This is a genomic window from Mesorhizobium sp. SEMIA396 (assembly GCF_024518615.1).
In the GTDB taxonomy this organism is placed as follows: domain Bacteria; phylum Pseudomonadota; class Alphaproteobacteria; order Rhizobiales; family Rhizobiaceae; genus Mesorhizobium.
On sequence record NZ_JANIFC010000007.1, the window covers coordinates 170,259 to 226,345 of the forward strand.

Below are 56,087 nucleotides of genomic sequence, written 5' to 3' on the forward strand. Positions count from 1 at the left end.
CCACCGCTGAGGCAGATCAACCCGTCACAAAAGCCTTCCATCATTTCGGTGGCCAGGTGCACGGCTTCGCCTGGCGGCGTTTCGAGGTAGACGCGGCTGACCAGCCTGACCAGATTGGAATAGCCGGCTTCGGTCGCGGCGAGCAGGACGACCGGCCGCATATCGGGACCTTGCCGTCGGCGGTCGCGCTGGCCATCGCTGTTTTCGCCGGAAAAGGCGAGCGCCGCCTGGCAGCCGATGATTGGCTGGATGCCGTCCTTCACCGCCTTCTGCGCGAATTCCAGGGCGCCGAACAGATTGTTGGTGTCGGTCACGGCAATGGCCGGGGCTTCGTCCTTGACGGCGTGAGCCACCACCTTGCCGATCTGCAAGGCGCCTTCCAGCAGCGAATAGGCCGAATGCACGCGCAAATGGACGAAGGGCCGCGCCGGGGCCTCCGGCCGCGCCGCAGCAATCGCTGCTTCGCGCTTCAGGGGATCGCGGGGAAGTTTTTCGTCGGCCATGGTGCTGTGTGAAGGTCCTTGAGTCGATGGAGATGTATTGTCCGGGACCGCGCGATGCCAGTCCAGCACAAACCACTGCTGATCACAGGCTGCCTGCCCGGCCAGCCTTACGCAAACTCCATGATCACCGCGTCGACAGCCAGGCTGTCACCCGGTTTGGCGTTGAGCTTGGAGACGACAAGGTCGCGTTCAGCACGCAGCACGTTTTCCATCTTCATCGCTTCCACCACCGCCAAGGTCTCGCCGGCCTTGACCTCCTGGCCTTCGGCAACGGCAATCGACACGACAAGGCCGGGCATCGGGCAAAGCAGCAGGTTCGACGTGTCCGGCGCCACCTTTTCGGGCATCAGCCTTTCCAGCTCGGCGGTGCGCGGCAGCATGGCGCGCGCGGTCACCGACATGCCTTTCCAGGCTATGCGAAAGCCGTTGGCAACCGGCCTGACCTGAGCCGTAACCTTGCGCTTGCCGACCGTGCCGCGCCAGACCAGGTCGCCCGGCCGCCAGTCTGATGCAACGGTCAACGCCCTGCCGGCCTCGATCGACAGATCGATTTCCATCGGAATGGAAATCATGCCCTCGATAATCGAGGCCGACAGATAGTCATCGCCGATCTTTACCACCCAGTCGCGCTTCAGAGCTCCCGAATGCGGCGCCAGCCGCCCGCCCAGCCGGTCGAGCCGGTCACGGCGCAGCAGTTCCACCGCCGTCGCAATCGACGCCAGCACGGCCTTCTCATCGTCGTTCGGTACGACCGGCGCGAAGCCGTCGGGATATTCCTCCGATATGAAAGCGGTCGATATCCGCCCTTCCCGCCAACGCGGATGCTGCATCAAGGCAGCCAGGAACGGAATGTTGTGCTCGATACCGTCGACGACGAAGCTGTCGAGCGCTTCCGACATGGCATCGATGGCCTCCAGACGCGTCGGCGCCCAGGTGCACAGCTTGGCGAGCATCGGATCGTAGAACATCGAGATTTCGGAGCCTTCGGTGACGCCGGTGTCGTTGCGGATGATGACATCGCCGAATTGTCCTTCCTCAGGCGGCCGGTAGCGTGTCAGCCGGCCGATCGACGGCAAGAAGTTGCGGTAGGGATCTTCGGCATAGAGCCGGCTTTCCACTGCCCAGCCGTTCAGTTTGACATCGCTTTGTTTGATGGCAAGCTTTTCGCCGGCGGCGACGCGAATCATCTGCTCGACCAGATCAATGCCTGTGACGAGCTCCGTCACCGGATGCTCGACCTGCAATCGTGTATTCATTTCAAGGAAATAGAAGTTCTTGTCCTTGTCGACGATGAATTCGACCGTGCCGGCGCTCTGGTAGTCGACGGCCTTGGCCAGCGCCACCGACTGCTCACCCATAGCCTTGCGCGTCTCGGCATCCAGGAACGGCGACGGCGCCTCTTCGGCGACCTTCTGGTTGCGTCGCTGGATCGAGCATTCGCGCTCGCCGAGATAGAGCGCATTGCCATGCGCGTCGGCCAGCACCTGAATTTCGATATGGCGCGGATCGACGACGAATTTCTCGATGAAGACACGATCGTCGCCGAACGAACTCTTGGCTTCCGAGCGCGCGCGGTCGAAGCCGTCGCGCACTTCGGCCTCGCTCCAGGCGATGCGCATGCCCTTGCCGCCGCCGCCGGCCGAAGCCTTGATCATCACGGGGTAGCCGATTTCGCCGGCAATCTTTTCGGCATGGTCGGCATTCTCGATGACGCCGAGCCAGCCGGGCACGGTGGAAACCTTGGCGGCGTTGGCGAACTTCTTCGATTCGATCTTGTCGCCCATCGCCTTTATGGCCTTGGGCTTCGGGCCGATGAAAATGATGCCTTCCGCTTCCAGCGCTTCGCAGAAGGCCGCCCGCTCGGACAGGAATCCGTAGCCGGGATGCACGGCCTGGGCCCCCGTTTCCTTGCAGGCGGCGATGATCTTTTCCGGGACGAGATAGCTCAGCGCGGCTGGTGAAGGCCCGATATGCACCGCCTCGTCGGCCATCTCGACATGCACGGCATCGCGATCGGCATCGGAATAGACGGCAACCGTGGCGATGCCCATCTTGCGCGCCGTCTTGATGACGCGGCAGGCAATTTCGCCGCGATTGGCGATCAGGATCTTGGTGAACATGCGAAATGTCATCCCTCGGGTCGGCCGTTCCTTTTATGGCCTGTGCTTGCAGGGTCAAGCCGACCATGCAATTCACTGCCTTTCAATCGACTTGCGATTCCAATTCATCGCTGTGGCCCAGTCAGGGAGCCAGCCGCCAGTTGATCGTGTCGGCAAAACCTGAAACCTTGGAAAAAACTCGCATTGGAGGACGTCTGATGAAAACCCGCGCCGCTGTCGCTGTCGCCGCCGGAAAGCCGCTGGAGATCATGGAGGTCGATCTCGACGGCCCACGTGAGGGCGAGGTGCTGGTCGAGATCAAGGCGACCGGCATCTGCCACACCGACGAATTCACGCTGTCGGGTGCTGATCCTGAAGGTCTGTTTCCGGCCATCCTCGGCCATGAGGGCGCTGGCGTCGTCGTCGATATCGGCAAGGGCGTCACCTCGCTCAAGAAGGGCGACCACGTCATCCCGCTCTACACGCCCGAATGCCGCCAGTGCCATTCCTGCCTGTCGCGAAAAACCAATCTGTGCACGGCCATCCGCGCCACCCAGGGCCAGGGCCTGATGCCCGATGGTTCATCGCGCTTCTCGATCGGCAAGGACAAGATCTTTCACTATATGGGCTGCTCGACTTTCTCCAACTTCACCGTGCTGCCCGAGATCGCGCTAGCCAAGGTCAACCCCGACGCGCCCTTCGACAAGATCTGCTACATCGGCTGCGGCGTCACCACCGGCATCGGTGCTGTGATCAACACCGCCAAGGTCGAGATCGGCGCCACCGCCGTCGTCTTCGGCCTCGGCGGAATCGGCCTCAACGTGATCCAAGGCCTGAAACTTGCCGGCGCCGACATGATCATCGGCGTCGATTTGAACAACGACAAGAAGGAGTGGGGCGAGCGCTTCGGCATGACGCATTTCGTCAATCCGAAGGAGATCGACGGCGATGTCGTGCCCCACCTCGTCAACATGACCAAGCGTGGCGCCGACCAGATCGGCGGCGCCGACTACACATTCGACTGCACCGGCAGCACCAAGGTGATGCGCCAGGCGCTGGAAGCCTCGCATCGCGGCTGGGGCAAGTCGGTCGTCATCGGCGTCGCCGGTGCCGGCCAGGAGATCTCGACGCGGCCGTTCCAGCTGGTCACCGGCCGCACCTGGATGGGAACCGCCTTCGGTGGCGCGCGCGGCCGCACCGACGTGCCCAAGATCGTCGACTGGTACATGGACGGCAAGATCCAGATCGACCCGATGATCACTCACACGCTGAAGCTCGAGGACATCAACAAGGGTTTCGATCTCATGCATGAGGGCAAATCGATCAGAAGCGTCGTGGTTTACTGAGGAAGATACCAGGCCGCCGCCCAATCGGCCCGCGACCTCTGTGGTTCACAAGTGGGAGGAGAAAAGAAACATGAGCGAACTCCCCGCTATTCTCGTCGATGCAGACGCCTGCCCGGTCAAGGCCGAGGTCGAAAAAGTGGCCGACCGGCATGGCGTCGTTGTCACCTACGTCTCCAATGGCGGCCTGCGGCCATCGCGCGATCCGATGATCCGCAATGTGGTGGTCTCCAAGGGCGCTGATGCCGCCGACGACTGGATCGTGGACAATGCACGCACCAACGACATTGTGATCACCGCCGACATTCCGCTGGCCGCCCGCGCGGTGGCACTCGGCGCCCATGTGCTTGGGCCAACGGGACGCCCCTTCACGCCGGAAACGATCGGCATGGCGGTAGCCATGCGTGACCTGAAGCAGCATCTGCGCGAGACCGGCGAAAGCAAGGGCTACAATGCCAGCTTCGCGCCGCAAGACCGGTCGCGGTTTCTCGGCGAACTCGACCGCATCTTGCGGCGGGCGCTCAAATCCGCCACACCAGACTAGAAACCGAGCGCCATTCAAGGTTGGAACCGACATGGCTGCCGAAACCCCGGTGAAGTCTCCCATTCAGCGCCACATGTTGTTCGCTGTGTCGGCCTGCGTTGGCGTTTTTGCGCTTCTCGTGGCGTTGCTGCTGCACGCCCCGCTTGCCTATTCGATCGGCGCCAACGCGTTCTTTGCCGCTTATGTCATTCTCGTCGTCGCCCAGATGCCGAAGTTCACCGGCAGGTATCTGAGCAGGAATGCGCGTGCCACGGACCAGCCGGTGCTGGTCATCTTCGCTGTGACGCTTGTCGTCGTCGGCGTTGCCGTTATCTCATTGTTCCTACTGATCAATCAGAAGGACAGAAGCCATCCCGTCGAGCTCACCTTCGCGCTGCTGTCGATCCCGCTCGGCTGGTTCACCATTCATGCCATGGCAGCGCTCCATTATGCTCATGTCTACTGGATGGACGGCGATGCTGTGGATGCCGAGACCAGGAAGAAAATCCCTGTCGGCGGACTGCTGTTCCCGGGCGACAAACGGCCGGAGGGCTGGGACTTCCTGTACTTCTCGACGGTGATCGGCATGACGGCACAGACCGCCGATACCAACATCTCGACCACGCATATGCGTCGTGTCGTGCTTGTCCATTCGATCCTGTCGTTTTTCTTCAACACGGTCATCGTCGCCGCCGCCGTCAATCTCGCCGTCAGCCTGGGCGGTCCGTAATAAATCCGTGATCGGATGAAACATCGGTTTGGATCGCGACGTATCAGGAGGACAATGAACGCGCAGGCCATGCCGCGAGGCCGGGAGACGAAAGACGATGGAATCCGTTGCCAGAAGCCAATCCGCCGCCGATCCAGGCGCTTCGGCGTCGAACGACAAAACGCTGATCTACCGGCAGTCGCGCTGGACACGGCTGACGCATTGGCTTTGGGCTATCTCGTTGTTCTTCATGCTGCTGTCAGGCCTGCAGATCTTCAATGCCCGTCCGCAGCTCTATATCGGCAAAGAATCGGGCTTCGAATACAACAACACCATCTTCGCCATCGGCGCCGAGAATTCCGATGCGGGTCCGCGCGGCTACACGGAAATCTTTGGGCATCGCTTCGACACCACTGGCGTGCTCGGCTGGTCGGGTCCGGCCGGCCAGGAGACGTCCCGCGCCTTTCCCTCCTGGGCGACCATCCCATCCTACTATGATCTCGGCACCGCGCGCGTCATCCATTTCTTCTTTGCCTGGATACTGGCCACGACGTTGATCGTCTGGTTTGTCGCCAGCACCGTGAACGGCCATCTGCGGCGCGATCTCGCGCCACGCCTCGACGATTTGAAACGATTGCCGCAAGACATCGTTGACCACGCCAAGCTCAAATTCCACCACACGCGCGAATACAACACGCTGCAGAAGATGGCCTATGGCGGGGTGCTGTTCGTGCTGTTGCCGCTGATGATCATCACCGGTCTGGCCATGTCGCCGAGCATGAATTCGGTGCTGCCGTTCCTCAACGATCTGCTCGGTGGCCGGCAGACGGCACGCACCATCCATTTCACCGTCATGGTGCTATTGGTCGCCTTCTTCGTCGTCCATATCCTGATGATCCTGGCCGCCGGCCCGATCAACGAACTGCGCTCGATCATCACCGGCTGGTATCGGACAGATCCTCCCGCACAGGACGATACAGCCGAGAGGAGTGCCTGACATGGCAAAATTCCAGATCAGCCGCCGCAAATTCCTGACCGGTGCCAGTCTTGGCGTCTCCGGCATCATGCTGTCGGGCTGCGACGCCTTCGACAGTCAGCTAGGTGTTGGCAGCGGCCTGCGCAGTTTCCTCGAAAACGCCAATGGCCTGACCTACCGCGCACAGCGGCTGCTTGCCGGAAGTGACGCGCTGGCCCCGGAATTCACCGAGGCCGACATCCGCCAGCCGCAGCGGCCGAATGGTGTCACCGCTCCCGATGACGATGTCTACAAGGGCTTGCTCGCCAACAACTTTGCCGACTGGCGACTGGAGGTTTCAGGCCTTGTCGAGAAGCCGCTATCGCTCAGCCGCGAGCAACTCCAGAATATGCCGAGCCGCACCCAGATCACCCGCCATGACTGCGTCGAAGGCTGGAGCTGCATCGCCAAATGGACCGGCACGCCGCTGTCGCTGGTGCTGGACCAGGCGGTGGTCAAACCGCAGGCGCGCTACGTCATGTTCCATTGCCTCGATACGATCGACCGCAGCCTCTCCGGCGACATCAAATATTACGGCAGCATCGACCTGATCGATGCCCGTCACCCGCAGACGATCCTCGCCTATGGCCTGAACGGCAAGCCGCTGCCGGTCGAGAACGGCGCTCCGCTGCGGGTTCGCGTCGAGCGCCAACTCGGCTACAAGATGCCGAAATATCTCTACAAGATCGAGCTGGTCGACGGCTTCGCCACTGTCGGCGGCGGTCGCGGCGGCTATTGGGAAGACAATGGTTATGACTGGTACGGCGGAATCTGAATCGCACACCGCAAACGCTGCGGCCCCAAAGATGGCCAACCTATAGCGAGCGGCGAAACAGTTCGCCCTTTCCGGCGATCTGCTCGCCAATGCCGCCGAGCCGCAGCATGTGCCAGGCAAGGGCGTGATTGCTCGAGGTTACCGGTTTCCCCAGTTCCTTCTCGACCTCCTCGATGATGCGGGCAACGCGCATGCTGGTGCAGGAAACGAACACCGCCTCACAGTCGCTCGACGCACCGATTTCCAAGATGGCCTGCTTGACCGATGCCGGCGTGATGCGCGCAACGACATTGTCATCCGCCTCGTTGAAGGAGCCCATGACCGGAATGTCCATCCCCCGCGCCATCAGCGATGCACGTAGCGAATGATTGATTTTCGCCAGATAAGGGGTGAGCAGCGCGATCCGCGAGACGCCCAGGGCCTTCAGCGCCGCCCTTGCCGCCGTCACCGGGTTGGTCACTTGCACGCCCGGCAGCACCTCATGAACGCGTTCGGCGACCTTGTCCTCGCCGATAACCAGCGCTCCCGAGGTGCAGGCAAAACCGATCACATCGAACTTGACGTCCGGCAAGAGCCCGACAGTTTCCGGGATGACGGCCGACATCTTCATCAGGTTTTCCGGCGTGATCTCGACATCGCTGTAGAGCCGCGCCTCGTACAGCGCGATGTCGCGCGCGGGCAGCGCATAGCGGAATTCATCCTCGATGGTCTGGTCGGTTCGAAGGACGAGCAGGCCGAGATTGGCGCGGGTGCCGATGCCGTCGTCGGTCTTGAAGGGAATGTGTTCCTTGTCGACGACAAGCGCATCGTCGGCGCGGCTAAGCGGGGCGTCCATGGCGCAGTCCCCTTCCTGATGCCAATCAGAATTGTCGACAATAGAAGCGACAACTTTGCCAAACGTGTCAAGAGCTCCGTTCCAATTTTGGGAACCGGGAAATGCCGGATTTCGCCCTGTCTGAACGGTGAATCGATCGTCGACCCACGCGCCGTTGACAATGGCCAGCGTCTTCCTGTTGAATTGTCGACAATAGAAACGACAACCATTCGGGTCAGCGATGCGCATATTGATCTTGGGCGGTGGCGTTGTCGGGATCACCACTGCCTATCAGTTGCAGAAGGACGGCCACACGGTCACCGTTCTCGAGCAGGCATCACAGGTGGCCGAAGGGGCAAGCTGGGCAAATGCCGGCATGATCGCGCCCGGCCATTCCTTCGTCTGGTCATCGCCGGCCGCGCCAAAAATCCTGCTGAAGTCGCTGTTCCAGAAAGACCAGGCGCTTCGTTTCAAGCTCTCCGCCGACCCGCATCTCTACAGCTGGTCGCTGCGCTTCCTCATGCAATGCACGGCCGCCAAAGCGCGTCGCAACACCCTTCTCAAACATCGGCTTGCGGTCCATTCCCAATCGGTCCTGCAGGCGGTCGTCAGGGAGGAAGCGATCCAGTACGACAGGACATCGGCCGGCATTCTTTACTTCCACCGCAACCGCCAGGCGCTCGACAAGGGCATCGCCAACATGCGCCTGCTGGAGGCCGACGGCCAGGAGATCCGTATCGTCGACGCGCAGGAAATCGTTGACCGCGAGCCGGCGCTGGCTTTGTCGCGCGACAACATTGCCGGCGGCGTATTGTGTCCGACCGACGAAACCGGCGACGCCGCCAAGTTCACGCGCGCGCTGGCGGCCATCGTCGAAAATAGGGGCGGCAAGATCCTGACAGGGACCAGGATCGTGGGGATCGAACGCAGAAAGGAAACGATCACCAAGATCGTCACCGACAAGGGAGAGTTTCTGGCCGACACCTACGTTCTGTGTCTCGGCGCCGAGAGCCCCGTCCTCGCCCGCAAGATCGGCCTTGGTCTGCCGATCTATCCGGTCAAGGGATATTCCATGACCATTCCCATCGTCGATCAGGCGCTGGCTCCAAAACTCCCTGTCATCGATGAGCACAATCTCGTCGCCATCACGCCGATGGGCGATCGCATCCGCGTGACCGCCACCGCGGAATTCGCGGGCTATGATCGCAGCCACAAGCCTTCGGATTTCGCCTTCATGAAGCGCGTCACGCAGGACCTGTTCCCGCGCGGCATCGCCTATGATCGCGCCGAGATGCGGGCCTGCCTGAGGCCCATGACGCCCGACAACCTGCCGATCCTCGGCCTGCGCGACATCCGAAACCTGTGGCTGAACACCGGGCACGGCCATATCGGCTGGACCATGGCGCATGGATCGGCCCGTATCGTCGCCGATCTGATCGCCGGCCGGGCAGCGCCGATCGCCCTCGACGGCATCCTTCCCACACAGGCGCGGTTCGCCGAACCAAGCGCCGCAAAGGCTTGACGACGCCATGCTTCGACCCACCAGACAAACCAACCAGGACAACAATGCGGCGTTGGCATCCAAGCCGATCAAGACCGGCCCGCGTGTCTATGAAGAGATCCGTCGCATGGCGATGGACTATCGCTTCAAGCCGAACGAACGCATCAACGAAGTGGCGCTTGCCGCGAGGCTGAATGTCAGCCGCAGCCCGATCCGGGAAGCTCTCCAGCGGCTGGTCACGGAGGAACTCATCACCTTCCAGACCAATCGCGGCTTCTTTTGCCGGGGCTTCGATGTCGACGAGATCGTCAATCTTTCCGACGTGCGAGCGGTGCTCGAGGAGCGCTCCGTCAGGCTGGCGGTCCAGCGCGCGACAGATGAGGAGCTTGCCACGCTCGTCGACTGGTGGGCGCTCACCATGGCGCGCGCCGACTCGTTTTCCAGCGCCGAACTGACCGCCAGGGACGAGGAATTTCACATCCGCATCGCCAGGCTGTCAGGCAATCCCGAACTGGCGCGCATGCTCGAAGGCATCAACACGCGCATCCATTTCGTTCGCAAGATCGAAGTGGAGAAGCACCGGCGATTGTCGACAACCTACACCGAACATAGCGAAATCGCCCGGGCCATGGTAGCCCGCGATGCCAACAGCGCCGCAAGGCTCATGCACGACCACATCGCCATCAGTGTCGCCGATGCCATGTCGACCGTCAGGGAAGGCTTGGCAAGGATATACATCGACGTCGACCAGATCTAATCGGGCAACCCCAGCTTTGACCGAGGCAACCCCCTACCGCTCAGGCAACCCCTACCGCTCAGGCGACCTTGTCGAGCAGCGGCCTCAGCGCCGGATGGATTTCCGGTGAGGCGTGCTTGATCAGGGTCAACAGCGCGCGTTCGTTCTCATAAAGAGGCCTGTCGACGCCGATATGTTCGATCAGCCAGCCGGCTTCGCCGGCATCGACCGTCTCGGCGCGGCGGGCCAGAGCCTCGGCCGCCCTGTTCTTGGCTTCCCACTCGGCCTCGATGTCGCCTGGCGACCGATAGGCTTCCATGATGCCGGCAAGGCCGCCGGAGATCATGCGGCTGAAGAAGCCGCCGATTTCCGGATCGGCATGTTCGAGGAAGGCATCACGGCGCAGCGCCACATCGCGCGTCGGTGCTTCGTAGCCGGCCGAGCACATGATGAAATTGGCGATCGCCTTGACGAACAGCTCGTTCCAGGACGGATCATTGTGCCCTTGGGCAGTGCACTCGTTGATCTTGAACAGCACCTCGGCCTCGGCGCGCGTGATGGCGATGTTGCCGTCGCCGCCATGGGCGTGGAGGATCCGGCGCAGCAACTCGACCTCCGCCTGTGCGATGAGGCCGGGAGCCAGCGTGCCGCCGAGCATCAGCGGCCCCTTGCCGTCAATGACGGCATGCGCCACCTGCTCCAGCGCATACACACAAAGTTGGCTCGGCGACGATTTCGCCTGTTCCAGCACATGCACCAGCAATTCGAGCTCGGTCCGGCTGTCGACCATGCCATCGCGCGAGATCGTGCGGATCAGCCAGTCGGCATTGTCTTGCGAGATATAGCCCGACGGCTTTTCCTGGTGGACGATATAGTCGGTGACCGCCTCGACGAAGAAGGGCGGCCATTCCTGGCATTTGTCCTTCGCCGTTGCATCGAGCGCAAACAGCGCCTCGGCCTCGCCGCGCGTCACGACGCCGTCGCCGAACACTTCATGGCGCAACATCGCTACGTCCTCCGCGGCGATGCGGCTTTTCGAGGTCAGCCCGGCCACCGGCGCGCTCATGATCAATTCGCCCATTTGTCGTCCCCGTCCGCCGTCGCCAAGCGCCGGCCCCAAGCGTCATACACGCCAACATATCAGCAGTGTCTTGAAAAACCGGCAAACGGCGTGGTTAGCGAAGACTTGTCGGCCAACGCATGTCGCCCAAAAACGTGCCGCGGTTTTGAAGAATGGTACGCACGCGCTTTAGATGTCGCTGACAGGTGACAAGCCGCCGCGCGCGAGCTATGGATGGCGCGTCGAGGACTCAGGGTCTGAGTCCTACCTGTTTGCGGGAGAGAACAGCGAGAGCTGTCGCCGAAGGGGAAATCGCCCGAAATCTCTCAGGCAAAAGAACCGTAGACGGGAAAGACACTCTGGAAAGTCGGGGCTTGCCCCCGCGCCGAAGGTGTAAGCGCCGCTGACAGAGCTCCGGCTGCGCGAGTCTCTCAGGCTTCAGACAGAGGGGCACGGACTGGTCGCCATTCGCGACCGATTGCGTGCGACTCTGGAGACGACATGACGGGCGACGATACAAGACACCTCCCCCTCGAAGACATCCATGTAACCGCCGGTGCGCGCTTCGGTGCTTTTGCCGGCTGGTCGATGCCGCTGACCTATCCGGCGGGCGTCATGAAGGAACATCTTCACACCCGCGAACAGGCCGGCCTGTTCGACATCTCGCATATGAAGCTGTTCGAAGTCAGCGGGCCGGAGGCGGTTGCGCTGCTCAACCGCGCTTGCCCCTTGGATGCAGGCGCACTCCAAATCTCACAGTCCAAACTGTCCTTTTTCCTCAACGAGGCAGGCGGCATCCTGGACGACCTCATCGTCACCAGACTTGGCGATAGCAGGTTCATGATAGTCGCCAACGCAGGCAACGCCGTCGCCGACGAAAAGCATTTGCGTGCACTTGCCGCGGATTTCGACGCCAGGGTCGAGCCGCTCGACCGCGTCTTCCTGGCCATCCAGGGTCCTGAAGCCTGGGCCGCCCTTTCCCGCGCCGGCATCGAGACCGGCTCGCTGCTTTTCATGCATGGTGTCGAACCGCGCAAGAACTGGTTCATGAGCCGGTCGGGCTATACCGGCGAGGACGGTTTCGAGATCGGCCTGCCGGAAGCCGATGCACGCGATCTCGTCGCGAAGCTGCTCGGCGATGAACGCGTGCTGTGGATCGGCCTGGCCGCCCGCGACAGTCTGCGGCTGGAGGCAGGGCTGTGCCTGCATGGCCAGGACATCACGCCGGAGACCAATCCGGCCAGCGCCGCCTTGATGTGGGCAATTCCAAAGGACATCCGCGCTTCCGGCGCTTTCATCGGCGCCGATGCGCTCCGCGCCGCCGTGGAACAAGGACCCGCGCAAAAGCGGGTCGGGCTTAAGCCGGAAGGTCGCCAGCCGGTGCGTGGCGGTGCCGCGCTCTTCGACGCCGACGGCAATCCGGCCGGCCAGGTCACATCGGGCGGTTTCGGCCCCTCGGCCGGCCATCCGGTCGCCATGGGCTATGTCTCGACACCTCTGGCAAAGCCCGGAACGCGGGTGTTCGCCGACGTGCGCGGCACAAAAATCCCAGTCGATATCAGTTCCCTGCCCTTCACACCGCATCGCTACCGCAAAGGATGATCTCAATGGCAACGACCTATTTCACATCAGATCACGAGTGGCTCCGCGTCGAGGGCGGCATCGCCACGGTCGGCATCACTGATTACGCGCAGGAGCAGCTCGGCGACCTCGTCTTCGTCGAACTACCGGAGACCGGAAAGAAATTGACCAAGGGCGACACCGCCGTCGTGGTCGAATCCGTCAAGGCGGCATCCGATGTCTATGCACCGGTCGATGGCGAGATCACTGAAGCGAACGGCACGCTGTCGTCGGACCCGTCGCTGGTCAACTCGGCAGCAACCGGAGCCGGCTGGCTGTGGAAGATGAAGCTTGCCGACGAAAGCCAGCTCGCCGGTCTCATGGATGAGGCCGCCTACAAAGCCCATATCGGTTGATACCAGGACTTATTGACATGACCGCAGCACCCTACCCCTTCTCGGCCCGCCATATCGGTCCCGGCCTCAACGACACCAGAGCGATGCTGGCCGCCATCGGCGTGCCCTCGATCGAGACGCTGATCAGCCAGTCCGTACCGAAGTCGATCCGGCTCGATCGGCCGCTTGCCCTGCCAGCACCGGCGAGCGAGGCGGAAGCGCTGGCCGAACTCTCGGCTGTCATGTCCGGGAATACAGTGCTGAAGAGCTTCATCGGCGCCGGTTATCACGGCGTCCATGTCCCGCCGGTTATCCAGCGCAATCTGTTCGAGAATCCTGCCTGGTACACGGCCTACACGCCCTATCAGGCAGAGATCAGCCAAGGCCGGCTCGAAATGCTGTTCAACTTCCAGACGCTGGTCACCGAATTGACCGGCCTGCCGGTGGCCTCGGCCTCGCTGCTCGATGAAGCAACCGCCGTGGCCGAAGCCGTCGGCATCGCCTTACGCCACCACCGTGACAAGCGAACCAAGGTCGCACTTGCCGGCACGCCGCATCCGCAGACGCTGGACGTGGTGCGCACCCGCGCCGAGCCGCTCGGCATCGAGATCGATGGCGAGACGATCGACGACAACACCGCCGCCCTGCTCGTCTCCTGGCCGGATACGTTTGGCGTCTATGGCGACCACAAGGCAGCGATCGACAAGGCGCGCGCGACCGGGGCTATCGTCGTCTTCATCGCCGACCCGCTCGGCCTGACGCTGACCGACGCGCCGGCCAAGCTCGGCGCCGACATCGCCGTCGGCCCGATGCAGCGTTTTGGCGTGCCGATGGGCTTTGGCGGCCCGCACGCGGCCTATTGCGCCGTCTCCGACAGGCTCACGCGGTTGATGCCCGGCCGCCTGGTTGGCCAGTCCACCGACAGCAAGGGCCGGCCTGGGTACCGGCTTGCCTTGCAGACGCGCGAACAGCATATCCGCCGCGACAAGGCGACCTCCAACATCTGCACCGCGCAGGCGTTGCTCGCCAACATGGCGACTGCCTATGCCATCTGGCACGGTCCCGCCGGGCTGCAGGCGATTGCCGGGCGCATCCACACGCTGGCCAATCGTCTTGCCTCCGGGCTCAAAGCAGCAGGTATCTCCGTGCTCGGTTCAAGCCGCTTCGACACGGTGACGGCCGAGGTGAAGGGTAAGGCAGCTTCGATCGCCACTGCGGCTGAAAAGGGTGGCAGGTTGCTGCGTGCCGTCGATGCCGATCATATCGGCATTGCCTTCGACGAAACCTCGACCGAGGCCGATCTCGACGCAATCGCGGCCCTGTTCGGCGCCAAGGCTGGTGTCTCCGCCGACAGCACGGTGCCCGGCAAGCCGCGCGGCAAGGAGTTCCTGACCCAGCCTGTTTTCCACGAAAACAAGTCGGAAACCGAGATGATGCGCTTCCTGCGCCGGCTGGCCGACAAGGACCTGGCGCTCGACCGCGCCATGATCCCGCTGGGGTCCTGCACCATGAAGCTCAACGCCGCCGCCGAGATGATGCCGGTGAGTTGGCCGAGCATTGCCGATCTGCACCCTTTCGCCCCGGCCGCGCACTCGACAGGCTACCGTGCCATGATCGGTGAGTTGGAGGGCTGGCTGTCGGAGATCACCGGATTCGACGCCGTCACCTTGCAGCCCAATGCCGGGAGCCAGGGCGAATATGCCGGCCTGCTCGCCATCCGCGGCTATCACCGCTCACGCGGCGACAACCACCGCACCGTCTGCCTGATCCCCTCCTCGGCGCATGGTACCAATCCCGCGAGCGCGGCGATGGCCGGCATGAACGTCGTCGTCGTGCGCTGCACCGAAGACGGCAACATCGACATGGACGACATGAAGGCCAAGGCGACTGAGCATGCGCAAAATCTCGCGGCGCTGATGTTCACCTATCCCTCGACGCATGGCGTGTTCGAGGAAGGCGCACGCGATCTCTGCGCACTGATCCATGAGCATGGCGGCCAGGTCTATTTCGACGGTGCCAACCTCAACGCGCTGGTCGGGCTTGCCCGTCCCGGCGACATTGGCGCCGATGTCTGCCACATGAACCTGCACAAGACCTTCTGCATACCGCATGGCGGCGGCGGACCCGGCATCGGGCCGATCGGCGTCAAGGCGCATTTGAAGCCGTATTTGCCCGGCCATGTCACCGAAGGCTCGGCGCACGCCGTCTCCGCCGCCCCCTTCGGCAGCGCCTCGATCCTGCCGATCACCTGGATGTATATCCGCATGATGGGCGCCTCGGGCCTCAAGCAGGCGACCGAGACGGCGATCCTGTCCGCCAACTACATCGCGACGCGGCTCGGTGCGCATTTCCCGGTGCTCTACAAGGGCAGGCAGGGACGCGTCGCGCATGAATGCATCCTCGACACCCGTGTGCTCAAGGAGAGTGCAGGCATCAGTGTCGACGATATCGCCAAGCGCCTGATCGATTATGGTTTCCACGCGCCGACCATGTCGTTCCCGGTTGCCGGCACGCTGATGGTGGAGCCGACCGAGTCCGAGCCCAAGCGGGAACTCGACCGCTTCTGCGAGGCGATGATCGCCATATCGGCAGAGGCAGCAAAAGTCGCCAGGGGCGAATGGCCTTTGGCCGACAATCCGCTGGTCAACGCGCCGCACACCGCCTCCGAGGCGCTGGCCGGCCAGTGGACCCATCCCTACTCGCGCCTGGAAGCGGCCTATCCGGCCGGCGACGCCGACACGGCAGCCAAGTACTGGCCCCCGGTGTCACGCATCGACAATGTCGCCGGCGACCGCAACCTGGTCTGCTCGTGCCCGCCGCTGTCGGATTATCTGGGTGCCGCGGAGTAATTACGCTGAGCGCAAGGCCGGCTTGATCGGCTCGGCCTTGCCCATCCTCTTGCGGCTGATGACGCAATTTCGTCCGGCGCGTTTGGCGGCATAGAGCGCCGCGTCCGCCTCGGCGAGCACGTTGTCCAGCCTGCTGCCGCTTGCCTCGCCAAAGCCGATGCCGCCGCTGACCGTGCTGCGCAACTTGCCGAGCTGGGTGGGGACGATTTCGGTGCCGAACGCCACGCCTATCTTGCTGGCGAGATCGTAAGCCTTTTCATCCGTCATCCGCGACATGACGATTGCGAACTCCTCGCCGCCAAGGCGAAAAGCGTCGACGCCGGGCCGGGCATATTTCTTGATGACGGCGGCAAAACGGCACAAGACCTGATCCCCTACCGGGTGACCGTAGACATCGTTCGTCCGCTTGAAATGGTCGAGGTCGAACATGACGATGGACATGAACGGACCGAAACTCCGTTCGCCGTAGAGCGACGTCAATGCCCGGCGGTTCAGCAACCCAGTCAGCGGGTCGGTCATGGTCTCGGCCTTGAGTTCAATTTGCGCCTGCAGATGATGGAGGGAGAGCGTCAATGCTCCGAGCCCGGTCATGCAGGCGACCGCCACCACGGAATTCAATCGTTCGGCCCAGTTGTCGGGCGCAACCCCGAGCGTCCATTGCCCCTTGGTCAGCAGAACCACGCCGCAAAGCGCAAACGACATCGCGCAGGTGCCGCTCAGAAACGAAACCACCAGAAGGATGCGGCGATCGTGACTGCCGTTGATCCAGAACATGGCGCCGATCGCCGACAGCAGCGCCGTCACCGTGGTGTAGGTGACTATGAAGCCAATGCCGTCAAAGCCCATAAAGGTCACGACGGCACAAATGGCCATGGCGGCAAGCGCAGGTGCAACGGCACGTCCGTAGCCGGGCACCCCCAGAAATTGCATGGCCGACAAGCAGATGATCAGGAACCCCAGGCTGAGCAGTGCAAGCACGATCTGGCAAAGCAGCGGATCGGGATCCTTGGTGTACCGCCAGAACAGGATCACATGCGCAACGAGCACCAGAATTCCGCACGCAACCGTCAGCACGAAACCTGCCTTGGGCGCGGTGAACCAAATGGCAAACATGGTGACGCTGAGGCATATGCCCGACAGCGCGGCTGCGAGCAGAAGCGAACTGAAGTCCAGCATATCGGGCAAGGGCCTCTTGAGCGTCGGCGGTTGCGCTGCATTCTAGGTCAGCGGCAGCCCTCAGATACGGGTTTTCAGGCAATCCTTCGATGCAACCTGCGGATAGGGTTTACAAAGCGTCGATGGCACGTGTCCCGAAACCGGACCCATGGATGCGAGATCAACCCTTGTTCAAGAGAGCGAGGTTGGCGTTGACGACTGTTGGATCGGCCATGCCGGCCTTCGCTTCGAGCAGCAACGCCTTGGCCTTCTTGCGATTGCCGCGCAGCAGTTGCGAATAGCCCATATTGTTGACGATCTGCGGCTTGCGGCCGGCGACCTTCAAAAGCTGGCCGTAGGCTCGGTCGGCGAAGTCGAAGCGGCCGAGTTCATCATAGGAAGCGGCGAGCCCCATCCAGGCCTCCGCATTGTCGGCTTTCAACTCGACGGCCTTGCGGAAGTGCTTTTCGGCGAGGCCGTAATTGGCGTCGCGAAACTGCGCCTTGCCTTGCGCCAGATCGGAGGTTTCGGTGTCGTTTGCCGCCGGTTGGATGGCGGTGGTCTTGGTGGTGTCGACGCCACTCGTCGTACAGCCAGACATCATCAAGACGGCCGCCATTGCGGCCATTGCCGTGAAATTACTGTGACGCATGCCCCTGCCTCATCGCCCGATTTGCCGGGTCGTTCTTCAGGAAACACAATATATCAGCGGCGATTAAACTTCGGTGCCGAAACGCCGCCAAAATTCGGCTTCGGGCACACCAGCCATTAACCACCAGGCACCAGACGAAGACCTATTCCTAAGAGAATCCCGGCAGCAAGGAAGCGAGCGGCCTTTCACGGCCCCATGACCTTGAGTACTTCAGGAACCGGATAGCGGTTGCCGTCATAGCGCAGCCGGTAGGTCCGTTTCACCGGCTTGCCGGGATGGGACTGGCACTCGCCATCCTTGTCGGGAGACGGGTCATCGGTTTGCGTCCGCTCGAGCGCGACCATGTCGTGATAGCCGTGATGGCTCGTCGGGCTCATTGCCAGGCTGACCTCGGTCGAATGAAAGGATCCCGCGCAATTGGTGTCGCCCTCGCCGCCATTGCCGGCCACGACAAGGCCATCGAGTACCAGGCGCAGGGCATCGTCGGCGAGAACATAAAGCCGCAGGTCGGTTTCGCTGAAGGGATTGGCCTGCGAATGGTTCGCGATTTCGATGCGCAGGCCGAAGGCCATCACCCCGGGCGCCAGCCTGTAGCGGCCGGTATCGAACTCGATCTTGCGGATGGCGATGGCATCATCGGCGATCAGCCCCGGCTGGAGCAGGCGCAGGCGCACACGCTGGCTGTTCCTGTCGACGACCAGAAGCTCGATATCGCCGACATGGCCATCGTCGCTGGATTGGGCGCTGTCGATCAGCGGCACGGCTACCAACAGCAGGTCGTCATGGGCAGGCCAGATCTTGCAGCTCAGCCCAAACGGCGCGTCGCCATCCGTCAGGGCGATGCTGATATGAGGTTCGAGCGTGAACGAGGTGCCGTCGGCGCTCTTTCGAGCTTTGGGATAGGCCTGCTGCACCAGGGCGGCGGCATCGCCGCAATCGTCGGCCACGGCCCAGGCGGGCGACAGGGTGGCTGCGGCAAGGCCGAGGAAGAGGGTGCGCAACAGCATGGACTTCTCACCTGCAAGGCCGAGTACGGTCATAACAATGGTTTGTCAGTCCCCCTGCTAGGACTTTTGTGGGGCGCTCGCTAGAGCCGGACGATTTCAGCTCGAATCGAAGCCTCACACCTTTCGGCATCATGCTATTGCGCCGTCATTTTGACGATGACTGGAATGGCCGCGATCATCAGCACCACCGGTAGGATGCATACCACCACCGGCACCGACATCTTGGCCGGCAGAGCGTGCGCCTTTTCCTCGGCCAACGACATACGCTTATGGCGCATGTCGTCGGAAAAAACGCGCAACGCCCCCGACAGGCTGGTGCCGAGTTCCTTGGACTGCTGCAGCAGCGTGGCGAAGGAACGCACTTCGTCCAGGCTGAGGCGGTCGGCGAGCGCCTTCAGCGCATCGTCGAGGCTGCGCCCTGCCCTCAGCTCCAACGACACCAGCTGCAGGTTCTGGCTGAGCGCGGGATAGGTCTTGGCGAGTTCCTTGGAGACGCGCTCTATGCCGGCCTCCATGCTCATGCCGGCATCCGAGCAGACAATCATCAGGTCCATGAAATCGGGAAAGCCGTTGCGGTACTCGCGCCTGCGTTCCCGCACTTTCTGGCTCAACACCAGGCCGGGCAGGAAATAGCCGGCCGCTCCCGACAGGATGACGAATGTCCAGCGACTGGCCATCGTCGCGTCCGGGCTGGCCATCCACCGGTTGAGCACAAACACACCGATTGCCGTGCCGATCATCGCGCTGAACCGGATCAGGAAGAACGTGCCGACAGCGCGCGGCTCCATGTAGCCCGCCTGGATGAGCTTCATGCGCAGCCGGGCGACATTTTCCGGATCGCTCCTGGCGTAGAATTCCTGCGCCCGCTTCACTGCCTTCTCGCGCACGACGCCGGTATTCTTCTTCTGCACCGGCTCTGGTTTGGCGGCCACGGGGCCGTTGTCGACCCTGAGCCGGCGCATGACCTCGTTGCGGTCGCCCTTCGCCATGACAACAGGCCAGGCAACAGCGGCAGCACCCGCCGCCAGCAGCAGGATGGCCACCGGCATCAATGAGGTCGGCGCAAGCGAGGCGAGGAATTCGATGAAGCCCTGCATGTCAGAACTTGAAATTCGACATTTTGAACATGATCAGATTGCCCAGCATCAGCCAGGTGATCGAGCCGCCGAGCAGGTACCAGGTTTTCGCCGCGCCCCAGACGTCGCGGTAGAAGCCCGGCATCAGCGCCATAATGGCGGTGAACAGCAACGCCGGCACCGCTGTCAGGATGTAGGCCGACATCCGACCTTCTGTCGCAATGGCGCGCACCTTGCGGCGCAGCTTGCCGCGCTCGCGGATCGTCGTCGCCAGGCCGTCGAGGATCTCGCGCAGATTGCCGCCCGAACTGGTCTGGATCGAGACGGCGGTGACGAACAGCGGCAAATCCTCCTGGCCGACCCGGTCGAACAGCGAGTTCAACGCCGAAACCAGATCGGAGCCATATGTCACCTCGTCGGCGATGACGCCGAACTCGGTGCCGATCGGGTCGGGCATCTCGCGCGCCACCATGGCGATCGCCACCGGCACCGGATGGCCGGCCTTCAGGCCACGCGTGATCAGTTCCAGCGCCTCCGGCAATTGCATGCCGAACCGCTTTACCCGGCGCTTGCGCTTGAAGCGCAGCGTGATCACCGGCAGCACCGGCACAAGCACCACAAACAGCACAAGCCCCATCAGCGGCGGCAAGCCGTACCAGATGGCGACCAGGGTCATCGCCATCGCCACGCCGCAGCTGATCATCAGGAATTTCGACAGCGGCATGATCATGCCCGACTGGGTTCGCAAAGCGCGGAACCGATCCAGCGAAAACAGCGGCGTGCCTGCGTCGAGGCCGCGTTCCTTGCGCAGTTGGACAAGCACCTGCTCCTGGCTGATCTTGTTTTCCTGCAGCTTCATGCGCCGGTTGATGGCGGTGCGCTTGTCGCTGCGGCCGGCATAAAGCAGGTAGCAGGCCTCGGCGATCAGGATGCCGGTCAGCGCGGCCGCGGCATAAACGACATAGATAGCGCTCATTCCATCGAACACTTGGCTACTCCTGCGGCCGGCCGGGTTCGAAATATCGTCCGGGAAACTCGATGCCCATGGCGCGCAGATCCTCGAGGAAGCGCGGCCGGATGCCGGTCGCCTCGTAGTGGCCCAGAATCCTGCCGTCGGCCTCCATGCCGGTACGCACAAAGCGGAAGATCTCCTGCATCTGGATGACATCTCCTTCCATGCCGGTCACCTCGGCGACACTGGTCACCTTGCGCTTGCCGTCGGACAGGCGCGTCAGCTGAACGATCAGGTCGAGCGCGCTGGCGATCTGGCTGCGGATCGACTGCACCGTCATCGGCATGCCGGTCATGCCGAGCATCTGCTCGAGCCGCGAAATGGCGTCGCGCGGCGTGTTGGCATGGATGGTCGCCATCGACCCTTCGTGGCCGGTGTTCATTGCCTGCAGCATGTCGAAAGCCTCCTCGCCCCGGCACTCGCCGAGGATGACGCGGTCGGGGCGCATGCGCAGTGCGTTCTTGACCAGGTCGCGCTGCTTCAGCTCGCCATGGCCTTCGATGTTGGCCGGACGTGTTTCCATACGCGCGACATGCGGCTGCTGCAGTTGGAGCTCGGCCGCGTCCTCGATGGTGATCAGCCGCTCGTCTTCCGGAATGAAGGCCGACAGCGCATTGAGCATGGTCGTCTTGCCGGTGCCGGTACCGCCCGAAATGATCGTCGTCTTGCGGGCATGCACGGCCGCCGCCAGCACTTCGGCCATGTTCTGGGTGATGGCGCCGAATTCGACCAGTTTGTGCAGGCCGAGCTTGTTCTTGGAAAATTTGCGGATCGACACCAGCGGCCCATCGACCGCAACCGGGCGGATGGCCGCGTTGAAGCGCGAGCCGTCCAGCATGCGGGCATCGACCATCGGCTGCGATTCGTCGACACGGCGACCGACCGCGGCGACGATCTTGTTGACGATGCGCAGAAGATGCGCCTCATCCTTGAACGGAATGTGGACCGGCTGCAGCTTGCCCTTCTTTTCGACAAAGCAGTTCATGTGGCCGTTGATCAGGATATCGTTGATGTCGGGGTCCTTGAGCAGCGGCTCGAGCGGACCGAGGCCGACCATCTCGTCGACGATGTCGTCGACCAGCGCGTCAAGCTCGACGGTGTTGATCGCCATCCGCTCCTGCTTGGTCTTTTCCGACACGAAATCACGCACTTGCCGGCGCATCTCATCCTTCGGCAAACGCTCCAGCGCGACAAGATTGATCTCTTCGAGCAGCAGCCGGTGGATACGCACGCGCGCATCGAGCACCTTGTTGGCATTCTTTGCCGGCGCTGTGTCCGGCTTTGCCGGCAAAGCCTTTCGGCTGGTCGGAATGACGACGGCATGATGGGCGACCGGCGTCGTCTCAGGCACGCGCTGCGGAAGCGCATCGCGGTTCTGCAGGGCGGAGAAGCGGCTGGTCATCCGGCTTTCCTCTTCAGCAATTCACGGCCCATGCCAAACAGCGAGCGCGATTTCGCCCGTGTTGGGACCGCTTCCTCCGGCAGGATGATCTTTTTCAGATCGTTGACGACATTGGCGTTGGGATCGATCTCGTGCAGCGGCACGCCGCGATCGACCGCCTCGCGCACCAGCCGATAGTTGTTGGCGATACCGCCGACGAAATGCTCGCCGAGAATTTCCTGGACGTCCGCCTGCTTGATGCCGTTGTCGAACATCTTCTGTTCGAAACGGTTGACGATGACGTTCGGCTTCACTTCCTTGCCGGCAGTCTCGTAGACCGCCTGGATCAGCCGCTGGGTGTGGCGCAGGCACGGCACCGTCATTTCCGCGACGATGTAGAGCTTGTTGGAACCGAGCAGCACGGTTTCCGTCCATGGAAACCAGGTGCGTGGCATGTCGATGACGACATTGTCGAAATAGGCCGAAACGAGGTCCAGCATGCGCACCACGACATCGGTCTTGAACGAGCGCATCTCTGCTGGATGCGCCGGTGCCGCCAGCACGCACAGCCCGCTGGCATGCTTGGACAGCATCACGTCGAGCAGTTGCCGGTCGAGACGCTCGGGCTGGTTCTCGATCTCGGTGATGTCGAAACGCGGTTCGAGGTCGAGATATTCGGCACAGGCGCCCTGCTGGAAATTGAGATCGACGACGCAGGTCGAGGCGCCGCGCGTCACCGAGTGATGCAGCTGGAAAGCGGTCTGCAGCGCCAGCGTGGTGGTGCCGACGCCGCCCGCGGCAGGCATGAAGGTGTAGATCTGCGATTCGGTGTTTTCCTCGCGCCCGGGTCCCTGCAGCGCCCGCACGACGGAGCGCACCAGATCGGCCGTGGTGATCGGCTTGACCAGGAAATCCGCGACCTTGAGCTGCACCAGAATGCGCACCGCGGCGGCGTTGAACTCCTGCGTGACGACGACGACCGGAACCTTGTCCTCCAGCCGGCGCATAATGCGCTGCAGCGACTCGACCTCCTCCAGCCTTGCCGCATCCATGTCGACGATGATGGCGCCGAAGTCGGCTTCCTGGATCTCGCCGCGCAACTCGGTGACGTTCTTCTCCACTGTCGAGAGCTGTATGATCTCGGAGGCGGAAAATGCGGTGCGCGTGTCCTGCGCAAATGTCCTGTCGGTCGATACGAGCAGGATCTTCCTGGTCTTGATGCCGTTTGCCATTCTGTCAGCCTGTCAGGTCGATCGACCGTTGGATCATTTGCCCGTGGGATCAATTGGTCGTGCTGGACTGCGACGCCTTGGCACCGGCCGCCTGATCGGGTGTGACAGCCGCGGCACTGCCTCGTTGGGCCGGCACCAGGAGCCTGGTGTTCTGGACCCCGTATTTCCAGGGATCGACCATCTGCATGACGGTGTTGGCGGCCTGCGCATTTCCGGCGCCGGCCGTCGGCCCTTCGCTGCGCACATAGTCGTCGCTGGTGCAGCCGGCGGCAAAGCCGGTCAGCAGCAAGGCGACGCTCGATCCAAAGACCAGACGCATGACTTCAATCCTTCGGCAGGTCGAGGAAATGCCCAGCCGAAGCGGCCGCTGCAGGTTGAGTGACGCGGCCGTCTGCCAGCGCCACGGTGCGACCGGCATCGGAATCCTTCACTTCCTCGGTGTTGTTGAGAAAATAGTCGGCGTTGCTGGCCGGCTGCGTGCCATCGGTCGGCTCGACGAGCTTCTTCTCCGGATCGACCGGCTTGACCAGATAGGGCGTCACGATGATGACGAGGTCGGTCTCGCGCCGCTGATAGGATTTCGAGGAAAACAGCGCCCCAAGCACCGGCATCTTGCCGAGGCCGGGAATGCGCGACGTGGTGATGTCGTTTTGCGACTGCAGCAGTCCAGCGATCATGAAGCTCTGGCCGTTCTTCAGGTCTACCGACGTCCTGGCACGGCGCACGATGAAGCCGGGAACCGAGATGGTCCCGATATTGTAGGAGGCCGACGCGTCGATCGAGGAGACTTCCGGCGCGATGTCCAGACTGACCAGCCCATCCTTGAGGACGGTCGGCGTGAAATCCAGGCTGACGCCGTATTTCTTGTAGCTGACCGAGATCTTGCCGTCGTCCTCGGAGACCGGGATCGGGAATTCGCCGCCGGCGAGAAAGCTCGCTGTCTGGCCGGAACGGGCGATCAGGTTCGGCTCGGCCAGCCGCCGCGCCAGGCCGCGCTCTTCTAGCGCCTTGATGGCGATATCGATCGACACGCCGTTCGACAAAAGCCTGCCGATGATCTCGCCGGTGCCGGCGGCCGGCACTGTACCCGGATCGATCGAGACGTCGCGGCCACCGAGGCCGTAGGCAAAATTGGCGGCGTATTTGGCGCCCAGATCCTGACCCGCCTGGCGGTTGATCTCGACAAAACGGACATTGAGCTGGACCTGCTGCGACGATGAGATGTTGACCGAGTTGATGACCTCCTCGGTGCCGGAAAAGCGCGTCGCGATCTTGTTTGCCTTTTCGGCGGCGACCGCGTCATCCGCCTCGCCCGACAGCACGACCCGGCCGTTGGCCGATCCGACCTTGATCCTGGCATCCGGCACGCTGGCCCGAATGGTGCTGGCCAGCTGGTCTGTGTCGAGCGTCACCTCGATGTCGACGGTGCCGACAAGCTGCTTCTTCTCATCGAACAGCGCAATGCCGGTAGTGCCGAGATTGTTGCCGAGCACGTAGAAGGATTTGTCGGTCAGCGGATTGACGTTGGCGATCTCCGGGTCGCCGATGACGATCTGGTAGAAGGCGGCACTGGTCATGATCGTCTTCGGCTTGCCCTTGGCAACCTTGATCGACGCATTCTTGGTCGACGACACATAGACGATGTCGTTGTCAGCTCTCGCCGAGGCGCCGAAAGCCAGCATCGCGGCAGCAGCCAGCGAAGACGCGACAGCCACCGCACGCAAAATGCGCAACCGCCCCATGACCCGATATGTGAACAGCCCGAACATTGTCCCGTCCCTCACCCAGTCCCCACTGGCTTATTTCTGGTCCCGCGAAGGAACCTGGTATTCCTCGGCCTTCGTGCCGCGCGTTACGATGACCGTCTTGAACTTCGGTTTCTCCGGCTCCTTGGTGACGGCGTCGAACACCGAGCCGGCCGCGGCCTGCACATCCGAGGCGACCGATCCGCCGAAGGAGGAGATGGTGGTGACGCCGTTCTTGCCGTCACCGCCTTCGCTGGCGGATCGAAGCGACAGGGACAAGGTGCCGACGGTGCGGGCCAACGCCACTTTCTGCGCGCCGTCTGTCGTCACCTCGATAGTCACCGAATTGGAAATCTGCGGCGTCGTCTGGCGCTCGTCGGCGCCCTGCCCGACGCTCAGCACCTTGGCATCGGCGACGACGATCTCGGAGGTGATGGTCGAACCGGCGGCCCCTTGCGCATTCTTGGCCACTTCCTGAATTTCGCCGGCATCGCGCGTCAGCACCACGTCAACGCGGTCACCGGGCGTGACGAAGCCGCCGACGCCGGCTATCTCGTCGGTGCGGATGGTGACCGCCCGCATTCCGGGCGTCATCATGTTGGAAAGCGTCGCGCGGCCATTTGGCCCAGACAGCTTGGTCAGCAGCACCGGTTCGTTGACCTCGATAGGCGACAGCACCACGCGAGTGCCGTCGGCGAGCAAGGCATTGATGGTGGTGAAGGCGCCCTGCGGCACGGCCTCTTGCGACCACGGGATTTCGCTGAGCTGCGCGCGGTCGAGCGCCATGCCGTAGCGCAATGGGGCATTCGCCACCACGATGGTCTTGAACTCGACCTTCGGCACAACAAGTGCCGGGATCGACGACGTCTTCTCTTCGGAATCGGCCTCGGCCTGGCTTTTGACCCAGAAATCCGCGGCAAAGATCGAGATCGCCCCGAAAACGGCGGCGATGCCGATCATCGATATGGCCTTGCCCCTCACGCCTAAACCCCTGATATCAGCAGTTTCTTGTTTTGTTGGGCTCACGCTAGGCCGCATTGTTAAAGAATCAGGAATCTTGCGCGGCGGCATCGGACCTATTTCCGCCAGCTTGGTTATCGAATGGTTTTGGGTTAAGAGGGATCAGATCCCCGAACGGAACAGGAACCTCGGTCGCTTGGCGCTGAAAAGCGTGGCAGTATCGCGAGGTGATTCGCAGCACCGGACCCTATGGCAGGCATGGACGACAACAACGATCTCTTCGGCAATATGGACAAGCAGCCGCAGCCGGTTCGCACACCGGCGCGCCCGGCGGATCCGCTGGTGCAGGCCACCAAGCGTCCTGCCTCAATCAAGGATGGCAGCGAGGGCTATAGCGCTGCCGACATCGAGGTGCTGGAAGGGCTGGAGCCGGTGCGCCGCCGGCCAGGCATGTATATCGGCGGCACCGACGACAAGGCGATGCACCATCTGTTCGCCGAGGTCATCGACAATTCGATGGACGAGGCGGTAGCCGGCCATGCCACCTTCATCGATGTCGAGCTCTCGGCCGACGGCTATCTCGCCGTGACCGACAATGGCCGCGGCATCCCGATCGATCCGCACCCGAAGTTCAAGAAGCCGGCGCTCGAAGTGATCATGACGACGCTGCATTCGGGCGGCAAGTTCGACTCCAAGGTTTACGAGACATCAGGTGGCCTGCATGGCGTCGGCGTGTCCGTGGTCAACGCGCTGTCGGACCATCTCGAGGTCGAGGTCGCGCGGGGACGGCAACTGTATCGACAAAAATTCTCGCGCGGCGTTCCCGTGACCGGCCTGGAGCAACTGGGCGAAATCCACAACCGGCGCGGCACAAAGATCCGATTCCACCCCGACGAGCAGATTTTCGGCAAGGGCGCTGCGTTCGAACCGGCGCGGCTCTACCGCATGACGCGCTCGAAAGCCTATTTGTTCGGTGGTGTCGAGATCCGCTGGACCTGCGATCCGTCGCTGATCAAGGAAAAAGATCAGACACCGGCCAAGGCTGAATTCCATTTTCCCGGCGGCCTGAAGGATTATCTCAAGGCATCGCTCGGCGACGACTTCCAGGTGACTCGCGAAATCTTCGCCGGCAAGAGCGAGAAACAAGGCGGCCATGGCTCGCTCGAATGGGCGGTGACCTGGTTCGGCGGCGACGGCTTCATCAATTCCTACTGCAACACCATCCCGACCGGCGAAGGCGGCACCCACGAAGCCGGCTTCCGCAACGTGCTGACGCGGGGCCTGCGCGCCTATGCCGATCTCGTCGGCAACAAGCGCGCCTCGATCGTGACCTCGGAAGACGTCATGATCTCGGCGGCGGGCATGCTGTCGGTGTTCATCCGCGAGCCGGAATTCGTCGGCCAGACCAAGGACAGGCTGGCGACGATCGAGGCAATTCGAATTGTCGAGACCGCGATCCGCGATCCGTTCGACCATTGGCTGGCCGACAATCCGCAGGAAGCCTCGAAGCTGCTCGAATGGGTGATCGCGCGCGCCGACGAGAGGGTGCGCCGACGGCAGGAAAAAGAGGTGTCGCGCAAGAGCGCGGTGCGCAAACTGCGGCTGCCGGGCAAGCTCGCCGATTGCACGCAGAATGCCGCGGCCGGCGCTGAACTGTTCATCGTCGAAGGTGACTCGGCCGGCGGCTCGGCCAAGCAGGCGCGCGACCGCGCCAGCCAGGCCGTCCTGCCGCTGCGCGGAAAAATCCTCAACGTCGCCAGCGCCGGCAACGACAAGCTCGCCGGCAACCAACAGATTTCGGACCTGATCCAGGCGCTCGGCTGCGGTACGCGTTCGAAGTACCGCGATGAGGATCTGCGCTACGACCGCGTGATCATCATGACCGACGCTGATGTCGACGGCGCCCACATCGCCTCGCTGCTGATCACCTTCTTCTATCAGGAGATGCCGGCACTTGTGCGTGGCGGCCATCTCTACCTAGCGGTGCCGCCGCTTTACTCGATCAGGCAAGGCGGCAAGGTCGCCTATGCCCGCGACGACGCGCACAAGGACGAGCTCCTGCGCACCGAATTCACCGGGCGCGGCAAGGTCGAACTCGGCCGCTTCAAGGGCCTGGGCGAGATGATGGCGGCCCAGCTCAAGGAAACCACCATGGATCCGAGGAAGCGCACGCTGCTCAGGATCGACGTGATCGACGCCGAGGCGGCGACCAAGGACGCCGTCGATGCGTTGATGGGCACCAAGCCGGAAGCCCGCTTCCGCTTCATCCAGGAACGCGCCGAATTCGCCGAGACGGAAGTGCTGGATATCTAGCCATCAGCCGGTTTAGCTTGCGCTTCTGATATGGAGACCAGCGTGTGATTGCGGCACGGCTGAAAGGCTATTTCGAAACCAGTTTGACCGACCTGACGCAACCGACGCGCTCGGACTGGATTTTCGCTCTTCGCACCGTTTCAGCCGGCCTGATAGCGCTGCTGGCCGCCTACGCCCTAAAACTCGACCACCCGCAATGGGCCATGATGACGGTGTTCATCGTCGCCCAGCCGGTTGCCGGCATGGTGCTGGCGAAGGGCTTCTACCGGCTGCTCGGCACGCTGGTCGGCGGCGTCGCGGCGATCGGCATCACCACCGTATTCGGCACCAACCCCTGGGTGCTGGTGACGGTGCTTGCCGTCTGGATCGGCATCTGCACCTTCGTCTCGTCGCTGCTGCGCAATCCGGAAGCCTATGGCGCCGCGCTCGCCGGCTACACCGCAATGATCATCGGCCTGCCCGCCTTCGGACAACCGCATCTCGTCGTCGACCTCGCGGTCGCGCGATGTGCCGAGATCGTGCTTGGCATTGTCTGCGCCGGCCTGACCAGCCGCCTGATCCTGCCAAAACTGGCCAGCGACGCCATCGTCTCGCGCCTGAAACGCTGTATCCTTGATCTTGCCACCTATGCCGGCGGTGCGTTCTCCGGCGGCGACCCGGCAACGCTGTCCACGCTGCACCGAAAGCTGATCACTGATGCCCAGACGCTCGGCGAGATGCGCGCCTATGCCAGGCTCGAGGCGCCGAGCTTCGCGCCGCGCGCCCATCCAGTCCGTCGCACCATCGGACAGCTGCTCTCGGCCCTGTCGGCGGCACGCGCGCTGCATTCGCACGCCGCCCCGAAGAATGCGGCGCTCATCCCGGTGCGCTCGGAACTGCAGTCGCTGGTCAGCGAGCTGGCGACCAAGCCCGGCGCGCTGGACGATACGGCGCTGTGGGTGGCTCGGCTCGATGCGATTTCCGGAAACGCCCGGCAAATGCCAGATGCCTCGACCGACCAGGGCGACGACAGGGTCGGCACCATCACCCGCCTGACCATCGCCGCCGATTTCGCCGAGGCGCTCAAGCAGGTGCTGCGCGGCCTCGACGCCCTGCGCGCGCCTGCCACGCGCCTGGCCAGGGGCAGCAGGCAGCCTGCGCTGGTGGTGCATCGCGATTACGCCGGCGCATCGCGTAACGCCTTGCGCGCTGCCCTTGCCACGCTGCTGGTCGCGGCTTTCTGGTTGACGACGAAATGGTCGGAAGCGGCCGGCACGGTCATCCTCGTTGCTGTCGTATCGAGCCTGTTTGCTGCTCGCCCCGACCCTGTGCAGGTCGCCTGGGGTTTCTTCAAGGGAACGCTGCTCGCTTTGCCCTTTGCCTTTCTCGTCGGCCAGATCGCGCTGCCCGCTTTGCCGGGCTTCGGCTGGTTCATGCTGTTTGTCGTGCCCATTCTTGTACCGACGGCGCTGGCCATGGCCAATCCACGCTATGTCGGCGTGGCGACGGCCTTCGCCATCAACTTCCTCGCCTTCCTGAGCCCGCACCAGGCGATGACCTACGATCCCGTACCCTTCTTCGCCGGGTCGGCGTCGATCCTGGTCGGCATCCTGCTGGCGATCGGTGTCTTCATCGTCGTGCTGCCAGCCGATCCGTGGCTCGCGGCCAACCGGATCGTGCGCGCCATGCGCGAGGATCTGGCGCGGCTTTGCCTGCATGAGCGGGTGCCGAGGCGGTCGGCCTTCGAGAGCCTCGCCTACGACCGCATCAACCAGCTGATGCCGCTGGTGCAGAATGCCGGTCAGAAGGGCGATGCGGTTCTGGGCGGCGGAGTCGCCGCCGTCACCGTCGGCCTGGAGGTCCTTCGGCTGCGCGATGCAAGCCAAAGCCATGCCATTCCATCCGAGACCGCGCTTTCGATCGCCAACTTCCTGAGGGGACTGGCGCGCGAACTGCTTTTCCGCGCCCCCGGCGATCCACAGACCTCGACCGTCGCCGTCGCCCGGCAGTACGCAGCGAACATCGCCGAGCGAAACGGCACCGGCGAATTGCTGCAAATCGCAGCATCGCTGCGCATCATCGCCGCGGCGATGGAGGATTTCCCGGACTTTTTCGCGAGGGATAAAGGCTAAGCCGCCGCTATCGCCAGTGCGTGGCCGCGTGCGTTTTCGCGCAGCGCGTCGAGATGGATCGACTTGACCAGCGTGGCAAGATCGCCTTCCGCGGACTGCCCGCCCACCTCCTTGAGCATCAGCCAGCTGACCTCTTGCACACCGGCGACGCGCTTGCCGTTGGCGACCTCGCGCCAGATCTTCAGCGCGCGCAGGATGATGGCATGGGTGACTGCGGCGAGGCCGGCGCTGCGGAACAACGCCTGCAACGCCACGTCGTGCCCGCCGGCCAGCAGCGCCCTCACCCGTTGTTCGGACTGCTGGCTGAGCGCGACCAGCGCCGAGCCGAAGAAATCGACCTTGCCATGCGCGATGGTGCGGATCAGAAAGCTCGCGGTAAGGTCGCCGCGCAGCCTGAGATGCTCGATCAGGGCCGCATGTTCTTCCTGGCGCGTGCCTTCTATCAGCGTCACCGAAGCCTTGACGCAGGCGTCGCGCATGACGCGGTCGGCTCGCGCCGCGCCCATCAATGCCATCACCAGTGGCGACGTTTTCAACATTTCGCCCAGCTTGACGAGCAGCATATGCCGACAGTCGGCCGGCAGCCTGATATCCGATATCAGCGCCTCGCGCACCAAGGGCAGATGGCCGTGGCGTTCGGCCATGCGGCGGAAGCTGAGCGAGGCGATGTCGGCGCCGCTGTTGGCGAGCAGCACGGCGCAGGCGTCCGCCTCGCCGATCTCGGCGATGGCCGCCGACAGCGCCATCGAGACGAGTGGCCGGTCGGCGATCAATTTCTGTGTCGCCTTCGGACTTGAAGCCACGCGGTTGATCAGGTCGGCGTCGGTGAGCAGCGGCGAGCGGGCCAGCACCACGCCGGCGACTTCCGGCTGGTCGGAGGCCAGCACGCTGATGATCTGCATTGGCGCGTGGTGGCTCATCGACAGCGCCTCGGCCATCGCCAGCCGCACCTTCGACGAGGCATCGTCGAGCAATAGCGTCAGCGCCGCCTCGGCGGCGCAACGGTCCTCGAAAGGCAATTCGGAATTGATATAGGCCCGGGCCAGAGCGCTCGCCGCCGCGGCACGCTCCGACACCCTGGCCGTGTAGATCCATTTCAGAAAATGCGAAACAACAACCATGCCCGCCTGCTTACGCCCCTTGTCAGAAGCTTCTGACCCCACTGACGACCGTAGGCAGAATTGGTTTACGAACCGTTCACCATGTTCATTAACTGGCTTGCGAGGCTGATTTGCAGCGCCTATCACCGTCAAGCACGTGAGGAGAAAGAAATGGCCGGGCTTTATCTCGAAGAGTTCGTTGTCGGCCATGTCTTCCAGCACACGCTGCGCAAGACCGTTACCGAAAGCGACAACATGCTGTTTTCGGTAATGACGCTGAACCCGCAGCCGCTGCATATCGACTTCGATTTCGCCGCCAGGAGCGAATGGGGCAAGCCGCTGGTCAACTCGCTGTTCACGCTCGGCTTGATGATCGGCATTTCGGTCAATGACATCACAGTCGGCACTACGGTCGCCAATCTCGGCATGAAGGAGACCGTGTTTCCGCATCCGGTCTTCCATGGCGACACCATCCGGGTCGAGACGACAGTCATCTCGGTGCGCGAATCCAGGTCGAAACCCGATCGCGGCATCGTCGAATTCGAGCATCGCGCCTACAACCAGCATGGCGATCTCGTCGCCAAATGCACCAGGCAAGCGATGATGCTGAAGAAGGCGATCTGACGCATGCGTTCGCTGCTGTTCGTCCCTGGCGATTCCCAGAGGAAACTGGAAAAAAGTTTTGGTGCCGGCGCCGACGTGATCATCGTCGACCTCGAAGATTCCGTGGCGCCGCACAACAAGGCGCTGGCGCGCGAGGTGGCGGCGCGCTTCATCCTGGAACGCAGGGCGCAAACCAGTTCAGCCATCTATGTCAGGGTCAACGACCTCACGACCGGGTTGACGGATGACGATCTGGCGGCGTTGGTGCCGGCACGACCCGACGGCATCATGCTGCCCAAGTCGAACAGCGGCCAGGATGTGCAGCATCTGTCGGCAAAGCTCAGGGTGCGCGAGGCCGAAAATGGCTTGGCCGACGGCGCGATCAAGATCCTGCCGATCATCACCGAAACGCCGGCAGGCGTGCTGGCGGCGGCGACCTATGCCGGGACAAGTGCGCGGCTTGCCGGCCTCACCTGGGGCGCTGAAGACCTGTCGGCGGCGATCGGCGCGCGCAGCGTCCGCGACGAGCATGGCCGCTACACGGACGTGTTCCGCCACGCTCGCACAATGACCATACTTGCCGCCGGTGCGGCGGAGGTCGCGGCGATCGACACCGTCTTCCCGAATTTTCGCGACATAGCGGCCTTCGAAGTGGAATGCACGGAGGCCGAGCGCGATGGCTTCACCGGCAAGATGGCGATCCATCCCGACCAGGTGCCGGTCATCAACGCCGCCTTCACGCCGTCGGCCGAGGCCGTGAGACAATCGGCAGCAATCGTCGCCGCGTTCGCGGCAGCGGGAAATCCCGGCGTCGTCGGCATTGACGGCAAGATGTTCGACCGACCGCACCTGCGGCTAGCCGAGCGGCTTCTGGCGCGGGCAAAGGCGGCAGGTGTTTCCGCCTGAGCGCCTGCTACCAAACCAATGGGATCAGGCGGTAACGGACCCGGGCCACATAGTCGTCATAGCCGCGCAGGCCGGTGCGAAGCGTCTTCTCTTCAATGAAGGTGCGGATGGCCAGGAGAACGACGATCACGAGTACCGACGCCAGCCCCCACCAGGAACCAAGCAGAAGTGCAGTGCCGGCGAAGAAAAGAATGGCGCCGGCGTACATCGGATGGCGGACGTAGCTGTAAGGCCCCGTGGAGATCACACGTTGTCCGCGTTCATCCTGGATCTTCACCACGGGCGCCGCGAAACTGTTCTCCAGCATCGTCAGATAGCAGATCCAGATTCCGAGCAGCAGGACGAGCGCGCCGACCACCTGCACCCAGACGGGAACCACGGACCAGCCGAAACGGACGTCGAATCCCATGAATATCTGCGAACCAAAGATGGCGAGCAGTAGTATGGACAGCAGGACCTTGTCGGCCGTGTCCTGATTCTTCTGGATAGGAGAACTCAACCGCTCATTCATCAGGCCGGGATCGCGCCTTGCCAGCGCCACGCCCAAGGTGAGACTGAGCCCCACCATCCCCACCAGATAGACCCAGGCCCCCGGCCAGCGCAGCGTGCCGGCCGACAGGAAGAGCAAGGCGCCCATGGCGCCAAACCAGACGAATGTTTGGAGGACCAATTTCGCGATCATGATCGACCTTTCATGATATCCGCTCACTGCACTGGCAATTTCAGACCATTGGTCTACCATACCGACCATCGGTCTGTAATTCAAGCGAACTGTGCAGAAGGTTCATCATGCCCCGTGTCATCAAGCATCCAGAGTTCAGGCGAGAAGAGCTTCTGGACCATGCCCAGACCCTTTTCCTGACGCAGGGCTATGACAAAGCGAGCCTCAACGACGTGATTGCGTCCGCCGGCGTCTCGAAGGGCGCCTTCTATCACTACTTCCCCTCCAAGGAGGCTCTTCTGGAAGCATTGGCCCATCGCTTTGCAAGACAGGCACTGGCTGGGGTGCAGGACATAATCGACGATCCGGACCTAGACCCGCTTGGCCGCCTGAATGGCCTGCTCAGCCAGTCGCGGCGGGCAAAGATCGAGACCGCGCCCGAAGCTTGGACTCTTTTCGAGACGATGTTTCGGCCTGAGAATCTGGTGCTTTTCCACCGTATCAATCTGGCCGCCAGCGCGTCGTTTTCACCTCTGCTGGTCAAGATCATCAGGCAAGGGATCGAAGACGGCACTTTCAGGACCTTCGATCCGGAAGGTGTTGCCGACATCGTCATGCAATTCGGCATGGCCACGCATGACGTCGTTGCCAAGGCAATTGCCGGCGGCAGCGACGCCGACATGGAGATCGCGATCGAGGCCCTGGAGAAACGCGTCAGGCTCTACGAGATCGCTCTCGACCGCATACTGGGCCTGCCCGATGGAAGCATCCGGATCGGCGAGCCCGGCTATGTGCGCACCGTCATGACGGCCAGGCGGCGAAAGAGTGCCGGCAAGGCGCTGGCCAAGCCTGATATCTAGTCCTTGTCCCAGCGCGGCCGGCGCATCGAAAACACCTCGTCGACGCTGGCATAATCCATATAGCCGAGACGGGCGACATTGCCGGCCTTGGTGATGTCGAACAGGCCGTCTGTCAGGAAGGCGTCGTCGATGTGCACGCCGACCACTTCACCGGCAACAATCACAGCGCTTGTCGGCGATCCGTCCAGCGCCTTTGGCCGAAAGACTTCCGTCACCCGGCATTCGAGCGCGGCCGGCGCTGCCGCCACGCGCGGCGGCGCCACCAGCCGAGACGGCGCCATGGCAAGATCGGCATAGACGAACTCGTTGACGCCGCGCGGAGCATTGACCGATGTGCGGTTCATCTTCTCCGCGAGATCGCGGCTGACGAGATTGGCGACGAACTCGCCGGTTTCCTGGGCGAAGGAGGCGCTGTCCTTCTCGCCTTCGGAGGAGAACCAGACGATGAAAGGCCGCGTAGAAACGGCATTGAAGAAGGAGTATGGCGCGAGATTGACCTCGCCTGCCCTGTTCAGTGTCGAAATCCAGCCGATCGGACGCGGCGCCACGATCGCCTTCGAAGGGTCATGCGGCAGGCCGTGGCCCTTTGAGGGTTCGTAGAACATTCAGCCCGCCCACGGTCCCGAATAGTCACTGTACAGCTTTGCCGGATCGGGCCGGGGCCGCTCCGGTGCCGGGCCGGCATAGGAGCCGATATGGATGAAGCCGATGACCCGCTCCTGCGGCGCCAGCCCCAGCAGCGCCCTGCCCTCCGGCACATCCGAATACCAGTTGCTGATCATGTTGGTGCCATAGCCCAGCGCATTCGCTGCTATCATCAGGTTCATCGCCGCCATGCCGCCCGACAGGAACATTTCCCATTGCGGGATTTTTGGATTGTCCCTGGGGATCGAAACGACGCCGATCACCAGTGGCGCGCGCGAGAATCGCGCCAGTTCCTGGTTGCGGCGGCCTTCGGACAAGGGACCTTCCCGCTGCTCTGCAAGCGCTGCCAGTTGGCTGCCGATCTCGACGCGGGCGTCGCCACGGTAGAGGATGAAGCGCCAGGGCTCCAACCGGCCATGGTCGGGCACCCGGGAGGCAGCGGCGATCATCGTGGCGATCTCCGCATCGCTCGGCGCCGGCTCCTTCAAATCGGGGATCGGTGCGGAGTTTCGGGTGAGCAGGAAGTCGATGATCGGCGACGCCATGGGCGCAAGTCTCCTGGACATTCTGTTTTGAGCTGAAGCGCACCATCGGGGATTCGGGCGGCTCGGGCATTGGCGCGGGATACGCCGGAGGGAAGAGTCGTTTCAACTCTTAAGCCTTGAAATTGCCACCGCCATGGGCTTCAACGCAAGGCATGTTTGAGGGGACTGTCCGTCTTTTCCTGGTCTGGCTCGGCGCGCTGATATTCATGGCGCCGGTTTCGCTTGCCGTGGCGCAGAACGTCGACGGTGTCACCGACCTGAAGCTTCCGGGAATTTCGAGCTACGCGACGCCGAAAGGCGAGACGTCACTGGCGCTGAGCGGCGGCGGCGCCATCACATTGTCCGCCCAACTAACCGACAAGGGTTCCGACATCACGCGCGGCATCGTCTGGCGGGTTTTCAAGCCCGAAGCCGTCAACGGCAAATTGCCGATGGTTGCCTCCTCCCATGGCGGCACCGCCGTCTTCCAGCTCGAACCCGGCAGCTATCTGGTTCACGCCTCCTACGGCCGGGCCGGCGCCACCAAGCGCATCACTGTCGGCAAGGACGCCAAGCGCGAAAGTCTCGTGCTCGACGCCGGCGGCCTCAAGCTCGACGCAGTGCTGTCCGGCGGCGTGCGCATTCCACCAAAGAAGCTGCGATTTTCGATCTACGAAGGCACCGCCGAGGCCAATGGCGACCGCGCGCTGATCATTCCCGATGTCGAGCCCAACAGCGTCGTGCGGCTCAACGCCGGCATCTATCACGTCGTCTCGACCTATGGCGCAGTCAACGCGGTCATCCGCTCCGACATCCGTGTCGAGGCCGGCAAGCTGACCGAAGCCACCGTCGAGCACCACGCCGCCGAGATCACCATGAAGCTGGTGCGCGAAACCGGTGGCGAGGCGATCGCCGACACATCCTGGTCGCTGCTCAACGAATCGGGCGATCCGATCAAGGAAACCGTCGGCGCCTTCGCCTCGATGGTGCTGGCCGAGGGCGACTACACCATCATCGCCAAGAACCGCGACCGCATCTATCAGAAGGATTTTACGGTCGTGGCCGGGCAGAACCAGGAGATCGAGGTTCTGGCCACCGAGGCCGCGGCGATGGATCCCGAAGAAGGCGCGGACTAACCTTCCGCGGCAGGTTTCCTGTTTTCAGGCTGCCATCTTGGTCCGCGCTGGCAGGAACGGAATCCGGCGGCGCGCCACGATTGGCGCCAGATCGAACACGCCGCGATACAGCCGGTCGAGCAATGCCTTGCGGTCGCGCAACGGCTCCAACTCGCTCCAGCTCAGCACATCGCCGACGCGCACGTCTATCGCCTTGCCGGACAGCCGCGCGAATTCGTGGATGAGCAGCGACGTGCGCAGCGTCAGCGAGGCCTTGCCGACGAATTTCGCCACCCGGCCGTCGCGCTCGGCCATGTTCATCGGCCCGCTGACCAGATGGAACAGCCTGCCGTTCTGCCCGGAAAAATGCATCGGGATGACCGACGCCCTGGCGTCCTGGACGAGACGGGCGGGAAACATCTTCCACGGCAAGTCGCGTGCCTGGCCAAAGCCCTTCGGCGCGGTGGCGACACCGCCGGCCGGAAACACCACGATGGTGACGCCTTCCTTCAACAGCCGCACCGCCTCATGGCGCACGGCCATGTTGTTCTTCAGCGCGTCCTTGGTCTCGGAAAAGTCGATTGGCAGCGAGTAAGGCTCCATCTCGCGGATCTTGAGCAGGTCCTTGTGAATTATCACCCGGAACGGGCGTCCGAGCTGCTCGACCAACGACAGCACGGCAATGCCGTCACCAATGCCGAACGGATGATTGGCGACGATCACCAGCGGCGTGTTCGGCAACTGTGCCGGCGGCCACTGATCCGATGTCCGCACGCGGACGTCGATCAGTTCGAGCATACGGCTGAACACGCGTTCGCCTGTCGGCACGACCTGGCGGCGCCAGAAATCATAAAGTGCTGTGTAGCGGTCGCGGCCCGACAGGCCTTCGACCGAATGAATGAACCAGCGTGTCAGCGCCGGCTGGCGCGGATTGGCATAGGAAAGCTCGGGAAAGGGTCGTTCGCGCAATTTCAGCTTGAGCATGAGGGCTCGTTACAAGGTCGGCGTGACAGGGATATGAAGTAACCGATGTTCCGCCCCCACCGGCACTGGCCCGATGGGGTCAAGGCGCGGAGGCGAGAGCGTCTTGGCGGCCCGACGGTGGTTTGCTACACGAATCTCATGATCATACGACCAGAAAACGCCCATGACATTGCAGAAATCCGCGCGCTGGTCACCACCGCTTTCGACGGTGCGCCATACAGCGCTGGAACGGAGGGAGCCATTGTTGACGCCCTGAGAGCGGGAGGCGCGTTGACGGTTTCCTTGGTGGCAGAACAAGATGGTGAGATCGTTGGTCATGTCGCCTTCTCTTCAGTCAAGATCGACGGCACCGAAGTCAATTGGTACGGTCTCGGGCCAGTTGCAGTGCGACCTGACCGACAGCGGCAAGGCGTCGGTGTTCAGCTAATAGAAGCTGGACTTGACCGGATAAAATCGCTTGGCGCGGCTGGATGCGTGGTTCTAGGCGATCCCGGCTACTATTCCCGATTTGGGTTCAAGGCCGACCCCACTCTGAGGTTTCCAGACGTTCCGCCGGAGTATTTCCAATGTTTGGATTTTGGCCCTGACGCTCGGCAAGGCGTCGTCCTTTATCATCCGGCTTTTTACGGAGCCTAATCCACTTCACAAGGCGTGGTGGTCGCGTCTTCAAGGCAGCGCGTCCTGGCAATCAACCCGATGGTCGCCGACAAGGTGTGAAGGACATACCGCCTACTATGAAAATGGCGGTGGATCGCTCCACCGCCATTTGGTCGAAACCATGCCAATCAAGCCGCGCGTTTGCGCCGGCGGTCGGGTGTAACAGCTTCCTCGGTCAGTTGCGCGATCGCCTGGTCGAGGCCAAGCGATTCCTGGTCGCGCGAGCCCAGCCGGCGCATGTTGACGGTCTGCTCTTCCGCCTCGCGCTTGCCGCAGACGAGGATGACCGGAACCTTGGCTAGGCTGTGCTCGCGGACCTTGTAGTTGATCTTCTCGTTGCGCAGATCCGCTTCCGCCAACAGCCCTGCGGCCTTCAGCTTTGCCACCACCTCGGTCGCATAGCCGTCGGCATCCGACGTGATCGTCGCCACCACCACCTGCAGCGGCGCGAACCACAGCGGGAAATGGCCGGAATAGTTCTCGATCAGGATGCCGAGGAAGCGCTCCATCGAGCCGCAGATCGCGCGGTGCACCATCACAGGCTGCTTCTTCTCGGAATCGGAGCCGATATAGAAGGCGCCGAACCGTTCCGGCAGGTTGAAGTCGACCTGCGTCGTGCCGCACTGCCATTCGCGGCCGATGGCATCCTTGAGCACATATTCGAATTTCGGGCCGTAGAAGGCGCCCTCGCCCGGATTGATCGAGGTCTTGATGCGATTGCCGGACCGTGTCCTGATCGTCTCCAGCACGCTCCCCATGATCGCCTCGGCATGATCCCAGGCTTCGTCGGTGCCGACGCGTTTATCGGGCCGCGTCGACAGCTTGACGCTGATTTCGTCAAAACCGAAATCAGCATAGGTCGACAGGATCAGATCGTTGATGCGCAAGCACTCCGCGGCCAGCTGCTCCTCGGTGCAGAAGATGTGCGCATCGTCCTGCGTGAAGCCGCGAACGCGCATCAGCCCGTGCAGCGCGCCCGACGGCTCGTAGCGGTGCACATTGCCGAATTCCGCAAGCTTTACGGGAAGATCGCGATAGGACTTCAACCCATGCTTGAAAATCTGCACATGGCCCGGACAGTTCATCGGCTTCAGCGCGAAGACCCGGTCGTCATCGGTGTCGTCGCCGGCGACCGTCACCTTGAACATGGCGTCGCGATACCAGCCCCAATGGCCTGACGTCTCCCACAGGCTCTTGTCGAGCACCTGCGGCGCGTTGACCTCCTGATAGCCCTGCTCGTCGAGGCGGCGGCGCATGTAGTTGACCAGGTTCTGGAACATCTTCCAGCCCTTGGCATGCCAGAAGACGACGCCCGGTCCCTCTTCCTGGAAATGGAACAGGTCCATCTCGCGGCCGATCTTCCTATGGTCGCGCTTCTCGGCCTCCTCCAGCATCATCTGGTAGGCTTCGAGCTGCGCCTGATCAGCCCAGGCCGTGCCGTAGATGCGGGTCAGCATCGGGTTGTTCGAATCACCGCGCCAATAGGCGCCGGCCACCTTCATCAGTTTGAAGGCATTGCCGATCTGCCCGGTCGAGGCCATGTGCGGGCCACGGCAGAGGTCGAACCAGTCGCCCTGCGCGTAGATCTTGAGATCCTGATCCTCGGGAATGGCGTCGATCAACTCCAGCTTGTAGCGTTCGCCCTTGTCGGCAAACACTTTTTTCGCCTTGTCGCGCGACCAGACTTCCCTGGTGAACGGCTTGTTGCGCGCGATGATCTCACGCATCTTCTTCTCGATCACCGGAAAATCGTCGGGCGTGAACGGCTCGTTACGGGCGAAGTCGTAGTAGAACCCGTTCTCGATCACCGGCCCGATGGTCACCTGCGTTCCCGGCCATATCTCCTGCACGGCTTCCGCCAGCACATGGGCCGCGTCGTGGCGGATCAGCTCCAGCGCGCGCGGGTCGTCGCGGGTGACGATCTCGACCTTGCCGGACTTGCCGAGCGGATCGCTGAGATCGCGAACCGTGCCGTCGATCGCATAGGCGACCGCCTTCTTGGCCAGCGATTTGGAGATCGATTCGGCGAGGCCAGCACCGGTCATCGCCGCGTCATATTCGCGGACGGAGCCATCGGGAAATGTCAGGGAAACGGAATTCAGCATATATATCTCCTATCCAGTCCCGCAAACGAGCGCGGGTGGTTGAAATGCATGTCGCCCAAAAGTGTATGGCGGTTTTGGGTTACGACATGCATAGGGAAAAGCCGGATGCGTCCGGCAGCGGCTGTCTTTTATGGACAGATTCCGCCGCCGTAAAGCCCGGCTCAAATGTCAGCGTTCATTTGATGAGGAGCGGCAAATCCTTCAGGAACGCAGCCCGGGTCTTGAGGCCCTTTGGCATGTCCGTACGGTTGGCATCGACGACAAGCCGCGCAAAGACGATCTGGCGGCCATCCTTGTTCGCCCATCCGACGAACCAGCCAAGCGAGCGCTTGTCCTGGACCTTGTCGGCGTCGTTGCGCAGCCTGGTGCTGCCGGTCTTGCCTTGCACCGTCCAATCCCCGGCCTGGAAGGTCGGGATGATGGCTGATGTCATGTCGTAGGCCTTGGCCGAGACAGGCAGCTTGCGGGCCAGCAGCTTGCGCAGGAATTCGACCTGCTCGACCGGCGTGATCTTGAGCGAGGAATTCACCCAGGACTTGGTCAAACCATCATTCTTGCCGGGATTACCGGAAACATCGGCATTGCCGTAGTCGAATTTCGAGACATAACCGGCAAAACTCTCAGACCCAAGCCGGCGGGTGATTTCCCGGGAAAACCACAGGATCGAATCTCGCTCCCAGACCACCGGATCGACGGTCTTCTGATCCCGCTTCACCGCGCTGAATTCAGGCTTGTAATCCCAGCTCGGCGTGTGCTCGTCGCTCAGGATCCCGCTGTCATAGCCGATCAGCGACAACGGCACCTTGAACGTCGACGCCGGGCTGAACCGCTGGTCGCACACCCCGTCCTGGTAAAGCGTCTTGCCGCTCGCCGCATCGGCGATCACCGTGCACTGCACGTCCCCCAGCGGCGCCGATTGCGCGCGCAACGGAAATCCCAGCAGCCAGGCGAGCAGGAACAGTATCCCGGCAAAGATGAAGGGAAGACGGTCGAAATTGCGCATTTGTCTGCTCGCTCAAGAGGGGGGTTCGCGAGCGGCTTAGCGAGGTCTCTTGTCTCGATTTTGTCTCAAATGCGCAGTCTTTGTGCAGGCTGTTGTTAACCCTACCGGATCGTAAACGGGCAGAGCCGCCGGTACCTGACCGACGCGATCACCCCTGCGCTTCGCCGCGCTTGCTGCCGATCCGCCAGTACCGCCATGGCGTGAACCAGACATAACGATCCTCCAGCACCTCCGGCACGCGGTCGATGCCATGCGTGCCGAATGGCCCGCAGCGCAGCACACGGAACAATCCCATCCAGCCGCCGGCCCACAGGCCATGGCGGGCGATCGCCTCATGGGCATATTCCGAACAGGTCGGCAGATGCCGGCAGGTATTGCCGACAAAGCCCGACAGCGTCAGCTGATAGAGGCGCACGAGCGACGTGCCGAGGAGACGGCCCGGCGTCTTGCGCCATGGACCGGGCCAGTTGCGGCCGCGTTTCGGCGGCCTGGCGATATGCGCATGCCCATGCTGGTCGCGCACCACAGTCTCCGTATCGCGTTTCCCAGGCGATAGATGTGAGCTTCCACTGGAGAACGCAATCCCCACTCCTTGTGCGCACTCAGTCGTCACGGGCGGAACGGCGAAACGGCTGCCTGTCAGGCGAAGACGCCCACCGGCCACGACTGGTCGGCTCTTCGTAACGCTTTTCATGCTGTCTTCTGTCACGCCATTGAAACGTTGCGATCCGCATGACATCGCCAAAGATGCTCAGCAACTGGATCATGGTCGGTCTCCTTTGACATGGATTAGACCGCCGCTGGCCTTCGCCTTCAAACGAGTATAATTTCCACTTCGGATAATCCTGGGTTATGCGAAATGAAGCGTGGGCGCCTGCCGCTGACGGCATTGAGGAGCTTCGAGGCGGCGGGCCGGCATCTGAGCTTCAGCCGGGCCGCCGAGGAGCTTTTCGTCTCGCAGGCGGCGATCAGCCGGCAGATCCGGGAACTCGAAACCTTCCTGCGCCAACCCTTGTTCGAACGTCACCATCGCCGTGTCGAACTGACCGACACCGGGCGGCGTCTGCTGGAGCAGCTTGTCAGAAGTTTCGACGCCATCGATACCTTGCTTGGAGAACTGGTGGCGACACCGGCGCAGTCCGTGGTCCGCGTCAGTGTCGAGCCGTCGCTTGCATCCGTGTGGCTGGTGCCGCGGCTCAACCGGTTTCGCCAATTGCGGCCTGACATCGACGTCTCGCTCGAGGTCGACCCAAGGCTGATCGAGTTCCGCAGCGATCAGCCGGAGCTTGCCTTGCGCTTCAGCGCGCATGCCACCTCGTGGCCGCGCAGTCAGGCTGAGCGGCTTGCCTCGACGGTCGATTCGCCGGTCCTGTCGCCGGCGCTGCTTGCCTCTGGCCCTGCCCTCGACAGGCCGATCGATCTTGGTCGCTACACGCTCTTGCACGAGGAGAACCGCCAGGGCTGGGCGCGCTGGTTCGAAGCGGCCGGCGTGCCCGCCGACGCCATACCGGCGCGCGGGCCGATGCTGGCGGATGCGTCGCTTTCAAAGCAGGCCGCCTTGCTCGGACATGGCGTGCCTTGGGCGATCTCTTGCAGATCGGCGCGGAAATCGCATCCGGCGCGCTGGTCAAGCCGTTCGACATCGACGTCGCATCCGGCGCCTATTGGCTGGTGGCCAGAAACTTGCGCGACCTCTCGGAACCGGCCGCCGCGTTCGCCGACTGGCTCAGAAGCGAATTTGCCGAAAGCAGGCGGGTGCTGGAAGCGCAGGCTTGAACCTTCCGGCCGGGCCCGCTACTTGGCCTTCTTGCGGTATTTTTCGAAGAGTTTGTCGAGCGTATCCGCGGCCGGAAGCTCGCCCGGTGAGTCTTCTCCCGGGTTGAATGTGAGGATGACATCGCGCCACATATCATAGTGGGCAGCATATGATGTCAGCCTGGGAAATGGCGCGCAGCGTGCGATGGCCCGGACAGCGGACTCGGCAACCTTGTCCGGCGGCGTCGTCACAGGACCGAGGATTTTTGGCGGGCCTGCGAGTGACCCGTCCTTGTTCAGACTGATCTGGACGCGTGCAATGCTGTGGGTGTTTGCAGGCATGTTCCAACAATGCTGGATTGCCTTCATGAGATAGTCGCCGATATCGCGCTCGACCGCTACGTCTGCCCGGCTCGGGGTCCCGCCCAACGCGAGTGAGCCAGCAAGGCTCCCGGCAAACACCAGGCTTTGGTAGCCAAACCCCAAGGTCAGGCCGCTTCTTCGGCGCGCTTCTTCTCGATCTGGCCGATGGCGTCGACCACGGCATCGAAAGTCAGCATGGTCGAAGCGTGCCGCGCCTTGTAGTCGCGCACCGGCTCCAGATATCTGAGGTCGGCGAAGCGACCGTCCGGCGGGGCGCCATTTTCCTTGAGCATCTTCAGCATGGTGTCGCGCACCGCGCGCAATTCCTCAGCACTCGCGCCGACGACATGCTGCGCCATGATCGATGACGACGCCTGGCCGAGCGCACAGGCTTTCACGTCATGGGCAAAGTCCGTGACCAGGCCGTCCTGCATCTTGAGGTCGACGGTGACCGTGGAACCGCATAGCTTGGAGTGAGCCTTGGCGGTCGCGTCAGGATGATCGAGACGGCCGATGCGGCCAATGTTCCCGGCAAAACCGAGAATTTTCGCGTTGTAGACCTCGTTTATCATTATTTTCCAATCCGTCGCCGCCAAGCGAACAGCGATTGCCGCTGTCGTGTCTTCCTTTCGCTCGCTATGACCTTATATAATGCTGGCAGTCCGGTATCGACAAGAACGACGAAAGCCAATGTCCTTGCCGGGAAGTTCACGCCACTTACGGGGCTGGAAACGGGGCGAGTTTCCGACACCGAAAGGTCGTGGTCCGTTCAACTCGTTCCTCCGCCGAGAGGGACTACGGGAGACGCCTTTATGGATGCCGTCATCAAGAAGCTCATGCCACAGTCAGCCTATATGGAAAAGCCGGTCACCGACCGGCCAAGCGAAGCCGAAGTCGAAGCCGCCGTGCGCACGCTTTTGCGCTGGACCGGCGACAATCCGGACCGCGAAGGGCTGGTCGACACGCCGAAGCGGGTGGCAAAGGCCTATCGCGAAATGTTCGGCGGCTACGACATGTGCCCGGCGGACGAGCTCGGCCGCACCTTCGAGGAGGTCGCCGGCTACGATGACCTGGTCATCGTCAAGGACATAACATTCCATTCGCATTGCGAGCACCACATGGTGCCGATCATCGGCAAGGCACATGTCGGCTATCTGCCGGATGGCAAGGTTGTCGGCCTGTCCAAGATCGCCCGCGTCGTCGATATCTTCGCCCACCGCCTGCAGACCCAGGAGGCGCTGACGGCGCAGATCGCCGGCGTCATCCAGGACGTGCTCAATCCGCGCGGCGTCGCCGTCATGATCGAGGCCGAGCACATGTGCATGGCCATGCGCGGCATCCGCAAGCAGGGTTCAACTACGCTGACCTCGACCTTCACCGGCGTCTTCAAGGATACGCCCGAAGAGCAGGTTCGTTTCGTGACCATGGTGCGTGGCGGCGGGATCTGAATGGCCCTCGCCGGCCATCAGACCATGATCCCGAAAAGTGGAGACCGGTTTTCGGACAAGATCATGGTCAACGAGGAAAATGGACCGGCGATGTCGGCACTGGAATTTCCAAAAGCTCCGTCGGACAAGAAAGCGCTCGAGGAAGGCGCGGTGTTCTCGCCGCGCTTCGATGCAGCCGGGCTGGTCACGGTCGTCGTCACCGATGCCGGAGACGGCATGCTGTTGATGCTTGCGCATATGAATGCGCAAGCACTGGCACTGACGCTGGAGACCGGCATCGCCCACTACTGGTCGCGCTCGCGCAACGTGCTTTGGAAAAAGGGCGAAACATCAGGCAATTTTCAGCATGTCGTCGAGATGCTCACGGATTGTGACCAGGATGCCATATGGTTGCGCGTCAAAGTGTTGGGCCACGACGCAACCTGTCACACCGGCCGGCGTTCATGCTTTTATCGGACGGTGGGGCTGGTCGATGGCAAGGGGACGCTTGCCGGCGACGGCAGCAAGCCGCTGTTCGATACGGAAAACACGTATCGGAAACCACCAGCTTGAACCTTCTGCCTGACACCAACCACACAGATTCATCATTTCGATACGGCCCGCTCGTATAGTAGCCGTGGGACAAGGGAGATCATGATGCTCGAGTGGGCGTCATTGCGTAACAGACCAGATGTCAGGGAGGCCAACGGCCTATCCTCGTCAGGCGGCGCGTCCGAAACGAACTCCCAGAAGAAAACAGCCATTTCGCTCGCCTTGGGTGGCGGTTGCGCCCGCGGCTGGGCGCATATCGGCGTGCTGCGCGCGCTCGACGAAGCCGGCATCGAAGTGTCGATGATCGCCGGCACCTCGATCGGCGCGTTGGTCGGCGGCTGCTATCTCGCCGGCAAACTGGACGAGCTCGAAGAATTCGCCCGCAGCCTGACCAAGCGACGCATCTTCGGCCTGCTCGATCTCAATTTGCGCGGCAGCGGCCTGTTCGGCGGTATGAAGCTCGATGCAAGGCTGCGCGAGCACATGGCCGGCATTCGTTTCGAGGACCTTGCCAAGCCGTTCGTCGCGGTCACCTCCGAGATCCGCACCGGCCACGAAATCTGGCTGTCGAGCGGCTCATTGATCACCGCCATGCGCGCCTCCTACGCGCTGCCCGGCGTGTTCGAGCCGGTGAATTGCAACGGCCGCGTGCTGGTCGACGGCGCGCTGGTCAACCCGGTACCGGTATCGGTCTGCCGCGCCTATGAGCAGCCGCTCGTCGTGGCGGTCAACCTTCACTATGATCTGTTCGGCCGCGCCGCCGTCATCAAGCATAGCGCCGGCGAGTTGGTCGTTGAAAAGGACGCGCCGCGGCCTGGTCAGATCGACGCCGAGCGCCAGTCGCATCAGACGCGGCTCGGCATCACCGGCGTCATGGTCGAGGCCTTCAACATCATTCAGGACCGCATTTCGCGCGCCAGGCTTGCCGGCGACCCGCCTGACATGTCGCTGCAGCCGAAGCTCAGCCATATCGGCCTGACCGAATTCCACCGCGCCGACGAGGCGATCAACCTCGGCTATCAGGCGACGATGGCGCAGATCGGCGAACTGACCCGGCTGCAGACCGTTCTCGCCTGATCAAAGCCTACGCACGAGCCGCATCGGTGATGCGAAACTGCACGGTGCGGTTGCCATTCCAGTAGTTGCCTGACAGCGAACCGGCGACGTGGATCGTCTTGCCCCGGTTCTTGAACAGGAATTCGCCAAGTGCGGTATCGACAGCGCGAAAGGCGATCGCCTGGATGCGGCCGCCGCTTTCCGATTGCAGTTCGACGCGGATGTGGTTGGTGCCGACCGGCCGCGCATCGGCCAATCGGTGGCGCGGCAACGCGAAAACAGGGGCCACATGCCCGGCACCGAAGGGTCCGGCCTGTTCCAGCGCGTCGAGCAGGCTGAGCGTCGCGCCTTCAGCGGCAAGTGCGCCGTCTATGGCCAGGCTTTCCTCGCCCTGCAGGCGAAACACGTCGGCTGCCGCCCGTTCTTCGAAAAACGCCCTGAGTTCGCCAAGCCTTGCCCGCTCCACGGTGATGCCCGCCGCCATGCCATGGCCGCCGCCCTTGACGATCAGACCGGCAACGGCCGCCTCGCGCACCAGCCGGCCGAGGTCGAAACCCGAGACCGAGCGGCCCGAACCGGTGCCGATGCCCACAGCATTGAACGCGATGGCGAAGGCGGGCCGCCGGGCATGATCCTTCAATCGCGAAGCGAGCAGGCCGACAATACCCGGATGCCAGCTGTTGGAGGCGGTGACGACGATAGCCGGGCCATTGCCGCCGGCGAGCTCTGCATCGGCCTCGACGCGCGCCGCCGCGAGCATCTCCTGCTCCATCAACTGCCGTTCCTGATTGAGCCGGTCGAGCGTCTCGGCAATGGTGCGCGCCTCGACCGGGTCGTCGGTCGCAAGCAGCCGGCTACCAAGTGCGGCATCGCCGATGCGTCCGCCGGCATTGATGCGCGGGCCGATCAGATAGGCCAGATGGAAAGTGCTGATCGGCTCGCCGATACGCGACACGCGTGCCAGTGCCGCCAACCCTTCATTCTTCTGCTGGCGCGCCATCTGCAGCCCCTTGACCACGAAGGCGCGGTTGACGCCGGTCAGCGGCACCACGTCACAGACTGTGGCCAATGCCACGATATCAAGCAGCGAAAGCAGGTCCGGCGGCGTAGCATCGGCCATGCGGCCGCGCAGGATCCTGGCCGTCTGCACAAGGGCGAGGAAGACCACGCCGGCGGCACAGAGATGGCCCTGCCCGGAAAGGTCGTCGTCGCGATTGGGATTGACGACGGCAATTGCCGCCGGCAAGGCACCGCCGACCTGGTGGTGGTCGAGCACCACGACATCGGCCCCAGCCTCGTTGGCGGCATCGATGGAAACGGCGCTGTTGGTGCCGCAATCGACAGTGACGATCAGTGTCGCGCCACGCGAAACAAGTTCGCGCATGGCATCCGGGTTGGGCCCATAGCCCTCGAAAATACGATCCGGAATGTAGATTTCCGACGGCACCGAGAAATGCGTGAGGAACCGCTTCAGCAAGGCCGACGAGGCGGCGCCGTCGACATCATAGTCGCCGAAGATCGCCACCTTTTCCTTGGCCATCACCGCGGCGGCGATGCGGGCCGCCGCCCTGTCCATGTCGGTCAGCGATGCCGGATCCGGCAGAAGATCGCGGATCGTCGGGTCGAGAAACCGCTCGGTCTGTTCGGCGGTAACACCACGGCCGGCAAGCACCCGCGCGACGATGTCGGGCACGCCATGGCCTTGCGCGATGGCGAGCGCAATCATGTCCTGGCGTTCTGTCAGCCGATGTTCCCAGGAAATCCCTGATACTGACTGCCTGACATCGAGGAAGAGGCGTTTTTCGCCGGTCATACGCTTTGCCAACTCATCGTTGGCCGCACGATAATGCATGTCGCCCATAAGTGGGCAGCGGTTTTGGGGCGACGACCTGCATTGGCAACAATTTTAAGCGCGTCGCGTTCACGCGACGCTCTATAGGCCAAAGGCAGGCAAAGCCAAGCGATTCACGGATGTGCGCCGTCCCGGAATAGGTCAAGAAAACTACGCTTTCCGCTTTTCAGCCTGGCGCCGAAGCCATTCGTCGGCCGCATCGCCCATCGTCTTTTCCACACCGTCCTTGAGCCAGGCCATGAAAGGCCGGTCAAACCTGAATGCATCGCCGCATTCCCGGATGAGAAAGCGACGCACATTCTGGGTGTTGCGATAGAACTTTGTGATGGCGGTGGCACGCGAAATCGGATCCGCATGCCAGTCGAACGGTTCCATCGTCAAATCCTTGCAGCCAGCATCGGATGCGCCCGAATGGCTAGCAATTGCAAGGTGGCTTCGCAAGCGAGCGTCAGAACTTATCCAGATCCTGATGGCGGGCCTTGATCTCGCGCACCGTCCGCGACGACGAGCGCAGCACGATCGTGTGGGTGGTGATGTAATTGTGGCCGAATTTGACGCCAGCCAGCATGTTGCCGTCGGTGACACCGGTGGCCGCGAACAGCACATCGCCGCGCGCCATGTCCTCCGTCCGATAGACCCGTTTCGGATTGGAAATACCCATCTTTGCCGCGCGAGCAACCTTTTCCGGCGTGTCGAGGATCAGCCTGCCTTGCATCTGGCCGCCGGTGCAGCGCAGCGCGGCAGCGGCCAGCACGCCCTCTGGTGCGCCGCCAGTGCCGAGATAGATGTCGATGCCGGTTTCTTCCGGATCCGTGGTGTGGATGACGCCGGCGACATCGCCATCGCCGATCAGCCGGATCGCGGCACCCGTGGCGCGCACGGCATCGATCAGCCTGGCATGACGTGGCCGGTCGAGAATGCAGGTGGTGATATCCGATATGGCCACGCCCTTCGCCCTGGCGAGGCTGGCGATGTTCTCAGCCGCCGAGGCGTCGATGTCGATGACGCCGTCCGCATAGCCCGGACCGATGGCGATCTTGTCCATGTAGACGTCGGGCGCAAACAGCAGGCTGCCCTTTTCGGCGATCGCGATGACCGCGAGTGCATTGGGCAGGTTCTTGGCGCAAATCGTCGTGCCTTCGAGCGGATCGAGCGCGATATCGACGGCCGGACCTTTGCCGGAGCCGACTTCCTCGCCGATGTAGAGCATCGGCGCCTCGTCGCGCTCGCCTTCGCCGATCACCACCGTGCCCTTGATGGCAAGCCGGTTGAGTTCCTGGCGCATGGCGTCGACTGCGACCTGGTCGGCCGCCTTTTCGTCGCCGCGCCCGCGCAGCCTGGCGGCCGCGACGGCGGCTCGTTCGGTGACGCGCACCAGTTCCATGGTGAGTATCCGGTCAAGGCCGGCGACGATGTTCTGGGCCACATTCATCTGGTGATTTCCTCGTTGGCAATGCGGCCTCCCGCCGGAGGCGGCCTGTTTTGTCAAACCAGCATGACAACGGCAAGACCTACCGAGGATTTTATCGAATACCCAACAATATCAATCGATTAAACCGCATCCTTAAACAAGACTGGCCCGATCGCCGTGCGCCGGGCCAGTCTCAAAACGGTAAAAATGGCGGCGTTCGCGGCCTAGAAAACCGCGAGGTATTTGAGCAGTGAAATGATGCCGATGATGATGACGATCACCTGAACTATCTGTCTCATCCGGCCATCGAGCGGCAGGCGTTGAACCAGATAGAGAACGAGGATGATGACGAGGAATGTGATCAGGATGCCGATCAATGCTGATGAAGCCATGGTGCCCTCCTTAAAAGTGATGTGCTGAAAACAAGCGAGTGGGCCGGAAGCCCGGCCCTATCGCGCTGCGGTCAATACCAGCGGCGGGAGGTATCGTTCGTCGATTGACCAATGGCGAAGCCGGCCAGAAAGCCGAGCAGGCCGATCACGCCGACCAAAGCTGTCGTCGTACCTGGATTTTCACGCGCGACCTCCGAAACAGCCTGAGCCTGGCTGCGCAGCTGTTGCGCCGTACGCGAAGCGCGGCTCGCGGCCGTGTCGTACAACTCGGACGCCTGTTCGCCGGCGTCGTCGAGCATCTCCGCGCCCCGCGCCGAAATGCTCTTGTTGATCCTGGTGATCTCCTTGCGCAAATCGGCAATCTGCTTTTCCAGCGTCTTCTGGATGTCGTCGATATTAGGGGTGTCGGACTTGTTGGTATCGGCCATGAAGCGGTTCCTCTGGTTGCTGACCAAGAGAACGGCGACGACACCAATTCGTTCCCGCGTGGCGGCTGTCCCCACCAGACCAGACCTCAATGCCTGCGGGATTCCTGTCCCGCAGGGCCTATCGGGCGAAAGCTACCCTGCCCGCTCGATGCGGATGACCTGCGGCTTGTCGGTCAGATGGCCATCCTTGGTGATGCCATCGACGGCCTTGCGCACAGCAGCCTCCGTCGTCTCGTGGGTGACGAGGATCACCGTCTTCTGTGCCGCCGCCTCGCCATTGACCGCGTGCTGGACGATCGATTCCAATGAAATGTCATTATCGGCCATGCGCTTGGCGATTGCCGCGAAGACGCCGATGCGGTCATGCACGGTCAACCGGATGAAATAGCCGCCGGCATGGCTGCGCATCTGCGCCTTCTTGTAGGGTTTCAGCTCCTTCGCCGGCCGTCCAAAGACCGGACCATGCTGGAAGCCTGGCCGGCTCTTGGCGATGTCGGCGATGTCGCCAATGACGGCCGAGGCGGTGGCGTTGCCGCCGGCACCGGGGCCTGACAGCAGCAGTTCGCCCAGAATGTCGGTCTCGATCGCCACCGCATTGGTGACGCCATGCACCTGCGCGATGACCGATGCCGTCGGCACCATCGTCGGATGCACGCGCTGCTCGATGCCGCTCTCGGTGCGCTGGGCGACACCCAGCAGCTTGATCCGGTAGCCAAGATCGGCGGCCGCGCGGATGTCGGCCTGGGTGATGTTGGAGATACCTTCCATATAGATGTCGTTGGCGGCGATCCTGGTGCCAAAGGCAAGGCTGGTCAGGATCGACAGCTTGTGCGCGGTGTCGTGGCCCTCGATGTCGAACGTCGGATCGGCTTCGGCATAGCCCAGCCGCTGCGCGTCCTTCAGGCAAGCATCGAACGAGATGCCCTCGGCCTCCATGCGCGTCAGGATGTAGTTGCAGGTGCCGTTGAGGATGCCGAACACGCGCGTAACCGAATTGCCGGCCATCGCCTCGCGCATGGTCTTGATGACGGGAATGCCGCCCGCCACCGCCGCCTCATAGTTGAGCAGAACACCCTTTTTCTCGGCGATCTCGGCCAGCGCCACGCCATGCTTGGCCAGCAGCGCCTTGTTGGCGGTGACGACGTGACGGCCGGCTTCGAGTGCCGCTTTCACCGACGAGCGCGCCGGGCCCTCGTCGCCGCCGATCAGTTCGACGAACACGTCGATTTCTGCGGTCTGCGCCATCTTGACCGGATCGTCGAACCACTTTGCCGAGCTCAGATCGACGCCGCGATCGCGCTTCTGGTCGCGCGCCGAGACGGCGGTGACGATCACGTCACGGCCGCACTGGCGGGTCAGTTCCACCGCTTTGTCGCGCAGCACGCGCGCCACCGACGCGCCAACGGTGCCGAGGCCGGCAATTCCAACACGCAATGCTTCAGCCATGTCCGGCGACGTCCCTCAAAGTCAGATCGAATTTGCGTGCGGCAAGCTTACCGGTGAGCGGAGAGCGGCACGACGTTGTTGGGCTGCTTGGCGCTGGTCGACAGGAAGCGCTTGATGTTGCGCGCCGCCTGCCGGATCCTGTGCTCGTTCTCGACCAGAGCGACGCGCACGAATTCGTCGCCATGCTCGCCGAAGCCAACACCGGGCGCCACGGCCACGTCGGCATGTTCGATGAGCAGCTTGGAGAATTCGAGCGAGCCGAGATGTCGGAACGGCTCCGGGATTGGCGCCCAGGCGAACATCGATGCCGCCGGTGCCGGAATGGTCCAGCCAGCGCGGCCGAAGGCATCGACCATCACATCGCGGCGCTTGTGGTAGATGTCGCGCACTTCGGCGATGTCGGCGCCGTCGCCATTGAGCGCATGTGCCGCCGCCACCTGGATCGGCGTGAAGGCGCCGTAATCGAGGTAGGATTTCACCCGCGTCAGCGCCGAGATCAGCCGCTCGTTACCGACGGCAAAGCCCATGCGCCAACCGGGCATGGAGAAGGTCTTCGACATGGAGGTGAATTCGACGCAAACGTCGATCGCGCCAGGCACCTGCAGCACCGAAGGCGGCGGATTGCCGTCGAAATAGATCTCCGAATAGGCAAGGTCGGACAGGATGATGATGTCGTTCTTCTTGGCGAAGGCGACCACATCCTTGTAGAAATCGAGCGAGGCGACCAGCGCCGTCGGGTTCGACGGATAGTTGAGGATCAGCGCCAGCGGCTTCGGGATCGAATGTTTGACCCCGCGCTCGAGCGCCGGGATGAAGCCGTCGTCCGGCTCCACCTGCAGCGAGCGGATGACGCCACCCGACATGATGAAGCCGAAGGCATGGATCGGATAGGTCGGGTTCGGGCACAGGATCACGTCGCCGGGCGCCGTGATCGCCTGCGCCATGTTGGCGAAGCCTTCCTTCGAGCCAAGCGTGGCCACCACTTGCGTGTCGGGGTTGAGCTTCACGCCGAAGCGCCTGCCATAGTAGGCGGCTTGGGCGCGACGAAGGCCCGGAATGCCGCGCGACGAGGAATAGCGATGCGTGCGCGGGTCGCGCACGACCTCGCACAATTTGTCGACGATAGCCTTGGGCGTCGGCAGGTCCGGATTGCCCATGCCCAGGTCGATGATGTCGGCGCCACGCGATCGGGCGCTGGCCTTGAGCCGGTTGACCTGCTCGAACACGTAAGGCGGAAGCCGGCGAACCTTGTGAAATTCTTCCATGGCAGTTCCAGACAGCGAAGGGGGTGTTGGGCGCGCGCTATATACTTATTTGCAGGTAGGGTCGAGGGCGGGGTCGCATTTGGCTTCGATCTGCTTCAGCGTTTCGTCGCCATGCTTCTTGGCCAAATCCGTCAGCGCCGCCTGGTTGGCGACCTTCGGGCCGCCGCCCTTTGCCGCCTGCGCATTCTCATCCGCCTTCAATTGCGCGAGCTTGGCGTTCTTCTCGGCTTCGGTGAACTGAGGCGCCGCCACTTGCGGCTTGATGTTCAGGTTCGGAAAGGTGCCGGTATCCTTCGGCCCCGTACCCGCAGCGACAGGCGTCGGGCCATTCGTGTTGGTGCTCGAGCACCCGGCAATCCCGATGAGGACGATCGCCGCGCCGATGCGGCAAAAATGTCCGGCACCGAAAAAAACAGTTTCGCCAATATTAATCGTCATATTGTTTCCTTGGCAGCCGAGGTAGAGCGAGATTGGCCCGGTCGGATGTCCCATGTTAATATGTCAAGAAAAGGCCTCGGGAGGAACCCCGCCAACCATGTCCAAAACACCCGATTCGGGCAAAGCGGAAGATGACGAGCCTTCGACCGTCGAGCAATATCTGGTGAAGGACCCGGAACGCTTCGCCCTGAACATGGCGCGCATGATCGAGCAGGCCGGCAAGGCCGCTTCCGCCTGGGCCGAGCCGCGCGAAAAAGGCGACGTGCGCGACCATGTCGCCGAGCCCGTTGTCGATATGGTGAAGACCTTTTCCAAGCTCAGCGAATACTGGCTTGCCGATCCGCAGCGCGCGCTGGAAGCGCAGACGCGGCTGTTCTCCGGCTATATGACGGTCTGGGCCAACGCCATTCAGCGCACCAGCAACGCCGCGCAAGACACCGAAGACGCGGTCAAGCCGGAGCGCGGCGACAAGCGGTTCCTCGACCCGGAATGGGGCCGCAACGCCTTCTTCGATTTCCTCAAGCAGGCCTATCTCGTCACCTCGCGCTGGGCGGCCGATCTGGTCGAGCACGCCGAAGGCCTTGACGAGCACACCCGCCACAAGGCCGGCTTTTACGTCAAGCAGGTGTCCAACGCCATCTCGCCGTCGAATTTCATCCTGACCAATCCGGAACTGTTCCGTGAAACCGTCGCGTCGAACGGCGAAAACCTGGTGCGCGGCATGAAGATGCTGGCCGAGGACATCGCCGCCGGCAAGGGCGACCTGAAGCTGCGGCAGGCTGACTACTCACCCTTCGAGATCGGCAGGAACATCGCCACCACTCCCGGCAAGGTGGTCGGCCGCAGCGACGTCGCCGAAATCATCCAGTACGACCCGGCGACCGAGACGGTGCTCAAGCGGCCCTTGCTGATCTGCCCGCCATGGATCAACAAATTCTACATCCTCGATTTGAACCCGCAGAAATCCTTCATTCGCTGGGCGGTTGAACAGGGCCACACCGTGTTCGTCATCTCCTGGATCAATCCGGACGAGCGCCACGGCACCAAGAGTTGGGAAGCCTATATCCGCGAGGGTCTGCAATACGGCCTCGACACCGTCGAGAAGGCCACCGGCGAACGCGACGTCAACGCGATCGGCTATTGCGTTGGCGGCACGCTTCTGGCGGCGGCACTGGCGCTGATGGCGCAAGAGGGCGACGACCGCATCAAGTCGGCGACCTTCTTCACCACGCAGGTCGACTTCACCCATGCCGGCGACCTGAAAGTGTTCGTCGACGAAGAACAGGTCGCCGCTGTGGAAAAGTCGATGAGCGAAAAAGGCTATCTCGACGGCACCAAGATGGCGACCGCCTTCAACATGCTGCGCTCAGGCGACCTGATCTGGCCCTATGTCGTCAACAACTACATGCGCGGCAAGGATCCCCTGCCCTTCGACCTGCTCTACTGGAATGCAGATTCCACCCGCATGGCGGCGGCCAATCACTCTTTCTACCTGCGCAACTGCTATCTTGAGAACAACCTTTCGCAAGGCACGATGGAACTGGCGGGTCACACGGTTTCGCTTGGGGACATCACCATCCCGGTCTACAACCTCGCCTCCAAGGAAGATCACATCGCGCCGGCGCTTTCGGTGTTCCTCGGTTCGAAATATTTCGGCGGCACGGTCGAGTATGTGATGGCCGGGTCGGGCCATATCGCAGGGGTCGTCAATCCGCCGGCATCCAACAAATACCAGTACTGGACCGGGGGTACGCCGACGGGCGACTTCAGCCAGTGGATAGCCAATGCCACCGACCATCCAGGATCCTGGTGGCCGCACTGGCAAGACTGGATAGAGGCCAAGGACAACACCCGCGTGCCTGCCCGCAAACCGGGCAAGCATATGAAAACCTTGGGTGATGCTCCCGGCACCTATGTGAAAGTACGTGTGTAACGGACTGTAATGTGTGGTGAGTTGACGGACCGCCAAAAGCGGGCGAAATGGTGTCGTCAACCATCAAGCGGCCGTAATTC

General features: G+C 62.6%; 54 protein-coding genes, 1 pseudogene and 1 riboswitch (1 of these 56 only partly in view). Of the genes and pseudogenes, 22 read left to right on the top strand and 33 right to left on the bottom strand.

The annotated features are described in order from the left end of the window. Both dnaE and NP503_RS18270 read right to left on the bottom strand, forming a co-directional pair. A protein-coding gene (gene dnaE / locus NP503_RS18265; RefSeq protein ID WP_127270747.1) for a DNA polymerase III subunit alpha crosses the window boundary here: on the bottom strand, nt 1–503 show its 5' end (the start). Its footprint begins 3,025 nt before the window's first position; 503 of the gene's 3,528 nt are visible here — the first part of the coding sequence; it begins with the start codon at nt 501–503; the stop codon falls past the left edge of the window. Between the two features lie 107 nt (nt 504–610). Next, a complete protein-coding gene (locus NP503_RS18270; RefSeq protein ID WP_127270745.1) occupies nt 611–2,623 on the bottom strand; it encodes an acetyl/propionyl/methylcrotonyl-CoA carboxylase subunit alpha in 2,013 nt (670 codons plus the stop codon). Nucleotides 2,624–2,820: 197 nt separating this feature from the next. On the opposite strand from NP503_RS18270, the gene NP503_RS18275 reads away from it, so the two are divergent. From NP503_RS18275 to NP503_RS18295, 5 genes are all read left to right on the top strand, one after another. After that, complete coding sequence (locus NP503_RS18275) at nt 2,821–3,948, top strand: S-(hydroxymethyl)glutathione dehydrogenase/class III alcohol dehydrogenase (protein ID WP_127270241.1); 1,128 nt, start codon at nt 2,821–2,823, stop codon at nt 3,946–3,948. A 70-nt stretch (nt 3,949–4,018) separates the two neighbouring features. Further along, complete coding sequence (locus NP503_RS18280) at nt 4,019–4,489, top strand: YaiI/YqxD family protein (protein WP_127270240.1); 471 nt, start codon at nt 4,019–4,021, stop codon at nt 4,487–4,489. A gap of 31 nt (nt 4,490–4,520) precedes the next feature. Next, nucleotides 4,521–5,198: a DUF1345 domain-containing protein gene (locus NP503_RS18285; RefSeq protein WP_023810520.1), complete on the top strand. Its 678-nt coding sequence runs from the start codon at nt 4,521–4,523 to the stop codon at nt 5,196–5,198. Between the two features lie 97 nt (nt 5,199–5,295). Beyond that, nucleotides 5,296–6,174 carry a cytochrome b/b6 domain-containing protein gene (locus NP503_RS18290; protein ID WP_127270742.1) on the top strand — a complete coding sequence of 293 codons (879 nt, stop codon included), beginning with the start codon at nt 5,296–5,298 and terminating at the stop codon, nt 6,172–6,174. A gap of 1 nt (nt 6,175) precedes the next feature. After that, on the top strand, nt 6,176–6,967 hold the full coding sequence (locus NP503_RS18295) for a molybdopterin-binding protein (RefSeq protein WP_127270739.1): 792 nt from the start codon (nt 6,176–6,178) through the stop codon (nt 6,965–6,967). A 40-nt stretch (nt 6,968–7,007) separates the two neighbouring features. Here NP503_RS18295 and NP503_RS18300 read toward each other — a convergent pair whose 3' ends face one another. After that, entirely contained in the window at nt 7,008–7,802 is a 795-nt protein-coding gene (locus tag NP503_RS18300; RefSeq protein WP_127270737.1) for an aspartate/glutamate racemase family protein, read from the bottom strand. A 220-nt stretch (nt 7,803–8,022) separates the two neighbouring features. Between NP503_RS18300 and NP503_RS18305 the strand changes: the two genes are divergently transcribed. Both NP503_RS18305 and NP503_RS18310 read left to right on the top strand, forming a co-directional pair. Further along, a complete protein-coding gene (locus tag NP503_RS18305; protein WP_127267800.1) occupies nt 8,023–9,303 on the top strand; it encodes a D-amino acid dehydrogenase in 1,281 nt (426 codons plus the stop codon). A gap of 7 nt (nt 9,304–9,310) precedes the next feature. Further along, nucleotides 9,311–10,039, top strand: coding sequence for a GntR family transcriptional regulator (locus tag NP503_RS18310; protein WP_127267799.1), 729 nt, complete (start codon nt 9,311–9,313; stop codon nt 10,037–10,039). A gap of 58 nt (nt 10,040–10,097) precedes the next feature. On the opposite strand, the gene NP503_RS18315 is transcribed toward NP503_RS18310, so the two are convergent. Continuing rightward, the gene (locus NP503_RS18315) at nt 10,098–11,099 is read right to left on the bottom strand and encodes a hypothetical protein (protein ID WP_127267798.1); all 1,002 of its coding nucleotides are present in this window, start codon (nt 11,097–11,099) and stop codon (nt 10,098–10,100) included. 244 nt (nt 11,100–11,343) lie between these two features. Next, a riboswitch (glycine riboswitch) is annotated at nt 11,344–11,430 on the top strand. 149 nt (nt 11,431–11,579) lie between these two features. On the opposite strand from NP503_RS18315, the gene gcvT reads away from it, so the two are divergent. The 3 genes from gcvT to gcvP are packed head-to-tail and all read left to right on the top strand — an operon-like array spanning nt 11,580 to nt 15,882. After that, on the top strand, nt 11,580–12,680 hold the full coding sequence (gcvT, locus tag NP503_RS18320) for a glycine cleavage system aminomethyltransferase GcvT (protein WP_127267797.1): 1,101 nt from the start codon (nt 11,580–11,582) through the stop codon (nt 12,678–12,680). 5 nt (nt 12,681–12,685) lie between these two features. Further along, nucleotides 12,686–13,054, top strand: a complete 369-nt coding sequence (gcvH, locus tag NP503_RS18325) for a glycine cleavage system protein GcvH (protein WP_013531953.1) — start codon at nt 12,686–12,688, stop codon at nt 13,052–13,054. Nucleotides 13,055–13,071: 17 nt separating this feature from the next. Continuing rightward, on the top strand, nt 13,072–15,882 hold the full coding sequence (gene gcvP / locus NP503_RS18330; protein WP_127270734.1) for an aminomethyl-transferring glycine dehydrogenase: 2,811 nt from the start codon (nt 13,072–13,074) through the stop codon (nt 15,880–15,882). Here the strand turns inward: gcvP and NP503_RS18335 are convergent, their stop codons facing one another. The 10 genes from NP503_RS18335 to cpaB form a co-directional block, all read right to left on the bottom strand. Next, nucleotides 15,883–17,058, bottom strand: a complete 1,176-nt coding sequence (locus NP503_RS18335; RefSeq protein ID WP_127267795.1) for a GGDEF domain-containing protein — start codon at nt 17,056–17,058, stop codon at nt 15,883–15,885. 160 nt (nt 17,059–17,218) lie between these two features. Beyond that, nucleotides 17,219–17,689 carry a hypothetical protein gene (locus tag NP503_RS18340; protein WP_127267794.1) on the bottom strand — a complete coding sequence of 157 codons (471 nt, stop codon included), beginning with the start codon at nt 17,687–17,689 and terminating at the stop codon, nt 17,219–17,221. A 185-nt stretch (nt 17,690–17,874) separates the two neighbouring features. Beyond that, nucleotides 17,875–18,696, bottom strand: a complete 822-nt coding sequence (locus NP503_RS18345; protein ID WP_127270732.1) for a hypothetical protein — start codon at nt 18,694–18,696, stop codon at nt 17,875–17,877. Nucleotides 18,697–18,830: 134 nt separating this feature from the next. Beyond that, the gene (locus NP503_RS18350; RefSeq protein WP_127270729.1) at nt 18,831–19,793 is read right to left on the bottom strand and encodes a type II secretion system F family protein; all 963 of its coding nucleotides are present in this window, start codon (nt 19,791–19,793) and stop codon (nt 18,831–18,833) included. Between the two features lies 1 nt (nt 19,794). After that, the gene (locus NP503_RS18355; RefSeq protein ID WP_127270727.1) at nt 19,795–20,760 is read right to left on the bottom strand and encodes a type II secretion system F family protein; all 966 of its coding nucleotides are present in this window, start codon (nt 20,758–20,760) and stop codon (nt 19,795–19,797) included. A 4-nt stretch (nt 20,761–20,764) separates the two neighbouring features. Then, a complete protein-coding gene (locus NP503_RS18360; RefSeq protein ID WP_127270725.1) occupies nt 20,765–22,186 on the bottom strand; it encodes a CpaF family protein in 1,422 nt (473 codons plus the stop codon). Then, nucleotides 22,183–23,397, bottom strand: a complete 1,215-nt coding sequence (locus NP503_RS18365; RefSeq protein WP_127269274.1) for a CpaE family protein — start codon at nt 23,395–23,397, stop codon at nt 22,183–22,185. The genes NP503_RS18360 and NP503_RS18365 overlap by 4 nt, the downstream gene beginning before the upstream one ends. Nucleotides 23,398–23,446: 49 nt before the next feature. After that, a complete protein-coding gene (locus tag NP503_RS18370; RefSeq protein WP_127269273.1) occupies nt 23,447–23,716 on the bottom strand; it encodes a hypothetical protein in 270 nt (89 codons plus the stop codon). Between the two features lie 4 nt (nt 23,717–23,720). Further along, nucleotides 23,721–25,139, bottom strand: a complete 1,419-nt coding sequence (locus NP503_RS18375; RefSeq protein WP_372958887.1) for a type II and III secretion system protein family protein — start codon at nt 25,137–25,139, stop codon at nt 23,721–23,723. A 57-nt stretch (nt 25,140–25,196) separates the two neighbouring features. Further along, nucleotides 25,197–26,123 (bottom strand): Flp pilus assembly protein CpaB, encoded by a 927-nt coding sequence (gene cpaB, locus NP503_RS18380; RefSeq protein ID WP_236382800.1) that lies wholly within the window; start codon nt 26,121–26,123, stop codon nt 25,197–25,199. A 237-nt stretch (nt 26,124–26,360) separates the two neighbouring features. Between cpaB and parE the strand changes: the two genes are divergently transcribed. Beyond that, nucleotides 26,361–28,415 carry a DNA topoisomerase IV subunit B gene (gene parE / locus NP503_RS18385; RefSeq protein ID WP_127270722.1) on the top strand — a complete coding sequence of 685 codons (2,055 nt, stop codon included), beginning with the start codon at nt 26,361–26,363 and terminating at the stop codon, nt 28,413–28,415. Nucleotides 28,416–28,459: 44 nt separating this feature from the next. Beyond that, complete coding sequence (locus NP503_RS18390; protein WP_127270720.1) at nt 28,460–30,526, top strand: FUSC family protein; 2,067 nt, start codon at nt 28,460–28,462, stop codon at nt 30,524–30,526. Here the strand turns inward: NP503_RS18390 and NP503_RS18395 are convergent. Next, nucleotides 30,523–31,647 (bottom strand): DUF2336 domain-containing protein, encoded by a 1,125-nt coding sequence (locus tag NP503_RS18395; protein WP_127270718.1) that lies wholly within the window; start codon nt 31,645–31,647, stop codon nt 30,523–30,525. The genes NP503_RS18390 and NP503_RS18395 overlap by 4 nt on opposite strands. 150 nt (nt 31,648–31,797) lie before the next feature. Between NP503_RS18395 and NP503_RS18400 the strand changes: the two genes are divergently transcribed. Continuing rightward, a complete protein-coding gene (locus tag NP503_RS18400; protein ID WP_127271750.1) occupies nt 31,798–32,250 on the top strand; it encodes a MaoC family dehydratase in 453 nt (150 codons plus the stop codon). A 3-nt stretch (nt 32,251–32,253) separates the two neighbouring features. Beyond that, a complete protein-coding gene (locus NP503_RS18405; RefSeq protein ID WP_127272691.1) occupies nt 32,254–33,135 on the top strand; it encodes a CoA ester lyase in 882 nt (293 codons plus the stop codon). Nucleotides 33,136–33,142: 7 nt separating this feature from the next. Here the strand turns inward: NP503_RS18405 and NP503_RS18410 are convergent, their stop codons facing one another. Then, nucleotides 33,143–33,817: an isoprenylcysteine carboxylmethyltransferase family protein gene (locus tag NP503_RS18410; protein ID WP_127272690.1), complete on the bottom strand. Its 675-nt coding sequence runs from the start codon at nt 33,815–33,817 to the stop codon at nt 33,143–33,145. 107 nt (nt 33,818–33,924) lie between these two features. On the opposite strand from NP503_RS18410, the gene NP503_RS18415 reads away from it, so the two are divergent. Next, a complete protein-coding gene (locus NP503_RS18415) occupies nt 33,925–34,656 on the top strand; it encodes a TetR/AcrR family transcriptional regulator (protein WP_127270168.1) in 732 nt (243 codons plus the stop codon). On the opposite strand, the gene NP503_RS18420 is transcribed toward NP503_RS18415, so the two are convergent. Then, nucleotides 34,653–35,261, bottom strand: coding sequence for a flavin reductase family protein (locus NP503_RS18420; protein ID WP_127270170.1), 609 nt, complete (start codon nt 35,259–35,261; stop codon nt 34,653–34,655). The genes NP503_RS18415 and NP503_RS18420 overlap by 4 nt on opposite strands. Next, a complete protein-coding gene (locus NP503_RS18425; RefSeq protein ID WP_127270172.1) occupies nt 35,262–35,846 on the bottom strand; it encodes a nitroreductase in 585 nt (194 codons plus the stop codon). It abuts the gene before it with no gap. Between the two features lie 152 nt (nt 35,847–35,998). Between NP503_RS18425 and NP503_RS18430 the strand changes: the two genes are divergently transcribed. Then, a complete protein-coding gene (locus NP503_RS18430; RefSeq protein WP_127270173.1) occupies nt 35,999–36,961 on the top strand; it encodes a hypothetical protein in 963 nt (320 codons plus the stop codon). Between the two features lie 24 nt (nt 36,962–36,985). Here NP503_RS18430 and NP503_RS18435 read toward each other — a convergent pair whose 3' ends face one another. Continuing rightward, the gene (locus NP503_RS18435; RefSeq protein ID WP_127301673.1) at nt 36,986–37,924 is read right to left on the bottom strand and encodes a lysophospholipid acyltransferase family protein; all 939 of its coding nucleotides are present in this window, start codon (nt 37,922–37,924) and stop codon (nt 36,986–36,988) included. Nucleotides 37,925–38,062: 138 nt separating this feature from the next. Here NP503_RS18435 and NP503_RS18440 point away from each other — a divergent pair, with 138 nt between their 5' ends. Continuing rightward, the gene (locus NP503_RS18440) at nt 38,063–38,560 is read left to right on the top strand and encodes a GNAT family N-acetyltransferase (RefSeq protein ID WP_127267641.1); all 498 of its coding nucleotides are present in this window, start codon (nt 38,063–38,065) and stop codon (nt 38,558–38,560) included. 149 nt (nt 38,561–38,709) lie between these two features. Here the strand turns inward: NP503_RS18440 and thrS are convergent, their stop codons facing one another. From thrS to NP503_RS18460, 4 genes are all read right to left on the bottom strand, one after another. Next, the gene (gene thrS, locus NP503_RS18445; protein WP_127267642.1) at nt 38,710–40,686 is read right to left on the bottom strand and encodes a threonine--tRNA ligase; all 1,977 of its coding nucleotides are present in this window, start codon (nt 40,684–40,686) and stop codon (nt 38,710–38,712) included. 175 nt (nt 40,687–40,861) lie between these two features. Further along, entirely contained in the window at nt 40,862–41,689 is an 828-nt protein-coding gene (gene blaOXA / locus NP503_RS18450; RefSeq protein WP_127267643.1) for a class D beta-lactamase, read from the bottom strand. 148 nt (nt 41,690–41,837) lie between these two features. After that, on the bottom strand, nt 41,838–42,212 hold the full coding sequence (gene yidD, locus NP503_RS18455; RefSeq protein ID WP_127267644.1) for a membrane protein insertion efficiency factor YidD: 375 nt from the start codon (nt 42,210–42,212) through the stop codon (nt 41,838–41,840). A 79-nt stretch (nt 42,213–42,291) separates the two neighbouring features. Next, the gene (locus NP503_RS18460) at nt 42,292–42,456 is read right to left on the bottom strand and encodes a hypothetical protein (RefSeq protein ID WP_127267645.1); all 165 of its coding nucleotides are present in this window, start codon (nt 42,454–42,456) and stop codon (nt 42,292–42,294) included. A gap of 92 nt (nt 42,457–42,548) precedes the next feature. On the opposite strand from NP503_RS18460, the pseudogene NP503_RS18465 reads away from it, so the two are divergent. Continuing rightward, nucleotides 42,549–43,465, top strand: a pseudogene (locus NP503_RS18465) (LysR substrate-binding domain-containing protein). 18 nt (nt 43,466–43,483) lie between these two features. On the opposite strand, the gene NP503_RS18470 reads toward NP503_RS18465, so the two are convergent. Beyond that, nucleotides 43,484–43,930 (bottom strand): cell envelope integrity protein TolA, encoded by a 447-nt coding sequence (locus tag NP503_RS18470; RefSeq protein WP_127267646.1) that lies wholly within the window; start codon nt 43,928–43,930, stop codon nt 43,484–43,486. Nucleotides 43,931–43,932: 2 nt separating this feature from the next. Beyond that, nucleotides 43,933–44,379 carry an iron-sulfur cluster assembly scaffold protein gene (locus NP503_RS18475; RefSeq protein ID WP_127267647.1) on the bottom strand — a complete coding sequence of 149 codons (447 nt, stop codon included), beginning with the start codon at nt 44,377–44,379 and terminating at the stop codon, nt 43,933–43,935. A 240-nt stretch (nt 44,380–44,619) separates the two neighbouring features. Here NP503_RS18475 and folE point away from each other — a divergent pair, with 240 nt between their 5' ends. The 3 genes from folE (at nt 44,620) to NP503_RS18490 (ending at nt 46,863) form a co-directional block, all read left to right on the top strand. Continuing rightward, on the top strand, nt 44,620–45,255 hold the full coding sequence (gene folE / locus NP503_RS18480; RefSeq protein ID WP_027036853.1) for a GTP cyclohydrolase I FolE: 636 nt from the start codon (nt 44,620–44,622) through the stop codon (nt 45,253–45,255). A gap of 90 nt (nt 45,256–45,345) precedes the next feature. Continuing rightward, nucleotides 45,346–45,807 (top strand): phosphoribosyl-AMP cyclohydrolase, encoded by a 462-nt coding sequence (gene hisI / locus NP503_RS18485; protein ID WP_127267649.1) that lies wholly within the window; start codon nt 45,346–45,348, stop codon nt 45,805–45,807. Nucleotides 45,808–45,891: 84 nt separating this feature from the next. Continuing rightward, nucleotides 45,892–46,863 carry a patatin family protein gene (locus NP503_RS18490; RefSeq protein WP_127267650.1) on the top strand — a complete coding sequence of 324 codons (972 nt, stop codon included), beginning with the start codon at nt 45,892–45,894 and terminating at the stop codon, nt 46,861–46,863. Nucleotides 46,864–46,870: 7 nt separating this feature from the next. On the opposite strand, the gene recJ is transcribed toward NP503_RS18490, so the two are convergent. The 8 genes from recJ to NP503_RS18530 form a co-directional block, all read right to left on the bottom strand. Further along, a complete protein-coding gene (recJ, locus tag NP503_RS18495; protein ID WP_127272496.1) occupies nt 46,871–48,655 on the bottom strand; it encodes a single-stranded-DNA-specific exonuclease RecJ in 1,785 nt (594 codons plus the stop codon). 189 nt (nt 48,656–48,844) lie between these two features. Further along, entirely contained in the window at nt 48,845–49,069 is a 225-nt protein-coding gene (locus NP503_RS18500; RefSeq protein WP_127271397.1) for a DUF6434 domain-containing protein, read from the bottom strand. Between the two features lie 73 nt (nt 49,070–49,142). Continuing rightward, nucleotides 49,143–50,126, bottom strand: coding sequence for a class II fructose-bisphosphatase (gene glpX / locus NP503_RS18505; protein ID WP_127271399.1), 984 nt, complete (start codon nt 50,124–50,126; stop codon nt 49,143–49,145). Between the two features lie 203 nt (nt 50,127–50,329). Next, complete coding sequence (locus tag NP503_RS18510) at nt 50,330–50,497, bottom strand: Thivi_2564 family membrane protein (protein ID WP_013531988.1); 168 nt, start codon at nt 50,495–50,497, stop codon at nt 50,330–50,332. A 71-nt stretch (nt 50,498–50,568) separates the two neighbouring features. Then, on the bottom strand, nt 50,569–50,925 hold the full coding sequence (locus tag NP503_RS18515; protein ID WP_127272497.1) for a hypothetical protein: 357 nt from the start codon (nt 50,923–50,925) through the stop codon (nt 50,569–50,571). Nucleotides 50,926–51,057: 132 nt separating this feature from the next. Beyond that, complete coding sequence (locus NP503_RS18520; protein WP_127301770.1) at nt 51,058–52,371, bottom strand: homoserine dehydrogenase; 1,314 nt, start codon at nt 52,369–52,371, stop codon at nt 51,058–51,060. Nucleotides 52,372–52,418: 47 nt separating this feature from the next. Beyond that, entirely contained in the window at nt 52,419–53,636 is a 1,218-nt protein-coding gene (locus NP503_RS18525) for an LL-diaminopimelate aminotransferase (protein WP_023810473.1), read from the bottom strand. Nucleotides 53,637–53,681: 45 nt separating this feature from the next. Further along, complete coding sequence (locus tag NP503_RS18530; RefSeq protein ID WP_236382797.1) at nt 53,682–54,128, bottom strand: hypothetical protein; 447 nt, start codon at nt 54,126–54,128, stop codon at nt 53,682–53,684. Nucleotides 54,129–54,171: 43 nt separating this feature from the next. Between NP503_RS18530 and phaC the strand changes: the two genes are divergently transcribed. Continuing rightward, entirely contained in the window at nt 54,172–56,007 is a 1,836-nt protein-coding gene (gene phaC / locus NP503_RS18535; protein ID WP_127269943.1) for a class I poly(R)-hydroxyalkanoic acid synthase, read from the top strand. The last annotated feature ends 80 nt before the right edge of the window (nt 56,008–56,087 follow it).

Coding starts and splice junctions, on each gene's coding strand:
- NP503_RS18440 (WP_127267641.1), top strand. CDS start 38,063: ATGATCATACGACCAGAAAACGCCCATGACATTGCAGAAATCCGCGCG.
- thrS (WP_127267642.1), bottom strand. CDS start 40,686: ATGCTGAATTCCGTTTCCCTGACATTTCCCGATGGCTCCGTCCGCGAA.
- folE (WP_027036853.1), top strand. CDS start 44,620: ATGGATGCCGTCATCAAGAAGCTCATGCCACAGTCAGCCTATATGGAA.
- NP503_RS18340 (WP_127267794.1), bottom strand. CDS start 17,689: ATGCGTCACAGTAATTTCACGGCAATGGCCGCAATGGCGGCCGTCTTG.
- NP503_RS18290 (WP_127270742.1), top strand. CDS start 5,296: ATGGAATCCGTTGCCAGAAGCCAATCCGCCGCCGATCCAGGCGCTTCG.
- NP503_RS18425 (WP_127270172.1), bottom strand. CDS start 35,846: ATGGCGTCGCCGATCATCGACTTCCTGCTCACCCGAAACTCCGCACCG.
- recJ (WP_127272496.1), bottom strand. CDS start 48,655: ATGACCGGCGAAAAACGCCTCTTCCTCGATGTCAGGCAGTCAGTATCA.
- NP503_RS18335 (WP_127267795.1), bottom strand. CDS start 17,058: ATGCTGGACTTCAGTTCGCTTCTGCTCGCAGCCGCGCTGTCGGGCATA.
- gcvT (WP_127267797.1), top strand. CDS start 11,580: ATGACGGGCGACGATACAAGACACCTCCCCCTCGAAGACATCCATGTA.
- NP503_RS18525 (WP_023810473.1), bottom strand. CDS start 53,636: ATGGAAGAATTTCACAAGGTTCGCCGGCTTCCGCCTTACGTGTTCGAG.
- NP503_RS18270 (WP_127270745.1), bottom strand. CDS start 2,623: ATGTTCACCAAGATCCTGATCGCCAATCGCGGCGAAATTGCCTGCCGC.
- NP503_RS18360 (WP_127270725.1), bottom strand. CDS start 22,186: ATGACCAGCCGCTTCTCCGCCCTGCAGAACCGCGATGCGCTTCCGCAG.
- NP503_RS18490 (WP_127267650.1), top strand. CDS start 45,892: ATGCTCGAGTGGGCGTCATTGCGTAACAGACCAGATGTCAGGGAGGCC.
- NP503_RS18280 (WP_127270240.1), top strand. CDS start 4,019: ATGAGCGAACTCCCCGCTATTCTCGTCGATGCAGACGCCTGCCCGGTC.
- NP503_RS18515 (WP_127272497.1), bottom strand. CDS start 50,925: ATGGCCGATACCAACAAGTCCGACACCCCTAATATCGACGACATCCAG.
- hisI (WP_127267649.1), top strand. CDS start 45,346: ATGTCGGCACTGGAATTTCCAAAAGCTCCGTCGGACAAGAAAGCGCTC.
- blaOXA (WP_127267643.1), bottom strand. CDS start 41,689: ATGCGCAATTTCGACCGTCTTCCCTTCATCTTTGCCGGGATACTGTTC.
- NP503_RS18420 (WP_127270170.1), bottom strand. CDS start 35,261: ATGTTCTACGAACCCTCAAAGGGCCACGGCCTGCCGCATGACCCTTCG.
- NP503_RS18350 (WP_127270729.1), bottom strand. CDS start 19,793: ATGCAGGGCTTCATCGAATTCCTCGCCTCGCTTGCGCCGACCTCATTG.
- phaC (WP_127269943.1), top strand. CDS start 54,172: ATGTCCAAAACACCCGATTCGGGCAAAGCGGAAGATGACGAGCCTTCG.
- NP503_RS18305 (WP_127267800.1), top strand. CDS start 8,023: ATGCGCATATTGATCTTGGGCGGTGGCGTTGTCGGGATCACCACTGCC.
- NP503_RS18435 (WP_127301673.1), bottom strand. CDS start 37,924: ATGCTCAAGCTGAAATTGCGCGAACGACCCTTTCCCGAGCTTTCCTAT.
- NP503_RS18520 (WP_127301770.1), bottom strand. CDS start 52,371: ATGGCTGAAGCATTGCGTGTTGGAATTGCCGGCCTCGGCACCGTTGGC.
- NP503_RS18300 (WP_127270737.1), bottom strand. CDS start 7,802: ATGGACGCCCCGCTTAGCCGCGCCGACGATGCGCTTGTCGTCGACAAG.
- NP503_RS18365 (WP_127269274.1), bottom strand. CDS start 23,397: ATGGCAAACGGCATCAAGACCAGGAAGATCCTGCTCGTATCGACCGAC.
- NP503_RS18400 (WP_127271750.1), top strand. CDS start 31,798: ATGGCCGGGCTTTATCTCGAAGAGTTCGTTGTCGGCCATGTCTTCCAG.
- NP503_RS18530 (WP_236382797.1), bottom strand. CDS start 54,128: ATGGGACATCCGACCGGGCCAATCTCGCTCTACCTCGGCTGCCAAGGA.
- parE (WP_127270722.1), top strand. CDS start 26,361: ATGGACGACAACAACGATCTCTTCGGCAATATGGACAAGCAGCCGCAG.
- gcvP (WP_127270734.1), top strand. CDS start 13,072: ATGACCGCAGCACCCTACCCCTTCTCGGCCCGCCATATCGGTCCCGGC.
- NP503_RS18415 (WP_127270168.1), top strand. CDS start 33,925: ATGCCCCGTGTCATCAAGCATCCAGAGTTCAGGCGAGAAGAGCTTCTG.
- NP503_RS18395 (WP_127270718.1), bottom strand. CDS start 31,647: ATGGTTGTTGTTTCGCATTTTCTGAAATGGATCTACACGGCCAGGGTG.
- NP503_RS18405 (WP_127272691.1), top strand. CDS start 32,254: ATGCGTTCGCTGCTGTTCGTCCCTGGCGATTCCCAGAGGAAACTGGAA.
- NP503_RS18295 (WP_127270739.1), top strand. CDS start 6,176: ATGGCAAAATTCCAGATCAGCCGCCGCAAATTCCTGACCGGTGCCAGT.
- NP503_RS18285 (WP_023810520.1), top strand. CDS start 4,521: ATGGCTGCCGAAACCCCGGTGAAGTCTCCCATTCAGCGCCACATGTTG.
- NP503_RS18500 (WP_127271397.1), bottom strand. CDS start 49,069: ATGGAACCGTTCGACTGGCATGCGGATCCGATTTCGCGTGCCACCGCC.
- glpX (WP_127271399.1), bottom strand. CDS start 50,126: ATGAATGTGGCCCAGAACATCGTCGCCGGCCTTGACCGGATACTCACC.
- NP503_RS18430 (WP_127270173.1), top strand. CDS start 35,999: ATGTTTGAGGGGACTGTCCGTCTTTTCCTGGTCTGGCTCGGCGCGCTG.
- gcvH (WP_013531953.1), top strand. CDS start 12,686: ATGGCAACGACCTATTTCACATCAGATCACGAGTGGCTCCGCGTCGAG.
- NP503_RS18475 (WP_127267647.1), bottom strand. CDS start 44,379: ATGATAAACGAGGTCTACAACGCGAAAATTCTCGGTTTTGCCGGGAAC.
- NP503_RS18275 (WP_127270241.1), top strand. CDS start 2,821: ATGAAAACCCGCGCCGCTGTCGCTGTCGCCGCCGGAAAGCCGCTGGAG.
- NP503_RS18315 (WP_127267798.1), bottom strand. CDS start 11,099: ATGGGCGAATTGATCATGAGCGCGCCGGTGGCCGGGCTGACCTCGAAA.
- NP503_RS18370 (WP_127269273.1), bottom strand. CDS start 23,716: ATGCGTCTGGTCTTTGGATCGAGCGTCGCCTTGCTGCTGACCGGCTTT.
- NP503_RS18345 (WP_127270732.1), bottom strand. CDS start 18,696: ATGCTGTTGCGCACCCTCTTCCTCGGCCTTGCCGCAGCCACCCTGTCG.
- NP503_RS18375 (WP_372958887.1), bottom strand. CDS start 25,139: ATGGGGCGGTTGCGCATTTTGCGTGCGGTGGCTGTCGCGTCTTCGCTG.
- NP503_RS18460 (WP_127267645.1), bottom strand. CDS start 42,456: ATGATCCAGTTGCTGAGCATCTTTGGCGATGTCATGCGGATCGCAACG.
- NP503_RS18510 (WP_013531988.1), bottom strand. CDS start 50,497: ATGGCTTCATCAGCATTGATCGGCATCCTGATCACATTCCTCGTCATC.
- NP503_RS18310 (WP_127267799.1), top strand. CDS start 9,311: ATGCTTCGACCCACCAGACAAACCAACCAGGACAACAATGCGGCGTTG.
- NP503_RS18410 (WP_127272690.1), bottom strand. CDS start 33,817: ATGATCGCGAAATTGGTCCTCCAAACATTCGTCTGGTTTGGCGCCATG.